50 protein-coding genes, 1 tRNA gene and 2 pseudogenes (2 of these 53 only partly in view) are annotated in these 56,202 nt (G+C 70.9%); 36 read left to right on the top strand and 17 right to left on the bottom strand.

Going from position 1 to position 56,202, the window contains the following annotated elements:
- Positions 1-367 (top strand): annotated as a pseudogene (locus IG86_RS44255) (tyrosine-type recombinase/integrase) (its annotated part extends 56 nt beyond the left edge of the window); the annotation flags it as partial.
- A 7-nt stretch (positions 368-374) separates the two neighbouring features.
- Here the strand turns inward: IG86_RS44255 and IG86_RS0110725 are convergent.
- Together IG86_RS0110725 and IG86_RS42925 are read right to left on the bottom strand one after the other, a co-directional pair.
- Positions 375-1,004 carry a hypothetical protein gene (locus IG86_RS0110725; RefSeq protein ID WP_234316355.1) on the bottom strand — a complete coding sequence of 210 codons (630 nt, stop codon included), beginning with the start codon at positions 1,002-1,004 and terminating at the stop codon, positions 375-377.
- Positions 1,005-1,380: 376 nt separating this feature from the next.
- Positions 1,381-1,557, bottom strand: coding sequence for a hypothetical protein (locus IG86_RS42925; protein ID WP_157854805.1), 177 nt, complete (start codon positions 1,555-1,557; stop codon positions 1,381-1,383).
- 412 nt (positions 1,558-1,969) lie between these two features.
- Between IG86_RS42925 and IG86_RS0110720 the strand changes: the two genes are divergently transcribed.
- Both IG86_RS0110720 and IG86_RS44250 read left to right on the top strand, forming a co-directional pair.
- Positions 1,970-2,185, top strand: coding sequence for a hypothetical protein (locus IG86_RS0110720; RefSeq protein WP_030896480.1), 216 nt, complete (start codon positions 1,970-1,972; stop codon positions 2,183-2,185).
- Positions 2,186-2,408: 223 nt separating this feature from the next.
- Positions 2,409-2,547, top strand: a pseudogene (locus tag IG86_RS44250) (IS30 family transposase); the annotation flags it as partial.
- Positions 2,548-4,268: 1,721 nt separating this feature from the next.
- Here the strand turns inward: IG86_RS44250 and IG86_RS0110705 are convergent.
- A tRNA-Arg gene (locus IG86_RS0110705) sits at positions 4,269-4,340 on the bottom strand.
- Between the two features lie 82 nt (positions 4,341-4,422).
- Between IG86_RS0110705 and IG86_RS0110700 the strand changes: the two genes are divergently transcribed.
- From IG86_RS0110700 to IG86_RS0110580, 25 genes are all read left to right on the top strand, one after another.
- Complete coding sequence (locus IG86_RS0110700) at positions 4,423-4,920, top strand: response regulator (protein WP_107051915.1); 498 nt, start codon at positions 4,423-4,425, stop codon at positions 4,918-4,920.
- A gap of 108 nt (positions 4,921-5,028) precedes the next feature.
- Positions 5,029-6,039, top strand: a complete 1,011-nt coding sequence (gene nrtL / locus IG86_RS0110695) for an ArgS-related anticodon-binding protein NrtL (RefSeq protein ID WP_030896476.1) — start codon at positions 5,029-5,031, stop codon at positions 6,037-6,039.
- A 19-nt stretch (positions 6,040-6,058) separates the two neighbouring features.
- Positions 6,059-7,450, top strand: coding sequence for a diaminopimelate decarboxylase (lysA, locus tag IG86_RS0110690; RefSeq protein ID WP_030826891.1), 1,392 nt, complete (start codon positions 6,059-6,061; stop codon positions 7,448-7,450).
- A 127-nt stretch (positions 7,451-7,577) separates the two neighbouring features.
- A complete protein-coding gene (locus IG86_RS0110685) occupies positions 7,578-8,867 on the top strand; it encodes a homoserine dehydrogenase (RefSeq protein ID WP_030660255.1) in 1,290 nt (429 codons plus the stop codon).
- Positions 8,868-8,873: 6 nt separating this feature from the next.
- Complete coding sequence (gene thrC, locus IG86_RS0110680; RefSeq protein WP_030826888.1) at positions 8,874-9,944, top strand: threonine synthase; 1,071 nt, start codon at positions 8,874-8,876, stop codon at positions 9,942-9,944.
- Between the two features lie 335 nt (positions 9,945-10,279).
- On the top strand, positions 10,280-11,206 hold the full coding sequence (gene thrB / locus IG86_RS0110675) for a homoserine kinase (protein ID WP_030826885.1): 927 nt from the start codon (positions 10,280-10,282) through the stop codon (positions 11,204-11,206).
- Between the two features lie 432 nt (positions 11,207-11,638).
- A complete protein-coding gene (gene rho / locus IG86_RS0110670; RefSeq protein ID WP_030826882.1) occupies positions 11,639-13,729 on the top strand; it encodes a transcription termination factor Rho in 2,091 nt (696 codons plus the stop codon).
- 365 nt (positions 13,730-14,094) lie between these two features.
- Positions 14,095-15,195, top strand: coding sequence for an LCP family protein (locus IG86_RS0110665; RefSeq protein ID WP_030826879.1), 1,101 nt, complete (start codon positions 14,095-14,097; stop codon positions 15,193-15,195).
- Between the two features lie 195 nt (positions 15,196-15,390).
- Positions 15,391-15,609 (top strand): 50S ribosomal protein L31, encoded by a 219-nt coding sequence (rpmE, locus tag IG86_RS0110660; RefSeq protein ID WP_030008686.1) that lies wholly within the window; start codon positions 15,391-15,393, stop codon positions 15,607-15,609.
- Positions 15,610-15,735: 126 nt separating this feature from the next.
- Entirely contained in the window at positions 15,736-16,815 is a 1,080-nt protein-coding gene (gene prfA / locus IG86_RS0110655; protein WP_030826876.1) for a peptide chain release factor 1, read from the top strand.
- A 47-nt stretch (positions 16,816-16,862) separates the two neighbouring features.
- Entirely contained in the window at positions 16,863-17,708 is an 846-nt protein-coding gene (gene prmC, locus IG86_RS0110650; protein WP_030660273.1) for a peptide chain release factor N(5)-glutamine methyltransferase, read from the top strand.
- Positions 17,709-17,757: 49 nt separating this feature from the next.
- Complete coding sequence (locus tag IG86_RS0110645) at positions 17,758-18,405, top strand: L-threonylcarbamoyladenylate synthase (RefSeq protein ID WP_030660276.1); 648 nt, start codon at positions 17,758-17,760, stop codon at positions 18,403-18,405.
- On the top strand, positions 18,402-19,022 hold the full coding sequence (locus tag IG86_RS0110640; protein WP_030896475.1) for an arsenate reductase/protein-tyrosine-phosphatase family protein: 621 nt from the start codon (positions 18,402-18,404) through the stop codon (positions 19,020-19,022). The genes IG86_RS0110645 and IG86_RS0110640 overlap by 4 nt, the downstream gene beginning before the upstream one ends.
- 265 nt (positions 19,023-19,287) lie before the next feature.
- Positions 19,288-20,517 carry a serine hydroxymethyltransferase gene (locus tag IG86_RS0110635; RefSeq protein WP_030896473.1) on the top strand — a complete coding sequence of 410 codons (1,230 nt, stop codon included), beginning with the start codon at positions 19,288-19,290 and terminating at the stop codon, positions 20,515-20,517.
- Positions 20,518-20,621: 104 nt separating this feature from the next.
- Positions 20,622-21,968 carry an MraY family glycosyltransferase gene (locus IG86_RS0110630; RefSeq protein WP_199814500.1) on the top strand — a complete coding sequence of 449 codons (1,347 nt, stop codon included), beginning with the start codon at positions 20,622-20,624 and terminating at the stop codon, positions 21,966-21,968.
- A 275-nt stretch (positions 21,969-22,243) separates the two neighbouring features.
- Entirely contained in the window at positions 22,244-22,681 is a 438-nt protein-coding gene (locus IG86_RS0110625) for a Cg1360 family ATP-synthase-associated protein (RefSeq protein ID WP_030826864.1), read from the top strand.
- 241 nt (positions 22,682-22,922) lie between these two features.
- Entirely contained in the window at positions 22,923-23,729 is an 807-nt protein-coding gene (atpB, locus tag IG86_RS0110620; RefSeq protein WP_030826861.1) for a F0F1 ATP synthase subunit A, read from the top strand.
- Between the two features lie 80 nt (positions 23,730-23,809).
- Complete coding sequence (atpE, locus tag IG86_RS0110615) at positions 23,810-24,037, top strand: ATP synthase F0 subunit C (RefSeq protein WP_030386954.1); 228 nt, start codon at positions 23,810-23,812, stop codon at positions 24,035-24,037.
- Between the two features lie 40 nt (positions 24,038-24,077).
- Positions 24,078-24,620, top strand: coding sequence for a F0F1 ATP synthase subunit B (locus IG86_RS0110610; protein WP_030826858.1), 543 nt, complete (start codon positions 24,078-24,080; stop codon positions 24,618-24,620).
- Entirely contained in the window at positions 24,617-25,432 is an 816-nt protein-coding gene (locus tag IG86_RS0110605) for a F0F1 ATP synthase subunit delta (RefSeq protein WP_030826855.1), read from the top strand. The genes IG86_RS0110610 and IG86_RS0110605 overlap by 4 nt, the downstream gene beginning before the upstream one ends.
- Before the next feature lie 129 nt (positions 25,433-25,561).
- Complete coding sequence (gene atpA / locus IG86_RS0110600; RefSeq protein WP_030660299.1) at positions 25,562-27,157, top strand: F0F1 ATP synthase subunit alpha; 1,596 nt, start codon at positions 25,562-25,564, stop codon at positions 27,155-27,157.
- 20 nt (positions 27,158-27,177) lie between these two features.
- Positions 27,178-28,095 (top strand): F0F1 ATP synthase subunit gamma, encoded by a 918-nt coding sequence (locus IG86_RS0110595; protein WP_030660303.1) that lies wholly within the window; start codon positions 27,178-27,180, stop codon positions 28,093-28,095.
- Entirely contained in the window at positions 28,095-29,537 is a 1,443-nt protein-coding gene (gene atpD / locus IG86_RS0110590) for a F0F1 ATP synthase subunit beta (RefSeq protein ID WP_030826852.1), read from the top strand. Before IG86_RS0110595 ends, atpD begins: the two co-directional genes overlap by 1 nt.
- A gap of 141 nt (positions 29,538-29,678) precedes the next feature.
- Positions 29,679-30,050: a F0F1 ATP synthase subunit epsilon gene (locus IG86_RS0110585; RefSeq protein ID WP_030660309.1), complete on the top strand. Its 372-nt coding sequence runs from the start codon at positions 29,679-29,681 to the stop codon at positions 30,048-30,050.
- Between the two features lie 163 nt (positions 30,051-30,213).
- Entirely contained in the window at positions 30,214-30,660 is a 447-nt protein-coding gene (locus tag IG86_RS0110580; RefSeq protein ID WP_030826849.1) for a DUF2550 domain-containing protein, read from the top strand.
- A gap of 79 nt (positions 30,661-30,739) precedes the next feature.
- Here the strand turns inward: IG86_RS0110580 and IG86_RS0110575 are convergent, their stop codons facing one another.
- From IG86_RS0110575 to IG86_RS0110565, 3 genes are all read right to left on the bottom strand, one after another.
- Positions 30,740-32,641, bottom strand: coding sequence for a glycoside hydrolase family 18 chitinase (locus IG86_RS0110575; RefSeq protein WP_078848614.1), 1,902 nt, complete (start codon positions 32,639-32,641; stop codon positions 30,740-30,742).
- 136 nt (positions 32,642-32,777) lie between these two features.
- A complete protein-coding gene (locus IG86_RS0110570; RefSeq protein ID WP_030896467.1) occupies positions 32,778-33,431 on the bottom strand; it encodes a response regulator in 654 nt (217 codons plus the stop codon).
- Positions 33,428-34,612 (bottom strand): sensor histidine kinase, encoded by a 1,185-nt coding sequence (locus tag IG86_RS0110565; protein WP_045937356.1) that lies wholly within the window; start codon positions 34,610-34,612, stop codon positions 33,428-33,430. The genes IG86_RS0110570 and IG86_RS0110565 overlap by 4 nt, the downstream gene beginning before the upstream one ends.
- A gap of 161 nt (positions 34,613-34,773) precedes the next feature.
- On the opposite strand from IG86_RS0110565, the gene IG86_RS0110560 reads away from it, so the two are divergent.
- Positions 34,774-35,349, top strand: coding sequence for a hypothetical protein (locus IG86_RS0110560; protein ID WP_030826838.1), 576 nt, complete (start codon positions 34,774-34,776; stop codon positions 35,347-35,349).
- A gap of 22 nt (positions 35,350-35,371) precedes the next feature.
- Here the strand turns inward: IG86_RS0110560 and IG86_RS0110555 are convergent, their stop codons facing one another.
- Positions 35,372-35,944 (bottom strand): cob(I)yrinic acid a,c-diamide adenosyltransferase, encoded by a 573-nt coding sequence (locus tag IG86_RS0110555; protein ID WP_030826835.1) that lies wholly within the window; start codon positions 35,942-35,944, stop codon positions 35,372-35,374.
- Positions 35,945-36,159: 215 nt separating this feature from the next.
- On the opposite strand from IG86_RS0110555, the gene IG86_RS0110550 reads away from it, so the two are divergent.
- The 3 genes from IG86_RS0110550 to IG86_RS0110540 all read left to right on the top strand — a co-directional run bounded on the left by IG86_RS0110550 (position 36,160) and on the right by IG86_RS0110540 (position 40,313).
- Positions 36,160-37,008 (top strand): 3-hydroxyacyl-CoA dehydrogenase family protein, encoded by an 849-nt coding sequence (locus IG86_RS0110550; RefSeq protein ID WP_030660329.1) that lies wholly within the window; start codon positions 36,160-36,162, stop codon positions 37,006-37,008.
- Positions 37,009-37,180: 172 nt separating this feature from the next.
- Positions 37,181-37,504 carry an STAS domain-containing protein gene (locus IG86_RS0110545; protein WP_030153791.1) on the top strand — a complete coding sequence of 108 codons (324 nt, stop codon included), beginning with the start codon at positions 37,181-37,183 and terminating at the stop codon, positions 37,502-37,504.
- A gap of 190 nt (positions 37,505-37,694) precedes the next feature.
- Positions 37,695-40,313 (top strand): ATP-binding protein, encoded by a 2,619-nt coding sequence (locus IG86_RS0110540; protein WP_157854804.1) that lies wholly within the window; start codon positions 37,695-37,697, stop codon positions 40,311-40,313.
- A 55-nt stretch (positions 40,314-40,368) separates the two neighbouring features.
- Here the strand turns inward: IG86_RS0110540 and nucS are convergent, their stop codons facing one another.
- Entirely contained in the window at positions 40,369-41,040 is a 672-nt protein-coding gene (gene nucS, locus IG86_RS0110535; protein ID WP_030660334.1) for an endonuclease NucS, read from the bottom strand.
- Between the two features lie 219 nt (positions 41,041-41,259).
- Between nucS and IG86_RS0110530 the strand changes: the two genes are divergently transcribed.
- Positions 41,260-41,652, top strand: a complete 393-nt coding sequence (locus IG86_RS0110530; protein ID WP_030660337.1) for an SCO5389 family protein — start codon at positions 41,260-41,262, stop codon at positions 41,650-41,652.
- 23 nt (positions 41,653-41,675) lie between these two features.
- Here IG86_RS0110530 and IG86_RS0110525 read toward each other — a convergent pair whose 3' ends face one another.
- Positions 41,676-42,707: an LLM class flavin-dependent oxidoreductase gene (locus IG86_RS0110525; RefSeq protein ID WP_030826828.1), complete on the bottom strand. Its 1,032-nt coding sequence runs from the start codon at positions 42,705-42,707 to the stop codon at positions 41,676-41,678.
- 230 nt (positions 42,708-42,937) lie between these two features.
- On the opposite strand from IG86_RS0110525, the gene IG86_RS0110520 reads away from it, so the two are divergent.
- Entirely contained in the window at positions 42,938-43,264 is a 327-nt protein-coding gene (locus IG86_RS0110520) for a hypothetical protein (protein ID WP_030037143.1), read from the top strand.
- A 20-nt stretch (positions 43,265-43,284) separates the two neighbouring features.
- On the opposite strand, the gene IG86_RS0110515 is transcribed toward IG86_RS0110520, so the two are convergent.
- The 7 genes from IG86_RS0110515 to mce form a co-directional block, all read right to left on the bottom strand.
- Complete coding sequence (locus IG86_RS0110515; RefSeq protein ID WP_030826825.1) at positions 43,285-44,118, bottom strand: ABC transporter permease; 834 nt, start codon at positions 44,116-44,118, stop codon at positions 43,285-43,287.
- On the bottom strand, positions 44,115-45,230 hold the full coding sequence (locus IG86_RS0110510; protein WP_030826822.1) for an ABC transporter ATP-binding protein: 1,116 nt from the start codon (positions 45,228-45,230) through the stop codon (positions 44,115-44,117). Before IG86_RS0110510 ends, IG86_RS0110515 begins: the two co-directional genes overlap by 4 nt.
- 153 nt (positions 45,231-45,383) lie before the next feature.
- The gene (locus tag IG86_RS0110505; RefSeq protein WP_030826819.1) at positions 45,384-46,160 is read right to left on the bottom strand and encodes an ABC transporter permease; all 777 of its coding nucleotides are present in this window, start codon (positions 46,158-46,160) and stop codon (positions 45,384-45,386) included.
- 2 nt (positions 46,161-46,162) lie between these two features.
- Positions 46,163-47,176: an ABC transporter ATP-binding protein gene (locus tag IG86_RS0110500; protein WP_030826815.1), complete on the bottom strand. Its 1,014-nt coding sequence runs from the start codon at positions 47,174-47,176 to the stop codon at positions 46,163-46,165.
- A gap of 101 nt (positions 47,177-47,277) precedes the next feature.
- Positions 47,278-48,216, bottom strand: coding sequence for a coiled-coil domain-containing protein (locus tag IG86_RS0110495; protein ID WP_030660359.1), 939 nt, complete (start codon positions 48,214-48,216; stop codon positions 47,278-47,280).
- 196 nt (positions 48,217-48,412) lie between these two features.
- Positions 48,413-52,969 (bottom strand): polarized growth protein Scy, encoded by a 4,557-nt coding sequence (scy, locus tag IG86_RS0110490; RefSeq protein WP_030826813.1) that lies wholly within the window; start codon positions 52,967-52,969, stop codon positions 48,413-48,415.
- A gap of 179 nt (positions 52,970-53,148) precedes the next feature.
- A complete protein-coding gene (mce, locus tag IG86_RS0110485; RefSeq protein WP_030030807.1) occupies positions 53,149-53,577 on the bottom strand; it encodes a methylmalonyl-CoA epimerase in 429 nt (142 codons plus the stop codon).
- A 135-nt stretch (positions 53,578-53,712) separates the two neighbouring features.
- On the opposite strand from mce, the gene IG86_RS0110480 reads away from it, so the two are divergent.
- Both IG86_RS0110480 and meaB read left to right on the top strand, forming a co-directional pair.
- Entirely contained in the window at positions 53,713-54,912 is a 1,200-nt protein-coding gene (locus IG86_RS0110480; protein ID WP_030660367.1) for an acetyl-CoA C-acetyltransferase, read from the top strand.
- A 129-nt stretch (positions 54,913-55,041) separates the two neighbouring features.
- The gene (gene meaB, locus IG86_RS0110475) at positions 55,042-56,004 is read left to right on the top strand and encodes a methylmalonyl Co-A mutase-associated GTPase MeaB (RefSeq protein ID WP_030826802.1); all 963 of its coding nucleotides are present in this window, start codon (positions 55,042-55,044) and stop codon (positions 56,002-56,004) included.
- A gap of 69 nt (positions 56,005-56,073) precedes the next feature.
- On the opposite strand, the gene IG86_RS39815 is transcribed toward meaB, so the two are convergent.
- Positions 56,074-56,202: the 3' end of a PepSY domain-containing protein gene (locus tag IG86_RS39815; RefSeq protein ID WP_051785081.1), read on the bottom strand. The gene runs 438 nt beyond the window's last position; 129 of the gene's 567 nt are visible here — the last part of the coding sequence; its start codon lies off the right edge, out of view; the stop codon is at positions 56,074-56,076.

Here is a 56,202-nt window from a genome sequence, read left to right as displayed (position 1 = left end):
GGACCCCCGGGTCGTGGCCAACCCGGAGCAGGCCCGAGCGCTGCTCCACGCGGTCTCGTATGTCGGTGGCTACCGCCGGGCACGCGGCAGGCGGCTGGTGGGCCTCTATGCCGGGACGTACTTCGGGGGCTTTCGGCCGGCCGAAGCCGTGGGGCTGGCAGAGTCGGATCTGACGTTGCCGGACTCCGGGTGGGGCACGGCTCTGCTCCACCGGACTCGGCCGAGCGTGGGCAAGCAGTGGACCGATTCGGGGGAGAGCCATGACGATCGCGGTCTGAAGAACCGACCCACCGAGGATGTGCGCCGGGTGCCGGTCCGGGGGCCTCGACGCATTCCGGTATTGGCAGGTCCGCTTTGTTCTGCCGGCTAGCTCATCAGGTGGCCTGGGACCGCTCCGTGGCGAGTGCGTGCGCAAGGCTGTCACGGGCGCTGTTGAGCGCAGCGAGCATCTGCACCCGGGTCTGCTCGAAGTGAGGATCGACCTCGATGCCAAGGTCATGTCGCAGCATGACGCGCAGGAGATATACGCCATCGGACAGCGGGCCGCTGAACCATGTCTTGGCCCGCTGGTATGCCTCGTCGGGCCTGGGACTCCTCGGCAGCTGTTTGACGGCCGAGTACCCGACTCCGAGCGATCTGTTGAGAGCTGAGGCTATCTGCAAGACATCATTTGCCAGTGCCATCTGAGCTTGGGAGTACTGTTCGGCCCACGCTTCCTTGGCAGCGTCCAGGAGCAGAGGGTCGGTGCTCTCACCACGTGCTGCAGCTTCGACAGCATCCCTGGCGGCAACCCGGTAGGCGCGCGCTGCAGTGTTCAGATGGGCGTACAGGTCGCGCTTGGCCAGCAGCGCTTGCTCAGCGCGCCCTTCTTCTCGTTCACGGTCGGCACGCTGGTTCAGTTCCGCAGCTTGGGCTCGGCTGGCGCGCTGGCTGAGCATTGCCCCGCCCAGAGTGCCGCCCAGCACTCCTCCGGTGCTGATGAGAGCGACGGCCAGCGTGTTCACATCCACGGATCCCCCAAGTCGTCCGGTACATCTTCCAAGACCAGGACGCGAGAATGAAGACCAGTGTTGCTCGCCCATGAGGAGCATCGTCACCTGCGGAAATGCCTCGGGATCCTGTCCACGAACAGTCCACAGGGTCTGACATACGGGTGCACAGGGCGGCAGTTGGCTGCACATACGCGAAGACCCCGGCTTCAGCGTTGCCGCTGATGGCGGGGTCTTCGGGCACTTCCTGCGAAGTGCCCCCGGCAGGATTCGAACCTGCACACACGGCTCCGGAGGCCCGGAGGCCCCGTGCGCCTCACGCATTTCAGCAGGTCAGATGCCTATCGCGGTCATACAGAGTCCCAGCGGTCCACGAATAGGCCGCGCGAGCTCACTTCTTCTTCCGCAACTTCCGCATCTTCGCTTCAGCTTCCTTCTTCTTTCGCTGCGCCACACCATAAGCGGTCCAGGCCCCCTGGTGCTTCGAGCATTGCCCGCTCCCGGTGATCGCCTTGTTCCGGCAGCGGCGACCATCCTGCGTCGCCGCCCCGCACAGCGGCTGCGTCATCTCGCCCCCTCCATCGGCCCTCGCCAGCACCACGACGATGGTGCAGGCAGTGGAACATGAAGAGGGCGCACTGGGGGTCGACCGAAGCTCAGGGGCGCACGCCCGCCCGCAAGACGGGACGCCATGAGCTTGGGAATCACCGGGCCGTCGCGGAGGGGGTTTACGCTGACCAGCGCTAACGGCCTCTGGTGATTAATCGCGAGGCGTCACGCTTGACTGCTCTTGACCGCTGGGATCCGCTCTTTCTGGCACGGATGTGGCACGGGCTTCCATCCGCTCTGACGGGTCGCGTCACCGACCCCGCACCCGACAACACTGTCACCCGAATGGCCCAACATAACGTGCCACCCACATGGGTGAAGATCAAGCTGGCTAGTGCCCCAACCGAGGCAATCTGTGAAAGGCGAACCAAATGCGCATTAGACGAATCCTCGCCGCAGTCTTCGCCACGGCAGCCCTCGCCGGACTCGGCCTCACAGGCGCCGCCACCGCCACCGCCGCCGGCACCGTCATCCCGGCCAGCGTCACCCCGGGTGAGTGCACCGACAACGGCGGAACGATCGATCGGTCGACGCCCGTGCTCCCGACCTGCAGGGGCGGTACGTACGACGGGCAGACGGTCGACTAAACCCCACTGGAGCCCGTTGCGAAAGTGGATCAGCGCCCCGCAGCCACGGGTTGCGGGGCGACTCCCTCGCGAGCGTTCTCCCTCGGCTGACGGCTCAACGTACCTGGGAGGCGTGACGATCGCACACGGGCCAGATGAGGTCGGCGGGAGCGGCTTTGGGCTGGAGCTGCCATGGGGCGAGAGAGGGGGCCCGTACGCTGGTCGCGAATCGGGCAGTCTCTAGGGCAGCAGCCTGTCCGGCCACACCCGGGACCACCTCGACGCAGTCGTTGCCGAACTCAACAGCCGCCCAGGCAAGACGCTCGGCTGGGAAAGGCCCAGCCCAGCGCCTGTTCAAACTGCTCGCCACTACACGTCGGTGATCACGTGTTGCAACGACCCCTGGGATTCGCCCGTGAGCTGGGCCTTCGCCGTAGAGCGGGTGACAGGAACCGAACCCGCGCTCTGAGCTTGGGAATCACCGATCTTGGCGACGCTATCCGGTTCCTGACCTGTGCAAACGGGCGTCAGAGACAACTCCGAGCTTCGCTCTCGCAGCCGCCGTTGACCGCTGTTCCCCGTCCTGCCTGGCACGCGTCTGGCACGGCCATGCTCCTCACCAGTCGCGCCAGCGGTCCGTGATCGCCGCCGGATCGATGCCCTGCCGAGCGGCCAGAGCGTCGACGTCCACACTGTGTTCGCTCAGGGTGAGGTAGATGTACTCGCACAACTGCTCCCGTTCCTCAGTGCAAAAGTGAGGGCCGCCATGCTGTCTGTCCCAGTTGATTGCGTTGAGTGCGAGAACCACCCTCTCCACGGCCCCGAAGACAGCAGGGCTATGCAGGTACGGGCACAGCGGCTTCCGAGGAGCTTGATGTTCAACCCCTGTCGGCCCCTAGCAGCCGTGACCGTTTGAGCATATGGACGCCTGGACGCCGCGCACGGAGGACTCCTCCCGGCCCCACACCGCCTCACGGTGACCCGTCGCCCGTGGACGGCCTATATCACGTCACAGCGAACCGGCTCCGACCGACACACATCGAAAGGGGCATATCGGACCCCTGGGGTTCGCTGCTGACCTGCCATGTCGTCGAGTTCGTGTGATGCTGCTCACGGCTGCGAAAGGCCCCAAAACGTGGTGTTGTACACGCATCGCTGCGGATGGTAGCCGGGTGACATGTCGGGCATCTTTTGCGTACCCCATGATCAAGGCCGCATCGGTCAATGACTGAGATACCCGTTATGGCGCCAATAAGGCTGCAGGACGCCAGAGTTCGGAGGTCAGGGGCCCAACTATGGCGCAGCACACGTTTCTTGAAGGGAGGTGCGGCGCCCTGGTAGCGGTTGTACTCGGCACCCGCCGGGTGCTTCCACAGGCTCTAGCCGCAGTCGACCTACGGGAACGGCTGCGGCCCCCTGCTACCAACAGGGGGCCGCCGGGTAGTTGCGTGCACCCAAGAGGGGGGCTTACCCATGGCCCACATTAACGACGGATCTTTGTCCCGTCAGACTGAAGAGACTCAGGTCACCGCTCGCTGCCCCAGGCGTAAGCGACGCTTTGCTGCTTCCCTTGGCGTTGCGGCGGGGGGGCGGCGGCCTGATCGCCGGTCTCGTCACCGGCGTCCTCGACCCGGAGGTGACGAGCGCAGTGCTGGCCGTTGTCACGGTCACCGCCGCGGTCGTCCAGCGGCTGGTTCGTCGTCCGGCCACTGCCGCCGAGGTCGCTCCTCGGGTTGGCGCCGGCTCTTCGGTGAACAGCTCTGACTAAGTGGCCCCGTCGGGTTATCTGATCGCCAATGCCACCCTGCTTGGGCAGGAGGATGCTGAAGGCGGTATCACTGGATCGTCCCGTCGACTCCACAAGGTCCGTGCCTCTTGGCGCGCCGCCGGGGCCCTGCCAGAAAGAGCCCGGCTGGCGCGTCGGACGAGACGAATCAGGAAGACTGGCCCAGGTCTCGCTGGCGGCCTGGGTGGATCTCACGCACCACTCACGCGAGAACAGCGAGAGACAACGAGAAAGCCCCGGACTCAGTGGGACTGAGTTCGGGGCTTCATCTTTGGCACTTCAGCAGGTCAGCGACACTTACACACTGTCTAGCTGGAGTGCCCCCGGCAGGATTCGAACCTGCGCACACGGCTCCGGAGGCCGTTGCTCTATCCCCTGAGCTACGGGGGCGTGTCGCTTGTGGTGCGGCGACGGGTTGAACACTACCAGCTTCCGCGGGGTGATCAGGAACCGTTTTGTGGGGGACGGGGGAGTGGGTCGCCCGCACGGGGTGGAAGTGGCAAAAACCCGGACGCGGGGGCCCGGGCGGACCTACTCTCGAGTTGTGCCAGGCGTCTCGGGCCGGGTCCTCGTTGTCGACGACAACAAGGTCATCCGGCATCTGATCAAGGTCAATCTCGAGCTGGAGGGCTTCGAGGTCGTGACCGCGAACGATGGTGCCGAGGCTCTGGACGTGGTGCACCGGGTGTGCCCTGACGTGATCACCCTTGATGTGGTCATGCCCCGGCTGGACGGGTTCGGGGCCGCCGCGCAGCTGCGGGCCGATCCGCGGACGCGCGACGTGCCCGTCGCCATCGTCAGCGCCTGTTCGCAGCAGGAGGTCGAGGCCGGGATCGAGGCCGGGGTCGACGCCTTCCTCGCCAAGCCGTTCGAGCCCACCGAGCTCGTGCGCGTCGTGCGTCGGCTCGCCGAGCGCAAGGACCGGCGCGACGGGAGGAAAGGGGCTCCCGCCGGGAGGGGGCGGGGCTGAGTCCCCGTCCGGGCCACCGGCCTGATCGGCAGGACACCCCCGGGGCCTGTTGTTCACATGGCGAAACCCTTCGTGGGATGACCGGGCGTCTCCCCTAGGCTGGGTCCCGTGACCCCCGCAGACCTCTCCCGTTGCGTCGTACGCGCCGTGCGCTGCGCCGTCGCGGACGGGGAGCTGGCCGCCGGGGCGGCCGTGCCCGAGCGGGTCGTCGTCGAGCGGACCCGGCCCGGCGGGGTCGGGGACTACGCCACCCCCGTCGCCTTCCAGGTCGCCAAGGCCGCCCGGTGCGCGCCGCGTGACGTGGCCGACGTACTGGCCCGCCGGCTCGGCGCCGAGCCGGGCATCGAGCGCGTCGAGGTCACCGGAGCGGGGTTCCTCAACTTCGTGCTGCCCGCCCCTTCCGCGCCCGCGGTCATCACCGACGTGATCGTGCGTGACATCGCCATCCGGGACGTCCGCGGGGGCGCCGCCCATGTCGTTCCCGCCGACGAGAGCGGGCTCGGGCTGCGCGAACGTGTCGTGCGGCGGAGTGTCCTGCGGCTTCTGTGCGTCCAGTGTGGGGTCGCCGACGGCACACTGCTCGACAGCCCGGCCGGCGCCCCCGTAGCCCCCGGCGCCCCCGTAGCCCCCGTCGCCAAGCGGGACGGCGACGTCGTCGCCCGTTACGGCGCCGACGCCGCCTGCTGGGCGATGCTCGCCGTGCCCGCCCGCGAGACCCCTTCCTTCTCCGACGCGCTGCTGCACCAGGGCGAGGCCAACGAGTTCTTCCGCGTCCGGTACGCCCACGCCCGCAGCCGGGCCCTCGTACGCAACGCCCACCAGCTGGGCTTCCACCAGGAGCCCGGCGACGTCGACGACGCCCCCGCCCTGCTGCGGCTCCTCGCCGACCACCCCCTCGTCCTCGAGGCCGCCGCGCACCACCGGGCGCCCGAGCGGCTCGTGCGCAGCCTCGTCGAGCTGGCCGACGCGCTGCTCGACTTCCAGTACCGCGTACTGCCCCAGGGGGACGAGAAACCCTCGGCCGCCCACCGCGCCCGGCTGGCACTCGCCGAAGCCGCCGGGACGGTGCTGGCCGGCGGCCTGGCCCTGCTCGGCATGGACGCACCCGAACGCCTATGAACCGCGAAGAGAGAAACCGATGAGCCGCTCCGCGCACCCCGCCGGCCCCCGCCACGCCGACGTCCTGCCCGAAGGGCACTACTCCCCGCCGCCCGCCGACCTGAACGCGCTCGACGAGAAGGTCTGGTCCCGCACCGTCCGGCGCCAGGACGACGGCGTCGTCTCCGTCGGCGGCATCGAAGTCACCAAGCTCGCCGAGGAGTTCGGGACCCCCGCGTACTTCCTCGACGAGGAGGACTTCCGGGCCCGCTGCCGGGCCTGGGCGCACGCCTTCGGCCCCGACGCCGACGTCTTCTACGCCGGCAAGGCGTTCCTGTCCAAGGCCGTCGTGAAGTGGCTGAAGGAAGAGGGGCTCAACGTCGACGTGTGCTCCGGCGGGGAGCTGAGCACCGCCCTCGCCGCCGGGATGCCGGCCGACCGGATCGCCTTCCACGGCAACAACAAGTCCGAGGGCGAGATCCGCCGGGCCGTCGAGGCCGGGGTCGGACGGATCGTCCTGGACTCCTTCCAGGAGATCGCCCGGGTCGCGCACATCGCCCGCGAGCTGGGCGTACGGCAGCCCGTGCAGATCCGCGTGACCGTCGGCGTCGAGGCGCACACGCACGAGTTCATCGCCACCGCCCACGAGGACCAGAAGTTCGGCATCGCCGTCGCGGACGGGTCCGCCGCCGAGGCAGTGCGCCGCGCCCTGGGCCACGACTCGCTGGAGCTGCTGGGCGTCCACTCCCACATCGGCTCGCAGATCTTCGACATGGCCGGCTTCGAGGTCTCCGCCAAGCGCGTCGTGCGGCTGCTCGCCGCCGTCCGCGACGAGCACGGCGTCGAACTGCCCGAGATCGACCTCGGCGGCGGCCTGGGCATCGCCTACACCTCCGGCGACGACCCCCGCGAGCCCCACGAGATCGCCAAGGCGCTCACCGAGATCGTGGCCCGCGAGTGCGAGAGCGCGGGGCTGCGCGCCCCCCGGATCTCCGTCGAGCCCGGCCGCGCCATCGTCGGCCCGACCGCGTTCACCCTGTACGAGGTGGGGACCATCAAGCCGCTGGAGGGGCTCCGTACCTACGTGAGCGTCGACGGCGGGATGTCCGACAACATCCGTACGGCCCTCTACGACGCCGAGTACTCCATCGCGCTCGTCTCCCGTACCTCCGACGCCGAGCCCATGCTCGTGCGCGTCGTCGGGAAGCACTGCGAGAGCGGTGACATCGTCGTGAAGGACGCGTTCCTGCCGGCCGACCTGGCGCCCGGCGACCTCCTCGCCGTGCCCGCCACCGGAGCGTACTGCCGGTCCATGGCCAGCAACTACAACCACGCGCTCCGCCCGCCCGTCGTCGCCGTGCGTGACGGACAGGCACGAGTGATCGTTCGCCGCGAGACGGAGGAAGATCTCCTGCGTCTCGACCTCGGATGATGAAATAGGTATCTCAGTCAATGGACCGAGGATGGAAAGTGCTGTCCATTGAGTGAGACTGGTTCACACCCCGCGCGCAAACCGCGCGCGGGGTATTGATGGAAGATCGAAAGGCGTAGGTCGAATGATGCGTACGCGTCCGCTGAAGGTGGCGCTGCTGGGCTGTGGAGTGGTCGGCTCAGAGGTGGCTCGCATCATGACGACGCACGCCGACGACCTCACGCAGAGGATCGGCGCGCCCGTGGAGCTCGCCGGCGTGGCCGTGCGCCGCCCCTCCAAGGTGCGCGAGGGCATCGACCCGGCCCTGATCACCACTGACGCCACCGCCCTCCTCAAACGCGGCGACATCGACATCGCCATCGAGGTCATCGGCGGCATCGAGCCGGCCCGCACCCTGATCACCACCGCCTTCGAGCACGGCATCTCGGTGGTCTCCGCGAACAAGGCGCTGCTCGCCCAGGACGGCGCCGCACTGCACGCCGCCGCCGAGCAGCACGGCCGCGACCTGTACTACGAGGCCGCCGTCGCCGGCGCCATCCCGCTGGTCCGCCCGATGCGCGAGTCCCTCGCGGGCGACAAGATCAACCGCGTGATGGGCATCGTCAACGGCACGACGAACTTCATCCTCGACAAGATGGACTCCACGGGCGCCGGCTACCAGGAGGCGCTCGACGAGGCCACCGCCCTCGGGTACGCCGAGGCCGACCCGACGGCCGACGTCGAGGGCTACGACGCCGCCGCCAAGGCCGCGATCCTGGCCGGCATCGCCTTCCACACCCGCGTCCGCCTGGACGACGTGTACCGGGAGGGCATGACCGAGGTCAGCGCCGCGGACTTCGCGTCCGCCAAGCGGATGGGCTGCACCATCAAGCTCCTCGCCATCCTGGAGCGCGCCGCGGACGGCGAGTCCGTCACCGCCCGCGTCCACCCGGCGATGATCCCGCTCAGCCACCCGCTCGCCTCCGTCCGCGAGGCGTACAACGCGGTCTTCGTCGAGGCGGAGGCCGCCGGGCGGCTCATGTTCTACGGGCCCGGCGCGGGCGGTGCCCCGACCGCGTCCGCGGTCCTCGGCGACCTCGTCGCCGTCGCCCGCAACAAGCTCGCCGAGGCAACGGGGCCCGGCGAGTCGGCGTACACCCAGCTGCCGGTCAGCCCCATGGGCGAGGTCGTCACCCGCTACCACATCAGCCTCGATGTGGCGGACAAGCCGGGCGTCCTCGCCCAGGTGGCGACCACGTTCGCGGAGCACGGTGTGTCCATCGACACCGTGCGGCAGCAGGGCAAGGACGGCGAGGCCTCCCTCGTCGTCGTCACTCACCGCGCCGCCGACGCCGCCCTCTCCGGGACGGTCGAGGCGCTGCGGAAGCTGGACACCGTGCGCGGTGTCGCCAGCATCATGCGTGTTGAAGGGGAGTAAGGACCCATGAGCAGCAATCGCACCCACCAGTGGCGCGGCATCATCGAGGAGTACCGGGACCGCCTGCCGGTGACGGACACGACTCCGGTGGTCACGCTCCGCGAGGGTGGCACTCCTCTCGTTCCCGCGCAGGTGCTGTCCGAGCGCACCGGCTGCGAGGTGCACCTCAAGGTCGAGGGGGCGAACCCCACCGGGTCCTTCAAGGACCGCGGCATGACCATGGCGATCTCCAAGGCCAAGGAGGAGGGCGCCAAGGCCGTCATCTGTGCCTCCACGGGCAACACTTCGGCCTCCGCGGCCGCGTACGCGGTGCGCGCCGGGATGGTCTCCGCGGTGCTCGTGCCCCGCGGCAAGATCGCGCTGGGCAAGATGGGCCAGGCCCTCGTGCACGGCGCCAAGATCCTGCAGGTGGACGGCAACTTCGACGACTGCCTCGACCTCGCCCGTGCGCTGTCCGACAACTACCCGGTGGCGCTGGTCAATTCGGTCAACCCGGTGCGCATCGAGGGTCAGAAGACGGCCGCGTTCGAGATCGTCGACGCGCTCGGCGACGCCCCGGACGTGCACGTGCTGCCGGTGGGCAACGCGGGCAACATCACCGCGTACTGGAAGGGGTTCAAGGAGTACAAGGCCGACGGCCTGGCCTCCCGTACGCCCCGCGTGTGGGGTTTCCAGGCGTCCGGTTCCGCGCCCATCGTGCGCGGCGAGATCGTCAAGGAGCCGCACACCGTCGCCACCGCGATCCGCATCGGCAACCCGGCCTCCTGGGACTACGCCCTGCAGGCGCGCGACGAGTCCGGCGGCCTCATCGACGAGGTGACGGACCGCCAGATCCTGGCCGCCTACCGGCTGTTGGCCTCCCAGGAGGGCGTCTTCGTCGAGCCCGCCTCGGCCGCGTCCGTGGCCGGTCTGCTCAAGGCCGCCGAGCTGGGGCTGGTGGACCCGGGGCAGAGGATCGTGTGCACCGTCACGGGCAACGGCCTGAAGGACCCCGACTGGGCGGTCGCCGGCGCTCCGCAGCCCGTCACCGTTCCGGTGGACGCCGAAGCCGCCGCCGTGCGCCTCGGCCTGGTCTGACGCACAGGCGTGTGAGCCGGGTTCCGGAGGTTCCCCGAGTGTCCTGACCGGCACTCCCGGGCCCTCCGGAACCCGGCAACTCACCTCGTACGACGACAAAAGTACGGCCGAAGCGGGTCCAACCCGGTCGAATCCGCGACACGCATCGTGCGCCTCCTGTGCGCCCTATGTCGCGAGAGAACCTTCCTTCGATAGGCTGTACTTACATCCGCCACCGCGCATATGACTGCGGTGCTGCCCCGAGGGCCTTCGGGTGTCGTGCGTTCTCCAGTACATTCACAGCGAGCCAGCGAAGAGCGAAGTCCTCGCACAGTCACAAGGAGTGTCATCGGACGATGGCCGGTCCAGCGTTCCGCGCCGCCGCCGTACGGGTGCGCGTCCCCGCCAGCAGTGCCAACCTCGGCCCCGGCTTCGACGCCCTGGGCCTGGCCCTAGGCCTCTACGACGACGTCGTCGTACGGGTGGCCGACTCCGGCCTGAACATCGACATCGCGGGTGAGGGCGCCGACACCCTCCCGCGGGACGAGAGCCACCTGCTCGTACGCTCCATGCGCACCGCCTTCGACCTGCTGGGCGGACAGCCGCGCGGCCTTGAGGTCGTCTGCGCCAACCGCATCCCGCACGGCCGCGGCCTGGGCTCCTCCTCGGCCGCCATCTGCGCCGGCATCGTCGCCGCCCGCGCCGTCACCATAGGCGGCGAGGCGAAGCTCGACGACGCGGCGCTCCTGGAGCTCGCCACCGAGATCGAGGGCCACCCCGACAACGTCGCGGCCTGCCTGCTCGGCGGGTTCACCCTGGCGTGGATGGACGGCGGCAGTGCCAGGGCGATCCGGATGGAGCCCGCCCAGTCCATCGTTCCGGTGGTCTTCGTACCTTCCAGGCCGGTCCTCACCGAGACGGCGCGCGGCCTGCTGCCGCGCACCGTCCCGCACGTGGACGCGGCCGTCAACGCGGGCCGCGCGGGCCTGCTCGTGGAAGCCCTGACCAGGCGTCCCGAGCTGCTGCTGCCGGCCACCGAAGACCGGCTCCACCAGGAGTACCGGTCCCCGGCGATGCCCGAGAGCGTGGCACTCGTCAACCGGCTGCGGGCGGACGGCATCCCCGCGGTCATCTCCGGCGCGGGCCCCACGGTCCTCGCGCTGGTCGACAACGACGCGGCCGACAAGGTCGCGCAGCTCGCGGGCGAGGGGTGGGCGGCGAACCGGCTCGCACTCGACGCCGCGGGCGCGAGCGTTCTTCCGCTGGGAACCCAGGGCGGCTAGGCCTGTCCGCGTGACAGGACCAGTCGGCCAGGGGCGGGCGGCCAGGGCAGGCCGCCCGCGCGGAAGGGCGCGATTGCCGGTGATTGAGAGGGGGAATATCTATTGGATCCGGTAGTGTTAGTCTCAAGTGCGCATCGGAAGCCGCCATGGCTCGGTGCTCAGTGTCCCCATCCGGGACCACATTTCTTCCGGGAGCCTCCCCGACTGCTTTGATCACTTCCAGCAGTTTCGAGCACGCTCCGGAATCGGCGTGATTTTCCCACGCTTTTCAGCTCGGGGGCTTCTCGCCGGAACCCACGCACGTTCTCTTTCCGCCGTATCTCTATCGGCGGACCACCGCCCCGGCACGGTCCACACCAAGGACCGTTGTCGGACAGCACAACCGGTCGCCGAGCCAGACAGGCCGACGTCCGCTCCAGGGAAGGACCCTTCGTGAGCGACACCACCGATCTGATGGGCGCTGCCGACACCTCTGTCGACACCAGTGCCCCCGCCGCGGGCGCCGCGCCCAAGCGTCGACGCACCGGCACCGGCCTTGACGGCATGGTCCTCGCCGAGCTGCAGCAGGTCGCGTCGGGCCTCGGCATCAGGGGCACCGCGCGGATGCGCAAGAGCCAGCTGATCGAGGTCATCAAGGAGGCGCAGGCGGGCAGCGGTGCCCCCAAGGCCGCCGCCTCCGCCGCCGCGGACACCGCCGAGGCCAAGCCGAAGCGCCGCGCCACCAGCAAGGCCCGTACGGCTGCCGCCGAGGCCGCACCGGCGGAGGCCCCCGCGGCCCCGGCCGAGAAGCCGGCCGCTCAGGCGCAGATCGAGATCCCGGGCCAGCCGGCCAGCGATGACGCCCCGGCCGGCGAGCGCCGCCGCCGTCGCGCGACGGCCCCCTCCGGCAGCCCGGAGGGCTCGGCCCCCGTCTCCGTACAGGTCGAGCAGAAGGCCGACACGGCCACCGCCACCGCGCCCGCCGAGACCAAGGCCGAGGCCGCCACCGCGGTCTCCGCCGGCCAGGCCCAGGGCCAGGACGGCGAAGGCCGCGGCCGCCGCGAGCGCCGGGAGCGCGGCGACCGCCAGCGCGACCGCCGTGACCGTGGCGCCAAGGCCGACGACCAGGGCCAGGGCGGCCAGGGTCAGGGCGGCCAGGGCCAGCCCGCGCAGGGCGGCCAGGGCGGCGGCCGTCAGGACCGCGCCGACCGTCAGGACCGCCAGCAGCAGGGCGGCCGCGGTCAGGGCCAGGGCCAGGGCCAGCAGGGTCGCCAGGACGGCGGCCCGCAGGACGACTTCGACGACGAGGGCGGCCGTCGTGGCCGCCGCGGCCGCTACCGCGACCGCCGTGGCCGTCGTGGCCGCGACGAGTTCGCGCCGAACGAGCCGCAGGTCGCCGACGACGACGTGCTGATCCCCGTCGCGGGCATCCTCGACATCCTGGACAACTACGCGTTCATCCGGACCTCGGGCTACCTGCCCGGCCCCAACGACGTGTACGTCTCCCTCGCCCAGGTCCGCAAGGCGGGTCTGCGCAAGGGCGACCACACCACGGGTGCCGTGCGCCAGCCCAAGGACGGCGAGCGCCGCGAGAAGTTCAACGCCCTGGTGCGCCTCGACTCGGTGAACGGCATGGCGCCCGAATCCGGCCGCGGCCGACCGGAGTTCCAGAAGCTGACGCCCCTGTACCCGCAGGACCGGCTGCGCCTGGAGACCGACCCGGGCGTGCTGACCACCCGCATCATCGACCTCGTGTCGCCGATCGGCAAGGGTCAGCGAGGCCTGATCGTGGCCCCGCCGAAGACCGGCAAGACCATGATCATGCAGGCGATCGCCAACGCGATCACCACCAACAACCCCGAGTGCCACCTGATGGTCGTCCTGGTCGACGAGCGTCCGGAAGAGGTCACCGACATGCAGCGGTCGGTCAAGGGCGAGGTCATCTCCTCGACCTTCGACCGCCCGGCCGAGGACCACACCACCGTTGCCGAGCTGGCCATCGAGCGCGCCAAGCGTCTCGTCGAGCTCGGTCACGACGTGGTCGTCCTGCTGGACTCCATCACCCGTCTGGGCCGCGCGTACAACCTCGCGGCGCCCGCCTCCGGCCGCATCCTGTCCGGTGGTGTCGACTCGACCGCGCTGTACCCGCCGAAGCGCTTCTTCGGTGCCGCGCGCAACATCGAGGACGGCGGCTCGCTGACCATCCTGGCCACCGCGCTGGTCGACACCGGCTCGCGCATGGACGAGGTGATCTTCGAGGAGTTCAAGGGCACCGGCAACATGGAGCTCAAGCTCGACCGGAAGCTCGCCGACAAGCGCATCTTCCCGGCCGTCGACGTCGACCCGTCGGGCACCCGCAAGGAGGAGATCCTCCTCAACGCGGAAGAGCTCGCCATCGTCTGGAAGCTGCGCCGGGTGCTGCACGCGCTCGACTCGCAGCAGGCGATCGAACTGCTCCTCGACAAGATGAAGCAGACGAAGTCGAACGCCGAGTTCCTGATGCAGATCGCGAAGACGACCCCGTCGGGCAAGAACGACGACTGAGGTCGGCCGGCCGGCGTCCCGCGCCGGACGTGAGGCATCACCGCAGCAGCCCCCGCCGCACACCCGCGGCGGGGGCTGCTGCGCGTTCTCCCGGCGCCTGGAGCGCCTCGGGGAGGCAGCCGCGGCCCGTGCGAGCTTTCCCACATCACACCCCCCGCGGGGCCTCCCGCCGCCCGCGCCGAAACCGCAGGTGAAGGGCCCGTTACAGAAAGCTTTGTCCGGGTTCGTACGCAAGTGGCGACCGTGCGGGGGGTTGCGGCCGCCGTGGAACCCTTCAAGGCATTCGCCCGTCTGTGTCAGAGGACCCGCGGGGTGGACGGCGGGCCGGTACGGACCCGGGGACCGGACTCAGGACTGAGGAGACCATGACCGAGGACAGCAAGGGCCGCGGCCGGCGGGCCGCGGGCCGGCGCCGACGCAAACCGGCGGGGCGCCGCAGGGCCCTCGTCATAGCCGCCTGGAGCGCCGCCGCGGTGGTCCTGCTGGGCGGGGCGGGCCTGGGCTACTTCTACTTCAAACTCAACGGCAACCTGAAGACGGTCGACATCGACCAGGCGCTGGGCACGGACCGCCCGGCGAACGTCGACAACGGCTCGATGGACATCCTCGTCCTCGGCTCCGACTCCCGCGGCGGCGCCAACGGCGCCTACGGCCAGGACGACGGCGGCTCCGCCCGCTCCGACACGGCGATGATCGTCCACCTCTACGAGGGCCACCAGAAGGCCAGCGTCGTCTCCATACCCCGCGACACCATGACCTCCCGCCCCGAGTGCCCCACCGGCAAGGGCAAGAGCGACCCCGGCGGCAAGCGCCGGCAGTTCAACGAGGCCTACACCGTCGGCGGCGCCGCCTGCGCCGTCAAGACCGTCGAGAAGATGTCGGGGATCCGCATGGACCACTACATCGAGGTCGACTTCACCGGCTTCAAGAAGATCATCGACACCCTCGGCGGGGTCCAGGTGACCACCACCAAGCCGATCAAGGACGAGTACAGCCACCTCGACCTCCCGGCCGGCCCGAACCAGCTGAACGGCGAGCAGGCCCTCGGCCTCGTCCGTACCCGCCACGGCGTCGGCGACGGCGGTGACCTCGGCCGAATACAGCTGCAGCAGGCCTTCATCAAGGCGCTGATCAAGCAGGTCAAGGGCGTCGGAGTGTTCGACAACCCCAAGAAGCTGTTCGACCTCGCCGACGCCGGGACCAAGGCGCTCACCACCGACAAGGCGCTCGGCGACGTGAAGTCCCTCGCCGGCTTCGCCCAGAGCCTCCAGGGCATCGACGCCCAGGACATGCAGATGATCACCCTGCCGGTGACCACGGACGCACTCGACGCGAACCGCGTCACGCCGCTGCAGAAGGAGTCCAAGATGGTCTGGGACGCCCTGCTGGCCGACCGGCCGATCCCGGCCGAGGCCACCGTGAACTCCACCGGCGACAAGAGCGCGGCCGGGACCGTCGTCCAGTAGGGCCGCCCCGCGGACCGGCGCCCCGAAGGGCGTCGGAGCCCGCCGGAATAGAAGCGGACCCCTTCCCGTTGAGGGAGACGTCCTCAGAATTTTGACAGGCAGCCCGGTCCTGGCAGACTGGTCTGTCGGCCCCGGTTCACGCAAGTAGCAATTCGGCTCCTGCGACCCGGCGCCCTCCCGAATCTAGGAGACACCTTGAAGCGCGATGTTCACCCCGAGTACGTCGAGACCGCGGTCAGCTGCACCTGCGGTGCGTCGTTCACCACCCGTAGCACCCTGACCGAGGGCACCATCCGTGCCGAGGTCTGCTCCGAGTGCCACCCGTTCTACACGGGCAAGCAGAAGATCCTCGACACCGGTGGCCGTGTGGCCCGCTTCGAGGCGCGCTTCGGCAAGGGCGCGGCCAAGAAGTAGCGCGACCCAGGCGCCGGTCTCCGGCCGCCCCCTGTCCACTCGGGGGCGGCCGGACCGGCGCCTTTGTCGTCGTATCGCCCGTCCCCCCGTGCAGTCCCCCCGCACTTTCACCACAGGAGTCCCCCGATGTTCGAGGCGGTCGAGGAACTGGTTGGCGAACACGCCGACCTCGAGAAGCAGCTCGCCGACCCTTCGGTCCACTCCGATCAGGCCAACGCGCGCAAGCTGAACAAGCGCTACGCGGAGCTGACCCCGATCATCGCTACCTTCCGTGCCTGGAAGCAGACGGGCGAGGACATCGAGACGGCGAAGGAGTTCGCGGCCGACGACCCGGACTTCGCCGCCGAGGTCAAGGAGATGACCCAGCAGCGCGAGGAGCTCACCGAGAAGCTCCGCCTGCTGCTCGTCCCGCGCGACCCCAGCGACGACAAGGACGTGCTCCTGGAGGTCAAGGCGGGCGCGGGCGGCGACGAGTCCGCCCTGTTCGCCGGCGACCTGCTGCGCATGTACCTGCGCTACGCCGAGCGCGTGGGCTGGAAGACCGAGATCATCGACGCCACCGAGTCCGAGCTCGGCGGCTACAAGGACGTCCAGGTCTCCGTCCGCACCAAGGGCGGCAACGGTGCCACCGAGCCCGGCCAGGGCGTGTGGGCCCGCCTGAAGTACGAGGGCGGCGTGCACCGCGTCCAGCGCGTTCCGGCCACCGAGTCCCAGGGCCGCATCCACACCTCCGCCGCCGGCGTGCTCGTCACCCCGGAGGCCGAGGAGGTCGAGGTCGAGATCAACGCCAACGACCTCCGCATCGACGTGTACCGCTCCTCCGGCCCCGGCGGCCAGTCCGTCAACACCACCGACTCGGCCGTGCGCATCACGCACATCCCGACCGGTGTGGTCGCCTCCTGCCAGAACGAGAAGAGCCAGCTCCAGAACAAGGAGCAGGCCATGCGCATCCTGCGCTCCCGCCTGCTGGCCGCCGCCCAGGAGGCCGCCGAGCAGGAGGCCTCCGACGTGCGCCGCAGCCAGGTCCGCTCCGTGGACCGGTCCGAGAAGATCCGTACGTACAACTTCCCGGAAAACCGGATCTCGGACCACCGCACCGGTTTCAAGGCGTACAACTTGGACCAGGTCCTCGACGGTGACCTCGACGCGGTCATCCAGGCCTGCGTGGACACGGACTCCGCGGCCAAGCTCGCCGCCGCGAACTGACCGAAACCCGCTTCACCCCCCGTACGACAGCAGCCCGGAGGACCAGCGTGAACTTGCTGCTTGCCGAGGTGGCCCAGGCCACCCAGCGGCTGGCCGCCGCCGGCGTGCCCTCACCGCGCTTCGACGCGGAGGAGCTCGCCGCCTTCGTGCACGGCGTCAAGCGGGGGGAACTGCACCACGTCAAGGACGCGGACTTCGACGCCCGCTACTGGGAGGCCGTCGCCCGCCGCGAGGCGCGCGAGCCGCTCCAGCACATCACCGGGCGCGCCTTCTTCCGGTACCTGGAGCTCCAGGTCGGGCCCGGGGTCTTCGTGCCCCGGCCCGAGACCGAGTCGGTCGTCGACTGGGCCATACAGGCCGTCCGGGCGATGGACGTCGTCGAGCCGCTGATCGTGGACCTGTGCACCGGCTCCGGCGCGATCGCGCTGGCCATGGCGCAGGAGGTGCCGCGCTCGCGCGTGCACGCGGTGGAGCTGTCCGAGGACGCCCTGCGGTGGACCCGCAAGAACGCCGAGGGCTCCCGCGTCACCGTCCACCAGGGCGACGCCCTGAGCGCGCTGCCCGAGCTCGACGGCCAGGTCGACCTGGTCATCTCCAACCCGCCGTACATCCCGCTCACCGAGTGGGAGTACGTCGCCCCCGAGGCCCGCGACCACGACCCGGAGATGGCGCTCTTCTCCGGCGAGGACGGACTCGACACCATCCGGGGCATCGAGCGCACCGCCCACCGGCTGCTGCGGCCCGGCGGCATCGTCGTCGTCGAGCACGCCGACACCCAGGGCGGCCAGGTCCCGTGGATCTTCGCCGAGGAACGGGGCTGGGCCGACGCCGCCGACCACCCCGACCTCAACAACCGCCCGCGCTTCGCCACGGCCCGCAAGGCGCTGCCGTGACCGGCGCGACGCATCCCGCCACCCCCCTGCTGCACGAGGAGGCCCGCTGATGGCCCGGCGATACGACTGCAACGACGCGACGGACCGCAAGACGGGTCTGCGTGAAGCCGCATCCGCCGTGCGCCGCGGCGAGCTCGTCGTGCTGCCCACCGACACCCTGTACGGGATCGGCGCGGACGCCTTCAGCCCGGAGGCCGTCCACGACCTGCTCGCCGCCAAGGGCCGCGGCCGCGGCATGCCCACCCCGGTGCTCATCGGCTCCCCGAACACCCTGCACGGTCTCGTCACGGACTTCTCCGAGCAGGCCTGGGAGCTCGTCGACGCGTTCTGGCCGGGCGCGCTGACGCTGGTCGCCAAGCACCAGCCCTCGCTCGCGTGGGACCTCGGCGACACCCACGGCACCGTGGCCGTGCGCATGCCCCTGCACCCGGTCGCCATCGAGCTGCTGACGGAGGTCGGCCCGATGGCGGTGTCGTCGGCCAACCTCTCCGGACAGCCGGCGCCCGAGGACTGCGACGCGGCGCGCGAGATGCTCGGCGACTCGGTGTCCGTGTACCTGGACGGCGGTCCGACGCCCGGCATCGAGCCGTCGTCGATCGTCGACGTCACGGGGAAGGTTCCCGTGCTGCTGCGCGAGGGGGCGCTCAGCGCCGACCAGCTGCGGGAGGTCGTACCCGACCTCGAGGTGGCCCCGTGAGCCCTGAGGGGCGTGGCATAGCAGGGGGAAGCACTTTCCGCATACTCCACGTCAGCACGGGCAACGTGTGCCGCTCGCCGATCACCGAGCGGCTCACCCGGCACGCCCTCTCGCACCGCCTCGGCGGTCCCGTCGGCGGCGACCTCATCGTGGAGAGCGCCGGCACGTGGGGCCACGAGGGCGCCCCGATGGAGGCGAACGCGGCCGCCGTGCTCGCGGACTTCGGGGCCGACGCGTCCGGGTTCACCGGCCGCGAGCTGCTGGACGAGCACGTCATACGCGCCGACCTGGTGCTGACCGCCACGCGTGACCACCGTGCGCAGGTCATCTCGATGGGCCACTCGGCGGGACTGCGCACCTTCACGCTGAAGGAGTTCACCCGGCTGGTCCGGGCCATAGATCCGGCCACGCTGCCGCCGCTGGACGACGGCATGGCGGAGCGGGCGCGGGCGCTCGTGCGGGCCGCCGCTGCGCTGCGCGGGTGGCTGCTGGCGCCGTCGCCCGACGCGGACGAGGTGTACGACGCCGAGCGGTGTGAGGAGCGCGTCGGGAAGGTGTTCAACCAGGCGCTGGACCCGGTGGTCACGGCCCTGACGGGTGTCACCGCCCACCGTTGATCCGGCGGCGGGAGGCCGGCGCAGCGGGCCGATGCCCGGGAGGCCCCAGGGCCGAGCGGTGTGAGGAGCGCGTCGGGAAGGTGTTCAACCAGGCGCTGGACCCGGTGGTCACGGCCCTGACGGGTGTCACCGCCCACCGCTGATCCGGCGGGGCCGGTCGTGGGCGCCCCGGATGCGCCGGGGCGGTCGGGAGGCGTCGGCAGGGCGCCGTGGGGATCGCGGGCCTAGAGTGGCTGGTACCCGGTACCCCCCCTGGAGTCGCGCCATGAGCGTCATCACCCAGCCCACGGACCTGCTGCGCCGGCAGGACCCGCAGATGGCCGACGTACTCGCCGGGGAGGCCCGCAGGCAGGCCGGCACGCTGCAGCTGAGCGCGGCGGAGAACTTCACCTCGTCGGCCGTCCTGGCGGCGCTGGGGTCCCCGCTCGCCAACAAGTACGCCGAGGGCTACCCCGGCGCCCGCTACCACGGCGGGTGCGAGTACGCGGACCTGGCCGAACAGGCGGCCGTCGAGCGGGCCAAGGCGCTGTTCGGGAGCGAGCACGCCAACGTGCAGCCGCATTCCGGCTCCTCGGCCGTCCTGGCCGCCTACGCGGCGCTGCTGCGGCCGGGGGACACCGTGCTGGCCATGGGGCTCCCGTACGGGGGACACCTCACCCACGGCTCGCCCGCCAACCTCTCGGGACAGTGGTTCGACTTCGTCGGCTACGGCGTCGACGCCGGGACGGGCCTCATCGACTACCGGCAGGTGCAGGACCTCGCCCGGTCGCACCGGCCGAAGGCCATCGTGTGCGGGTCGATCTCCTATCCCCGCCACCCCGAGTACTCGGCCTTCCGGGAGATCGCCGACGAGGTCGGGGCCTACCTGATCGCCGACGCCGCGCATCCGATCGGACTGGTGGCCGGCGGGGCCGCGCCCAGTCCGGTCCCGTACGCCGACGTCGTGTGCGCGACCACGCACAAGGTGCTGCGCGGGCCGCGCGGCGGGATGGTGCTGTGCGGCGCCGAGTTCGCCGAGCGCATCGACCGGGCGGTGTTCCCCCTCACCCAGGGCGGGGCCCAGATGCACACCATCGCCGCCAAGGCCGTCGCCTTCGGCGAGGCGGGCCGGCCGGCCTTCACCACCTACGCCCACCGCGTGGTCGCCAATGCCCGGGCGCTGGCCGCGGCGCTGGAGGAGCGCGGGTTCACGATCACCACCGGCGGCACCGACACGCACATGGTCACCGCGGACCCGGCGGCGCTGGGCGTGGACGGCCCGACCGCCCGCGGCCGGCTGGCCGCCGCCGGGATCGTGCTGGACACGTGCGTGCTGCCGTACGGGGACCAGCGGGGCGTAAGGCTGGGCACGGCCGCGGTGACCACCCAGGGGATGGGGGAGCCGCAGATGCGCCGGATCGCGGAGCTGTTCGCGGCCGCGCTGGGCGGGGAAGCAGCGAAGACACGTACGGAGGTCGGCAAGCTCACGGAAGGATTTCCCCCTTACGGGGAGTAATAGGGACAAGAGGGGTGTAGTGGAACCGGGATACCGCACCCTCGCGTCCTCGGTAGAGGGGACATCGCAGCTAATGTGTGGGGCTGAGATGGCCGGCGATACATCTGGGGCAGCCAGTGCGTGAATATCTGCTGACGCTTTGCGTCACGGTCGCGGTGACCTACCTGCTGACCGGGCCCGTGCGGAAGTTCGCGATCGCGGCCGGGGCCATGCCGGAGATCCGCGCCCGCGACGTGCACCGCGAGCCGACGCCGCGCCTCGGCGGGATCGCGATGTTCGGCGGCCTGTGCGCGGGCCTGCTGGTCGCCGACCACCTGCAGAACCTCAACGCGGTCTTCGAGAAGTCGAACGAACCGCGCGCACTGCTCTCCGGAGCCGCCCTGATCTGGCTGATCGGTGTCCTGGACGACAAGTTCGAGATCGACGCCCTCATCAAGCTCGGCGCGCAGATGATCTCCGCCGGCGTGATGGTCATGCAGGGCCTGACCATCCTGTGGATCCCGGTGCCCTTCATCGGCACGGTCCCGCTCACCCAGTGGCAGGGCAACCTGCTCACCGTGGCGCTCGTCGTCATCACCATCAACGCGGTGAACTTCGTCGACGGCCTCGACGGCCTCGCCGCCGGCATGGTCTGCATCGCAGCCGCCGCGCTCTTCCTGTACGCGTACCGGATCTGGTTCGGCTACGGCATCGAGTCCGCGGCCCCCGCCACCCTCTTCGCGGCCATCCTGATGGGCATGTGCCTGGGCTTCCTGCCGCACAACATGCATCCCGCCCGGATCTTCATGGGCGACTCCGGCTCGATGCTCATCGGCCTGGTGCTGGCCGCCGCCGCGATCTCGCTGACGGGACAGGTGGACCCGGACGCGCTGGCCCTGTTCGCCGGTGGTGAGCGCAACGCGACGCACGCGATGCTGCCCGTCTTCATCCCGCTGATCCTGCCCCTGACGATCATCGCGATCCCGATGGCGGACCTGATCCTGGCCATCGTCCGGCGTACGTGGAAGGGCCAGTCGCCGTTCGCGGCCGACCGCGGGCACCTCCACCACCGGCTCCTGGAGCTCGGGCACTCGCACAGCCGCGCGGTCCTGATCATGTACTTCTGGTCGGGGCTGATCGCCTTCGGCACGGTGGCCTACTCCGTGCATTCCGCCACGATGTGGATCGTGCTGCTGATCGCCGCGCTGAGCGCGGTGGGCCTGATCCTGCTGCTCCTGCCGCGCTTCACGCCGCGCACCCCGAAGTGGGCGGAGGGTCTGGTTCCGCCGCGCTACCGGCACGCCGCGCGCGCGGCGGAGGCGGCCGCTGAGGCGGCCGCACTGGACGCCTCGGGCACCGAGCCGGCACCCGCCAGGCCGATCGCCGCGGGCGTCTCGGGCGTCAACGGAGCGACCGCCGTGGGCCCCCGTTCGCGCTTCCCCGAGCGGCGTAAGGCTGAATCCACTCGCTGACCGTCGCTTCACATGTCGGACATGGACGCCCATTAGCAGACAGTCGACCCGGCTGTCGCGCACACACGCGCAGGGTCACTCTCATGTGTGACAGTCGGCACACCCAGCAGGTAAAGCTCTCATCAAATAGTTTGTGATACCGTTCACTAAACCCGGCGACAGAGCCGAAGGACCGTAGTGCGACGGTCCCTTGGCCCGAGGTTCTCTCTCGGACCGGGCTTACGCTCGTCCCGTACGAGTCCAGTGCCCCCACCACCACGCGGAGCGAAACCGCCATGCGGTCAGATGACGTCCGATCCCTCCTGCAAGCCGCCGTGCCCACGGCCATCGCCGGCGCAATCGCCGCTTTGGTCAGCGGGCTTGTCGTCGGCGGCAAGGGCGCGGTCGGAGCGGTCGTCGCGACGCTGGTCGTGATCGTGTTCATGGGCATCGGATTCGTCGTTCTGCAGCGCACGGCGAAATCGCTTCCGCACCTCTTCCAGGCCATGGGGCTCATGCTCTACACGGCCCAGATCCTGCTGCTTTTCGTGTTTGTCGCGGCGTTCAAGAACACCACCCTGTTCAACCCCAAGGCGTTCGCGATCACGCTCGTGGCGACCACCCTCGTGTGGATCGCCGCGCAGACCCGCGCGCACATGAAGGCCAAGATTCTTTACGTCGAACCGGACTCGACGACGGGCGACAAGCCCGAAAATCCGGGACCGAAGACGTGAAGGGTAGGGCCGGGATAAGTGGGCGTTCGAGATCCTGCTATCGTCCGGTGCCAACTGCGGCACTGCGGGCGCGGGCATCTGAGCTGACGCCTGTTCCATCGCGAGGCTCGATGCCTGACTGCCGCCCCACCATCCGTTACACCAGTCCAGTGCCGAACCGCGGCTGCGCGCCGCGCCGACACAACGAGGTTGCCGTACCTATGCGCCACGCTGAAGGAGCCCTGCGGTGAGTGCTGCTGACATGACGCTCGCCTTCGAGATCAATTGTCATTTCGAAGACGGCACTGGCTGCGGCTTCCCGGGCCCGACCCTGTACTCGTTCCTGTTCAAGCCGATCTTCGGTGACGACAGCGGCCTGTACTTCAACAAGACGATGCTTCTGGCCCTGCTGGGCTCGATCGTCATCGTCGGCTTCTTCTGGGCCGCGTTCCGGAAGCCGAAGGTCGTCCCGGGCAAGCTGCAGATGGTCGCCGAGGCCGGCTACGACTTCGTGCGCCGCGGCATCGTCTACGAGACGCTGGGCAAGAAGGAGGGCGAGAAGTACGTCCCCTTCATGGTCGCGACGTTCTTCTTCGTCTGGATGATGAACCTCTGGTCGATCATCCCGCTCGCCCAGTTCCCGGTGACCGCGGTCATCGCGTACCCGGCCGGTCTCGCCCTCGTCATCTACGTCATGTGGATGTCGGTGACCTTCAAGCGCCACGGCTTCGTCGGCGGCTTCAAGAACATCACGGGCTACGACAAGTCGCTCGGCCCGGTTCTGCCGATGGTCATGGTCATCGAGTTCTTCTCGAACGTCCTGGTCCGTCCCTTCACCCACGCGGTCCGACTGTTCGCGAACATGTTCGCCGGTCACACCCTGCTGCTGCTGTTCACCATCGCCAGCTGGTACCTGCTGAACGGGATCGGCATCGCCTACGCGGGCGTCTCGTTCGTCATGGTCATCGTGATGACCGCGTTCGAGCTCTTCATCCAGGCCGTCCAGGCCTACGTCTTCGTGCTGCTGGCTTGCAGCTTCCTGCAGGGCGCGCTCGCCGAGCACCACTGAGCGCGGCCCGCTCCAAGCAATCCCCCCAGTCGTCCGGTGGCCAACCCCCACCGGTCCGTGAAAGAGAAGGAAGAACTGGCATGTCCCAGACCCTTGCTGCCGTCACCGGTTCCCTCAGCTCCGTTGGCTACGGCCTCGCGGCGATCGGCCCCGGCGTCGGCGTCGGCATCATCTTCGGTAACGGCACCCAGGCGCTCGCCCGTCAGCCCGAAGCTGCCGGTCTGATCCGCGCCAACCAGATCCTCGGCTTCGCCTTCTGTGAGGCGCTCGCCCTCATCGGTCTGGTCATGCCGTTCGTCTACAGCTGACGAACCCCACGACTAGTTCGAATCGACGAAAGGCACTGATGTGAACCTCCTGGTTCTGGCGGCCGAGGAGCCTCAAAACCCCCTCGTTCCGCCGATCCCCGAGCTCGTCATCGGTCTGATCGCCTTCGTCATCGTCTTCGGATTCCTCGCGAAGAAGCTCCTCCCGAACATCAACAAGGTTCTGGAAGAGCGCCGCGAGGCCATCGAGGGCGGTATCGAGAAGGCGGAAGCCGCTCAGACCGAGGCCCAGAGCGTCCTGGAGCAGTACAAGGCCCAGCTCGCCGAAGCCCGGCACGAGGCCGCGCGCCTGCGCCAGGAAGCGCTGGAGCAGGGCACTGCGCTGAAGGAAGAACTGCGCGCAGAGGGCCAGCGGCAGCGTGAGGAGATCATCGCTGCCGGCCACGCCCAGATCGCGGCAGACCGCAAGGCCGCCTCTCAGGCGCTGCGTCAGGACGTTGGCAAGCTCGCCACCGACCTGGCCGGCAAGCTCGTCGGCGAATCCCTCGAGGACCACGCCCGGCAGAGCCGCACCATCGACCGCTTCCTCAGCGAGCTTGAGGAGAAGGCCGAGGCGGCCCGATGAACGGAGCGAGCCGCGAGGCGCTGGCCTCCGCGCGCGAGCGTCTCGACGCGCTGACGGACAACACGTCCGTCGACGCGACGAAGCTCGCCGGTGAGCTGGCCGCTGTCACCGCGCTGCTCGACCGTGAGGTCTCGCTGCGTCGGGTCATCACGGACCCGGCGCAGGCCGGCGAGGCCAAGGCCGAGCTCGTCGCTCGGCTGCTCGGCGGTCAGGTCGGCGGGGAGACCCTCGACCTGGTGTCCGGCATGGCCCGGTCCCGCTGGTCGCAGTCCCGCGACCTGGTGGACTCGCTGGAGGAGCTGGCGGCCACCGCCGACCTCACGGCGGCCCAGCGGGCAGGCGCGCTCGACGACGTCGAGGACGAGGTCTTCCGCTTCGGCCGGATCGTGTCCTCGAACACCGAGCTGCGTGCCGCGCTGACCGACCGTGCGGCGACCGCCTCCGCCAAGAGCCAGCTGCTGCGCAGCCTGCTCGGCGGAAAGGCGAACGCCGCCACCGAGCGCCTGGTGACGCGTCTTGTCACGCACCCGCGTGGACGTAGCCTGGAAGCGGGACTCGAGTCCCTTTCCAAGCTCGCCGCCGAGCGCCGTGACCGCATGGTCGCCACCGTGACCAGCGCGGTTCCGCTCAGCGACGTGCAGAAGCAGCGTCTCGGCGCGGTGCTGGCCAAGCTGTACGGCCGCCAGATGCACCTGAACCTCGACGTGGACCCCGAGGTCCTCGGCGGGATCTCGGTGCGAGTCGGCGACGAGGTCATCGACGGCACCATCGCGGACCGCCTCGCAGAGGCGTCCCGACGCATGGCCGGCTGACCAGCCACCAAAAGTACAAAGCATTCCTAGCGGCCCGGTTGGGCCGTGCAGAACTTGCAGAAGATTCCTGGGGGTCGCCCCCAGACCCCTAAGAAGCTTCAGGCCCAACAAGGAGAGCAGGGAACCCAGATGGCGGAGCTCACGATCCGGCCGGAGGAGATCCGGGACGCACTGGAGAACTTTGTCCAGTCGTACCAGCCGGACGCGGCCTCGCGCGAGGAGGTCGGAACGGTCAGCGTTGCCGGCGACGGCATCGCGAAGGTGGAGGGCCTGCCCTCCGCCATGGCGAACGAGCTGCTGAAGTTCGAGGACGGCACCCTCGGTCTCGCCCTCAACCTCGAGGAGCGCGAGATCGGTGCGATCGTCCTCGGCGAGTTCAGCGGTATCGAGGAGGGCCAGCCGGTGCAGCGCACCGGTGAGGTTCTCTCCGTAGGTGTCGGCGAGGGCTACCTCGGCCGCGTCGTCGACCCGCTCGGCAACCCGATCGACGGCCTCGGCGAGATCGCGACCGAAGGCCGCCGCGCCCTCGAGCTGCAGGCCCCGGGCGTCATGGTCCGTAAGTCGGTGCACGAGCCCATGCAGACCGGCTACAAGGCCGTCGACGCGATGGTGCCGATCGGCCGTGGCCAGCGTCAGCTGATCATTGGTGACCGTCAGACCGGCAAGACCGCTCTGGCCGTCGACACGATCATCAACCAGCGCGACAACTGGCGCTCGGGCGACGTGAACAAGCAGGTCCGCTGCATCTACGTCGCCATCGGCCAGAAGGGCTCGACCATCGCGTCCGTTCGCGGCGCCCTGGAAGAGGCCGGCGCGCTCGAGTACACGACGATCGTCGCCGCCCCGGCGTCCGACCCGGCCGGCTTCAAGTACCTGGCGCCGTACACCGGTTCCGCCATCGGCCAGCACTGGATGTACGCCGGCAAGCACGTCCTGATCATCTTCGACGACCTGTCGAAGCAGGCCGACGCCTACCGCGCCGTGTCGCTGCTGCTGCGCCGCCCGCCGGGCCGTGAGGCCTACCCGGGTGACGTCTTCTACCTGCACTCCCGTCTGCTGGAGCGCTGCGCGAAGCTGTCCGACGAGATGGGCGCCGGTTCGATGACCGGTCTGCCGATCGTCGAGACCAAGGCGAACGACGTGTCGGCGTTCATCCCGACCAACGTCATCTCCATCACCGACGGCCAGTGCTTCCTCGAGTCCGACCTGTTCAACGCGGGCCAGCGCCCGGCGCTGAACGTCGGTATCTCGGTGTCCCGCGTCGGTGGCTCCGCCCAGCACAAGGCCATGAAGCAGGTTTCGGGTCGTCTCCGCGTCGACCTGGCCCAGTACCGTGAGCTGGAGGCGTTCGCCGCCTTCGGTTCCGACCTGGACGCCGCGTCGAAGGCCTCGCTGGAGCGCGGCAAGCGCATGGTCGAGCTGCTGAAGCAGGGCCAGTACCAGCCGATGCCCGTCGAGGAGCAGGTCGTCTCCGTCTGGGCCGGCACCACCGGCAAGATGGACGACGTCCCGGTCGCCGACATCCGTCGCTTCGAGTCGGAGCTGCTGGAGCACCTGCGCCGCGAGCGCAAGGACCTCCTGACCTCCATCGCCGACGGCGGCAAGATGTCGGACGACACCCTGGGCTCGATCGCTGACGCCATCGCGGCCTTCAAGCGCCAGTTCGAGACCTCGGACGGCAAGCTCCTGGGCGAGGACGTGCCGGCCGTCAACGTCTCCAAGTGACGACGGAAGGGACCTGACTCATGGGAGCGCAGCTCCGGGTCTACAAGCGTCGCATCCGTGCCATCACGGCGACCAAGAAGATCACCAAGGCGATGGAGATGATCGCCGCCTCGCGCATCGTCAAGGCGCAGCGCAAGGTGGCGGCGTCGATGCCGTACGCGACCGAGCTCACCCGTGCGGTGACCGCGGTGGCGACCGGTTCGAACACCAAGCACGCCCTGACCACCGAGGTCGAGGCGCCGACCCGCGCCGCGATCGTGCTCATCACGAGCGACCGCGGTCTGGCCGGCGGCTACTCCTCGAACGCCATCAAGCAGGCGGACCGGCTCACCGAGCGGCTGCGCGCTGAGGGCAAGGAGGTCGACAGCTACATCGTCGGCCGCAAGGGTGTCGCCTACTACGGTTTCCGTGAGCGCAAGGTCACGGACTCGTGGACCGGCTTCACCGACAGCCCGGCCTACGCCGACGCCAAGCGCGTCGCGGCGCCGCTGATCGAGGCCATCCAGCTGGAAACGGCCGAGGGTGGCGTCGACGAGCTGCACATCGTCTACACGGAATTCGTGTCGATGATGACGCAGAACGCAGTGGACGGCCGGATGCTGCCGCTCAGTCTCGACAAGGCTGCGGAGGAGGACGGTGCGAAGGGCGAGATCCTTCCGCTGTTCGAGTTCGAGCCGTCGGCGGAGGACGTCCTCGACGCCCTGCTGCCGCGCTACGTCGAGAGCCGGATCTACAACGCACTGCTGCAGTCGGCCGCTTCCGAGCACGCCGCCCGCCGCCGTGCGATGAAGTCGGCGACCGACAACGCCGGAGACCTCATCAAGAGCCTCTCCCGGCTTGCCAACGCGGCCCGCCAGGCCGAAATCACCCAGGAAATCAGCGAGATCGTCGGTGGCGCGAGCGCCATGGCCGACGCGACCGCGGGGAGTGACAAGTAATGACGACCTCTGTTGAGACGGCCGCCGCCACGGGCCGCGTCGCCCGGGTCATCGGCCCGGTCGTCGACGTGGAGTTCCCCGTCGACGCGATGCCCGACATCTACAACGCGCTGAAGGTCCAGGTCGCCGACCCGGCCGAGGACGGCGCGCTCAAGACGCTGACCCTTGAGGTCGCCCAGCACCTGGGTGACGGCCTGGTCCGCACCATCTCCATGCAGCCCACCGACGGTCTGGTCCGCCAGGCCCCGGTGACCGACACGGGCGAGGGCATCACCGTCCCCGTCGGTGACTTCACCAAGGGCAAGGTGTTCAACACCCTGGGTGAGGTGCTCAACTACCCCGAGGCGAACGCCGAGGTCACCGAGCGCTGGCCGATCCACCGCAAGGCGCCTTCGTTCGACGAGCTCGAGTCGAAGACCGAGATGTTCGAGACCGGCGTCAAGGTCATCGACCTTCTCACCCCGTACGTCAAGGGTGGAAAGATCGGTCTGTTCGGTGGTGCCGGTGTCGGCAAGACCGTTCTGATCCAGGAAATGATCTACCGCGTCGCCAACAACCACGACGGTGTGTCGGTCTTCGCGGGCGTCGGTGAGCGTACCCGTGAGGGCAACGACCTCATCGAGGAGATGGGCGACTCCGGCGTCATCGACAAGACGGCGCTCGTCTTCGGCCAGATGGACGAGCCCCCGGGCACCCGTCTGCGCGTCGCCCTGGCCGGTCTGACCATGGCGGAGTACTTCCGCGATGTGCAGAAGCAGGACGTGCTCTTCTTCATCGACAACATCTTCCGGTACACCCAGGCGGGTTCCGAGGTGTCGACCCTGCTCGGCCGTATGCCCTCCGCGGTGGGTTACCAGCCGAACCTGGCCGACGAGATGGGTCTCCTCCAGGAGCGCATCACCTCGACCCGTGGTCACTCGATCACCTCGATGCAGGCGATCTACGTCCCCGCGGACGACCTGACCGACCCGGCGCCGGCGACCACCTTCGCCCACCTCGACGCGACGACGGTTCTCTCCCGTCCGATCTCCGAGAAGGGCATCTACCCGGCCGTGGACCCGCTGGACTCGACGTCCCGCATCCTCGACCCGCGGTACATCGCGGCGGACCACTACGCGGCCGCCATGCGTGTCAAGGGGATCCTGCAGAAGTACAAGGACCTCCAGGACATCATCGCGATCCTCGGTATCGACGAGCTGGGCGAGGAGGACAAGCTCGTTGTCCACCGTGCCCGTCGCGTCGAGCGCTTCCTGTCGCAGAACACCCACGTCGCCAAGCAGTTCACCGGCGTGGACGGTTCGGACGTTCCGCTCGACGAGTCGATCACCGCGTTCAACGCGATCTGCGACGGTGAGTACGACCACTTCCCCGAGCAGGCGTTCTTCATGTGCGGTGGCATCGAGGACCTGAAGGCCAACGCCAAGGAGCTGGGCGTCTCCTGATCCGGCGCGCTCCGCGAGGAGCGCATCCGGTTCGCAGGTTTCGACGGAGAGGGGCGGGTGTGTCCCGTCCCTCTCCCCACGCCCATTAGAATTTGACCCAACACCCGGCCGACCCGCCGGGTGGTGACCCGAGGAGCCACCTTGGCTGCTGAGCTGCACGTCGAGCTGGTCGCGGCGGACCGCAATGTCTGGTCCGGCGAGGCCACCCTTGTTGTCGCCCGCACCACGTCCGGCGACATCGGCGTCATGCCCGGTCACCAGCCGCTTCTCGGTGTGCTGGAATCGGGCCCGGTGACCATCCGCACCAGCGAGGGCAACACTGTCATCGCCGCGGTGCACGGCGGATTCATCTCGTTCGCGGACAACAAGCTGTCCCTGCTGGCCGAGATCGCCGAGCTCGCGGACGAGATCGATGTCCAGCGTGCGGAGCGGGCACTGGAGCGCGCGAAGTCGGAGGCCGACGCGGCCGCCGAGCGTCGCGCGGATGTCCGGCTGCGCGCCGTAACGGGCTGACCGCCCGTCGGAGTTTCAACCGCCGAGTCCCGGAGGGCGACCTTCGGGGCTCGGCAGACCTCAGCCGCGGTCCGTGCTGGAATTTTCCAGACCGGGTCGCGGCTGAGGCGATGCGGGTCCGTTTTTTCTCATGCGTATTCGATGAGCGAGGAGGTCGGTGAAGATGCTCCTCGCTCTGCTTGTGAGCGGCCTGGTCGTAGCCCTGGTGGTGATCGGGCTGTTCGTCTTCGGGCTGCGCCGCAGACTGATCCAGCGGTCTGGCGGCACCTTCGACTGCAGCATGCGCTGGGGTGTGGCCGAGGAGCCGGACATCTCCGGCAAGGGCTGGGTGTACGGGGTCGCGCGCTACAGCGGTGACCGGATCGAGTGGTTCCGGGTGTTCTCGTACTCCCCGCGCCCGCGCCGGCTGCTGGAGCGGTCCTCCATCGAGGTGCTGGCCCGTCGCGCCCCGGAGGGCGAGGAGGAGCTGGCCCTGCTGTCCGACGCCGTCGTGCTCGGCTGCCTCCACCGGGGGACGCGCCTGGAGCTGGCGATGAGCGAGGACGCGCTGACGGGCTTCCTCGCATGGCTGGAGGCGGCGCCGCCCGGCCAGCGGGTGAACGTGGCGTAGCACCCCTTCGGGGTGGGCGCCGCGGCGACACGGAGAAGCCGGGGAGACGGGGGCGGACCCGTCTCCCCGGCTTCGGTCTTTACTGCAGCCCGGTGTGGACCGCGTTCGCGAGCTCACCGTTGGTGGTGTCGCCGCTGAACTCCCAGTAGAAGGCTCCCCGCAGGCCCTGCTGCTTGGCCCAGGTCATCTTCCCGGCGATGGTGGCGGGGGTGTCGTAGCTCCACCAGTTGCTGCCGCACTTGGCGTAGGCCGTGCCGGCGACGGTTCCGGTGGCCGGGCAGCTGTTCTTGAGCACCTTGTAGTCCTCGATGCCCTGCTCGTACGTGCCCGGGGCCGGTCCGGTGGCGGTGCCGCCGGGGGCGGCCTGGGTGACGCCGGTCCAGCCGCGGCCGTAGAAGCCGATGCCGAGGTTGAGCTTCGAGCCGGGGACGCCCTTGGCCTTGAGCTTGGCGATGGCGTCGGCCGAGTTGAAGCCGGCCTGCGGGATGCCCGCGTACGAGGTCAGCGGGGAGTGCGGGGCCGTCGGGCCCTGGGCCGCCCAGGCCCCGAAGAAGTCGTACGTCATGACGTTGTAGAAGTCGGTGTACTGCGCGGCGCCCGCGTAGTCGGCCTTGTCGATCTTGCCGCCGTCCGAGGCGTCGGCGGTGATGGCCGCGGTGACCAGGTTGTTCGCGCCGAACCGGGACTTCACGGCCTGCATCAGGTTCTTGAAGGCTGCCGCTCCGCTGGTGTCGCAGGACAGGCCGCAGGCGTTCGGGTACTCCCAGTCCAGGTCGATGCCGTCGAAGACGTCGGCCCAGCGCGGGTCCTCGACCAGGTTGTAGCAGGACTGGGCGAAGGCGGTCGGATTGGCGGCGGCCTGCGGGAAGCCGCCGGACCAGGTCCAGCCGCCGAAGGACCACAGCACCTTGATGTTCGGGTACTGCTTCTTCAGCTTGCGGAGCTGGTTGAAGTTGCCGCGCAGCGGCTGGTCCCAGGTGTCGGCGACGCCGTCGACGCTCTGGTCGGCGGTGTAGGCCTTGTCGTAGTCGGCGTAGGCGTCACCGATCGTGCACTGGCCGTTCTGGACGTTGCCGAAGGCGTAGTTGATGTGCGTGATCTTGCTCGCCGTACCGGACGTGACCAGGTTCTTCACGTGGTAGTTGCGACCGTAGACGCCCCAGTTGGTGAAGTAGCCGAGCTTGACCTTGCCGCCCGGGTCCGGCGGGACGACCCCGCCGGTCGTGGTGACCGTGGTGGAGCCGGAGGAGGGACCCGTCTGGTCGGCGGTGTCGCGGGCGGTGACGCTGTAGGTGTACGTCGTGCCCTTGGTCAGGCCCGAGTCCGCGTAGCTGGTCCCGGTGACGGTGGCGATCTTGGCGGAGCCCCGGTAGACGTCGTAGTTCTTGACGCCCTTGTCGTCGGTGGCCGGGGTCCAGGTCAGGGTCAGCGAGGTGTCGGCGACGTTGCTCGCGGTGGGGGCGCCGGGAGCCGTGGGGGGAGCGTCGCCGGGCTGGGTGCCGCCGTCGCAGGAGGCGCCGTTGATCTTGCAGCCGCTCGGGGCGCCGGAGCCGGAGCCGTTGAAGCCGAAGCTGGCGGTGGCGCCGGGGGCGAGGGTGCCGTTCCAGCCGACGTTCTTGGCCGTCCAGTGCGTCCCGGAGGCGGTGACGGTGGCGTCCCAGGCCGAGGTGACCGAGGTGCCCGCCGGGTAGTCCCACTCCACGGTCCAGCTGCTCAGGGTGGTGGTGCCGGTGTTCTTCACCACCCACTTGCCCTCGAAGCCGGACCCCCAGTCGGAGACCTTGGTGTACGTCGCGGTCGCGGAGGCCGCGGCCTGGGCCGGGCCGGCCAGGGCCACGAGCCCGGTGACGGGCAGGGCGAGCACGGCGACGACCGCCGCGACTCTGGTGAAGAACCGGGTGCGCCTGGTGGGGGGTGGGGATGCTGTGCTCAAGGGTGCTCCTCCGTAGGTCCGTCGCGGCCGTGGGGCCGACTGCGACATGGGGGTGGGACCTGCGCCGCCCGTGAGCACGCTTTGTCATGGCACGCTCACCACAGTGTTGCCGCGAGCGTAGAAAGGTCTGGACCAACCGTCAAGAGGTCCAGACCGGTGTCGCCCGTCGTCCGCCGGGCGCCCGCTAGATGCCCAACTCCTGCGCCAGGACCGCCGCTTGGAGTCGGCTGCGCAGCTCCAGCTTGCCCAGCAGCCTGCTGACGTGGGTCTTCGCCGTGGCCTCCGCCATCTCCAGCCGCTCGGCGATCTCCGCGTTCGACAGGCCCTCGCCCAGAGCGCTCAGCACTTCCCGTTCACGGGGCGTGAGGGAGGCGACCGCCGCCGCCCGCCCCGGCTCAGGGGCGCTGCGCACCGGACGCGGCGCCGCGAACTCGGCGATCAGCCGTCGGGTCACCGCCGGGGCGATCAGGCCCTCCCCGCGCGCGACCGTCCGTACCGCCGCCATCAGCTCCGCCGCGTCGGCGTTCTTCAGCAGGAAGCCCGCGGCGCCCGCCCGCAGCGCCCCGAAGACGTACTCGTCGAGGTCGAAGGTGGTCAGCACCAGTACGTCCGCCAGGCCCTCCTCGACGACCTGCCGGGTCGCGGACACCCCGTCGAGCCGGGGCATCTGCACGTCCATGAGGACGAGATCCGGCCGCAGCTCCCGGGCCAGGCGCACCGCCTCCTCCCCGTCGGCCGCCTCGCCCACCACCTCGATGTCGCCCGCGCTGCGCAGGATGAGCACCAGCCCGGCCCGCACCGCGCCCTGGTCCTCCGCCACCACCACTCGAATGGTCATGCCTCCACCACCTTGTCCTCCGCGGGCAGTGACGCCCGTACCTGCCACACCGCACCGCGGCGGCCCGCCGCGAACTCCCCGCCCAGCAGTTCCGTCCGCTCCTTCATCCCGATCAGCCCGGCCCCCGAACCGGGCGCGCGGGGCCCGGGGCGGTCCCCGTAGGGCGAGTCCACCGCCACGCTCAGCAGCCCGTCCTCGTGCGCCACGCGGACCGTCACCGTGCCGGGGGCGGCGTGCTTGAGGGCATTGGTCAGGGACTCCTGGACGATCCGGTACGCCGCCAGCTCCACGGGGGCCGCCGCGGGCTCCCCGGACGGCCGGTCGTCGTGCAGTACGAAGGTCAGCCCGCTGGCCGAGCCGTTGGTACCGGCCTGCCCGATCAGGGCGTCGAGGCCGTCCAGGGAGGGCACCGCGGCCGGCTCCCGGTCGCCGCCGGCGTCCCGCAGCAGCCCGATCAGGCGCCGCATTTCGGCCAGCCCCTGCACGCTGTTCTCGCGGATCACGCCGAGCGCGTCGCGGCTGGTCGCCGCCGTGTCGATGGAGAGCGCGGCGGTGGAGTGGATGGCGATGGCGGAGAGGTGGTTGGCCACCATGTCGTGCAGCTCCCGGGCCATCCGGGCGCGTTCGGCGGCCACGGCCTGCTCGCGGTCCATCTCGGCCAGCAGCGCCGTCTGCTCGGCGCGCAGCCGGGCGGCCTCGGCGGCCTCGCGGTGGTTGCGCAGGGTGGCGCCGGTCAGCGCCGGGGCGAAGCTGACGATGCCGGTGATCGCGCCGATCAGCAGGGCCTGGGGGGTGCGCAGCCAGGCCAGCGAGGCGATGGTGACGACGACGGTGATCAGGCCGGTGCTGACCGGGAGCCGCCGGGCCATGGCCGGCGTGCCGTACACGACGGCCGCGTACATCAGGTCGGTGAAGATCACGACCGTGGCGAGGCTGCCGACGGTGAACTGGTCGGCGATCACCCCCACGGTGCCGACGGCCAGGGTCACCCGGGGTCGGGTGCGGCGCAGCAGCTCCATCGCGCCGAGGGCCACGAGGGGGACCAGGGCGGCCCAGGCGGGCAGGAAGTCGCGGTCGCGGCTGCTGTACACGCCGAGCGACCAGAACACCAGACCGGCGGCGACGCTGACCACCGCGAGGAGGACGTCGTCACGGTGGGGGCGCAGGCTCTTCTCGGTCACGGTCCCATCCAACAGGGTCTACGGCCGCCGCACGTCGGCGGAGCGGCCGAGGCGCGGCTACATCGAAGGATGCAGCCGCACATGGTCATTCGCGACGACGAATCGGGCCGCGGCGGGCGGGAGCCTTGAAGGACGACGCACCCGAGCGGAGGGAGAATCCCGTGATCGTCGCGCTGATCATCGCCTGTGAGGTCGGCTTCTGGGTCCTGCTGGCGGCGGGACTCGCCCTGCGCTACCTCGCGAAGATGCCCCGGCTGGGGGCGGCGGTCCTGCTCTGCGAGCCGCTGATGGAGCTGGCCCTGCTGGTCGTCACCACGATCGACCTCAAGAACGGCGCCGAGCCGGACTGGAAGCACGGTCTCGCCGCGCTCTACATCGGCTACACCGTCGCCTACGGGCACTACACGATCAAGTGGCTCGACGGGCACGCCGCGCACCGGCTCGCCGGGGGACCGAAGCCGGCGGGCGCCGGCTACGGCAAGCGGCGGGCCCGGCACGAGTGGAAGCTCTGGGTCCGTACCGTGATCGCCGCGGCCGTCGCCCTGACCCTGCTGCAGGCGGCCATCTGGTACGTCGGCGACGCGGGCGACGTCAGCTCGCTCCAGGCCTGGCAGTTCGGCGCCCTGCGGGCCGTCGGCATCCACGCCCTGGTCGCGGCGGCCTACACGATCTGGCCGAAAAAGGCCCCCGCGGGCGCCGAGGAGGACCGGCCTTCCCTCGCCGCGAGCGAGCGCTGAGCCGCCGCGTCCGCCAGGCCGTCTAGCGTTCGCCGCCCGGCACCCACAGCACGTCCCCGACCTCCTTGTTGGCCACCCGCGCCAGGATGAACAGGAGGTCGGAGAGGCGGTTCAGGTAGGTGGCGGTGAGCGGGTTCATCGTCTCGCCGTGCACCTCCAGCGCCGCCCACGTCGAGCGCTCGGCGCGCCGGACCACCGTGCAGGCCTGGTGCAGCAGGGCCGCGCCGGGGGTGCCGCCGGGCAGGATGAAGCTGCGCAGCTTCTCCACCTGCTCCAGGAAGAGGTCGCAGTCGGCCTCCAGCTTGTCGACGTAGAACTGCTCCACGCGCAGCGGCGGGTACTCGGGGTTCTCCACGACCGGGGTGCACAGGTCCGCGCCCACGTCGAACAGGTCGTTCTGCACCCGGACCAGCACCTTCACGACCTCCGCCGGCAGGCTGCCGAGCGCGATGGCCGTCCCGATGGCCGCATTGGCCTCGTTGGCGTCCGCGTACGCGGAGATCCGCAGGTCGGTCTTGGCCGTGCGGCTCATGTCGCCCAGGGCGGTCGTGCCCTTGTCGCCGGTACGGGTGTAGATGCGCGTGAGGTTCACCATGCGGCCAGGGTAGACGGGCCCGCCGGGCGGCCGCCGACCCGCCGCGGCGCGTGAACTGTGAGGCAGCGCACCGGTCATGGGCCGTACCGGTGTGATGTCCGTCATCTGAGACGTGACGCGTGTTACTTCACGGTCACACCGCACCCCCCGGACGCTAGTCTCCGCCGGAGTGGCTACGAAGCCGTGCCGTATTTGAGAACAACGAGGGGTGTGCAGTGGCTGGGAAGCTCGCCGTCATCGGTGCGGGACTCATGGGTTCCGGGATCGCTCAGGTCTCCGCTCAGGCGGGATGGGACGTCGTGCTGCGCGACGTCACCGACGCCGCGCTGACCCGGGGCACGGACGGGATCAAGGCCTCGTACGACAAGTTCGTCTCCAAGGGCAAGCTGACGGCCGAGGACGCCGAGGCGGCCCTCGCGCGCATCACGACGACCACCGACCTGGACGCGGTCGCCGACGTCGACATCGTGGTGGAAGCGGCCTTCGAGAAGATCGAGATCAAGCACGAGATCTTCCGCGCGCTCGACAAGATCGTGCGCGAGGACGCCATCCTCGCCTCCAACACCTCCGCCATCCCGATCACCAAGATCGCGGCCGTGACGGAGCGTCCGGAGCGGGTCGTCGGCGCGCACTTCTTCTCGCCCGTCCCGATGATGCAGCTGTGCGAGCTGGTCCGCGGCTACAAGACGAGCGACGAGACCCTCGCCGCGACCCGGGCGTTCGCCGAGTCCGTCGGCAAGACCTGCATCGTCGTCAACCGCGACGTCGCCGGCTTCGTGACGACCCGTCTGATCTCCGCGCTGGTCGTCGAGGCCGCCAAGCTGTACGAATCGGGCGTGGCCTCCGCCGAGGACATCGACATCGCCTGCAAGCTGGGCTTCGGTCACGCGATGGGCCCGCTGGCCACGGCCGACCTCACGGGCGTCGACATCCTGCTGCACGCCACCAGCAACATCTACACGGAGTCCCAGGACGAGAAGTTCGCGCCGCCGGAGCTCATGCGCCGCATGGTGGACGCCGGGGACATCGGCCGCAAGAGCGGCCAGGGCTTCTACAAGCACTGAGAGCGGTCCACCCACTGAGCGCCATCGTTCGAATGCCTTCACCCGTCAGGGTGAATTAGGTATCGGTTCGCTCACGGTCGGCAACTTCCCTGCCCGCGCGGCAGTCAGTTGCAGTGAGAGTTGCCGACCACGGACCAGTTGCCATACGTACGCAGTACTGCCGGGAGTACACATGCACATCAGGGGCGACCACGCCGAACTCGCTGTCGGGGGCCGCCTCGACGTGCGCAGCGCGGCGGACGCCCGTACGGCCCTCCACACCGCCCTCGACGACGGCCACGGCGACCTCGTGCTCGACCTCACCGGGCTCGACTCCTGGGACGCGACCGGCCTCGGCGTGATCATGGGCGCGCACCGGAGGGCCGGCCGGACGGGACGACGCCTCGTCCTGCGCGGGGTGCCGCCGCAGATGCAGAGGCTGCTCGTGGCGACCCGCCTGCACCGGATCCTCGCGATCGAGGGCGGCCTGGAAGCCGAGTCGCTGCCCCGGGTCTGACCCGCAAGCCGCTGACCTTTGCATTTCCTGCGGAAAGTAACGGTCCGGTGGTGATCGAGCCCCTACGGTTTCCCGCACGACCGGCCACGGTCTAGGGTTCGGGCGGAAACCGGACCAGTGGCGACAGCGGGTGCGCGACGGCCGGGCGGTACGACGGCGAGGCGCGCGGCCCGCGATGGGGGACTGGGTCATGGACCGTACACAAGGGCAGAGCGGGCGGGACGAGCAGGGCGCGGGCGGCCCCGGGACGCCGTCATCCGCCTCCGCTTCCGCCGCCGCGCCCGCGTCGACCGGGCAGGCGCCGACGCCGTCCGGACCCCCCGGGCCCGCGCGCGTCGTCACCCTGACCGCCGGGGACTTCACCCTCACCGTCAACCCCGTCGACGGCAGCGAGATCGAACCGCTGCGGCCCGGCACCGAGCGCGGCCGTCCCGCCAAGCGCGACGCCGCCGCCCGCGCGGTCCGGGACGCCGCCGCCCGGCCCCCCGTACTGCCCGGGCCCCCGATATCCGGCCGGCCCCTGCTCGCCCGCGGCGAGGAACTGGAGCGACTCGTCCGGCTCCTGGGCCGCGGCCGGTCCGTCCGCCTGACCGGACCTTCCGGTTCCGGACGCAGCGCGCTGCTCGACGCGGTCGCCGCCCGGTGCGCGGGCCTCGCCCCCGACGGGGTCGTACGGATCAGCGGGTACGGGCACCAGCAGCCCGGAGAACTGCTCCACGCGCTCTACGCGACCGTGTACGACGCCCCGCGCGAGCGCCCCGAACGCGACGAGCTCCTCGCCCGCGTGCGCGACATCGGGGCCGTCGTCCTCCTCGACGACCTGGAGATGGGCGGCAGCGCCCTCGACGAGCTGCTGCGCGCGACCCCCGAATGCGCCTACCTGCTGGCGGCCACCCCCGAAACAAAGGCCCCTTCCGACGACTCCCACGTCGAAGAGGTCTTCCTCACCGGACTCGGCAAGGAAGACTGCGTGGCGCTGCTGGAGGCGGGCCTGGGACGGCCGCTGACGGACGAGGAGACCGCCTGGGCGGGCGACCTGAGGTTCGCCTCCGAGGGGCTGCCACTGCGCTTCGTACAGGCCGCCGCGATGCTGCGGCAGCGCGACGAGCTCAACCACAGCGACGAGGACGACGACGAGGAGGAGCCCGGCGTCTTCGAGGAGCGCCCGCGCGACAGCGGAGTGGTGCCCCTGCCGACGCTGGCCGAGGGCGCGGCCCCGGCGGAGCTGCTCGCGTCGCGGGTCAGCGAGTCGGCGCGGGCGGCCCTGCGGATCGCGTGCGCGCTCGGCGGCGAGCTGCCGCACCACGCCCACCTGCCGGCGCTCGTGGGGGACACCCACGCGGACACGGCGGTGGCGGAACTGCTGGACTGCGGGCTGCTGACGCCCGTCGGGACGCGCTACCGGCTGGCCGCCGGGGTCGCCCGCCAGCTGGAGGACGTCGGCTACGGGGACACCGCGTCGGAGGAGGCCCGTACGGCCGCCCGGCACTACGCCTGGTGGACCGGGCACGCCTCGGTGGTTCCGGAGCGGGTGGGGAGGGAAGCGGACGCGGTGCTCGCGGCGCTGGCCGGCGCGGACGTGGTGGCCGCGGCGGTGCTGGCGCGCACGGCAGCCCCCGCCTTCGCGGCCTCGCTGCACTGGGAGGCCTGGGAACGGGTGCTGCGCTCGGGGGCCGAGGCAGCGCGCAAGGCGGGAGAGGTCGCCGAACAGGCGTACTTCCACCACGAGCTGGGTGTGCTCGCCCTGTGCGAGGGGCGTGTCGACCGGGCCCGCGCCGAGCTGGAGACCTCCATCGGGCTGAGGGGCGCGCTGGCCGACAAGCGGGGCACCGTGGCGGGCCGGCGGGCGCTGGCGCTCGTCGTGGACCGGGAGGTCGCGGGGGCCGCGGCCTCGCCGCCGCTGCGCCTGGAAGCCCCCGCGGCCGCCTCGGAGGCCGTGACCGTGGCGACCCCCGCGACCCCCGCGACTCCCGCGACCCCCGCGACCCCCGCGACTCCCGCGACTCCCGCGACTCCCGCGACGCCGGCCGTGCGGACGGACGCGGTCACGAAGGCCGTCCCGGCGGCGAAGTCGGCTCCCGCCCTCCGGTCCGGTCCGGCCGCGGCCCCCCGGGTGGATCCGGCCGTCTCCGCGGCCGCCGTGACCCGCGTGGCCCCCGTGACACCGGCGGTCCCGGTCTCCGCCGAGGCGGTCACCCGGATGACCCCCGTGGTACCGGTGAACCGGCGCTCCGAGCCGCCCACGACGCTCTCCGAGGTGTTCGAGGACGCCTTCCCGCTGTCGCCGCAGCCGGCCCCGCCCGCGGCCCCGGTCCCCGCCACCGTCCCCGCCGGGCCCGCCCGGGGCGCGGGCCGCCGCCGGCGGGTGCTGCTGGCCGCCGCCGGAGCGCTGACGGTGGTCGCGCTGGGCACCGTCGTGAGCCTGGCGATGAGCTCCTCGGACACCGAGCCGCCCGCGGACGGCCCCGCCGTGTCCTCGACTCCGACGACCGCGGCGCCCACCACGGTGCAGCAGAACAGCGGGAACGATCCTGCAGAGGAACCGCCCGTGACCGCGCCGTCGGACGGGGGCACCACCCCGGGGGCGAGCGCCGCCGCGCCCACGCCCGGCCGCACGCCGGGCCGTACCCCGTCCCGCCGCCCGTCCTCGACGCCGAGCAACTCCCCGCGGCCGGGCACCCCTTCGACCGCACCGACCGCCACGGAACCGACCCCGACCGTCACGGAGACCGGCGAGGCCACGCCGACCGCCACCGCGCCCACCGGACCGGGAACGGCCACCGCCACCTCGCCGACCACGGCCCCCTGAAACGCCGACGGCTCCGTCCTCGCGGACGGAGCCGTCGTTCGTTCGCCGAACGGGATCAGAACAGGCGGAGCTTGTCGTCCTCGATGCCGCGCAGGGCGTCGTAGTCCAGCACCACGCAGTCCATCCCGCGGTCCGTCGCCAGCACCTTCGCCTGCGGCTTGATCTCCTGCGCGGCGAAGACGCCCCGGACCGGGGCCAGGTGCGGATCGCGGTTGAGCAGCTCCAGGTAGCGGGTCAGCTGCTCCACGCCGTCGATCTCGCCACGGCGCTTGATCTCCACGGCCACCGTCGCGCCCGAGGCGTCCCGGCACAGGATGTCCACCGGGCCGATCGCCGTCATGTACTCGCGCCGGATCAGGGTGTAGCCCTCGCCCAGGGTCTCGATGCGGTCGGCGAGCAGCTCCTGGAGGTGCGCCTCGACGCCGTCCTTGATGAGCCCCGGGTCGGTGCCGAGCTCGTGGGAGGAGTCGTGGAGCACTTCTTCCATGGTGATGATGAGCTTCTCGCCCGCCTTGTTGACGACCGTCCACACACCGGCGTCGTCACCGCTCCCCTCTTTGAGGGTGCACGGCGGCGACATCCAGTTGAGCGGTTTGTACGCCCGGTCGTCCGCGTGGATCGAGACACTGCCGTCGGCCTTCACGAGGATCAGACGGGGTGCCGAGGGCAGATGGGCGGTGAGCCGGCCCGCATAGTCGACGGAGCAGCGGGCAATCACGAGACGCATGGTCGGCAACGCTACTCGACCTACGGCCCTCCACGCGATTCGCCCCTGAAAGCCCCGTTCGCCGATGGCGCGTTGTATGCGCATTCTCCTGGTGCGTCACCCATGGGGCGCCTACCGTGGTGAGCGGGAGGTCGTCGAGCGTGCACTCTGCGTCGCGATCTCCTTCCCTGCCCGTAAGACTCCGGCAACCAGTCAGCCGGGGTCGCGAGAGGAGAACCCATGTCGCTCGACGTCTCACCGGCCCTACTCGAACAGGCCGAGCGAGGCGAGGTCGACGAAGCCGCTTTCGTCGACTGCGTCCGGACCTCCCTGCCCTATGCATGGGAGATGATCAGCTCGCTGGTGGCCCAGCTGAAGGTGGACGGCGGACAGTTCGCCGACAACCAGACGCCGCCGCCCGACGAGCAGGCGCGTGGGCAGCTGCTGCGCGCACTCGCGAGTGACGCGATACGCGGTGCGCTGCAGCGGCACTTCGGAGTGCGCCTGGCATTCCAGAACTGTCACCGGGTGGCGGTCTTCCCGCTGGATCCCTCGGTGGACGACCGGCTGGCCAAGTTCACTTCGATCCGCGGCCAGCTGCTCAACCAGTCGCCGGAACTGCGGGACTGCTGAGCCGAGGCCCGAGCCGGTAGATCTCAGCCGAGACGGGGCAGGACTTCGGCGCCGAGTCGTCGTACGTTCTCCTCCGTCGCGGCGAGATCTCCGGAGCCCTCCGTCAGGAGGGCGAAGCGCGTGATGCCCGTGCGCGCGGCGGTGGCCGCCAGGCGGTCCGCCGCCAGCCGTGGAGTGCCCACCGGGTGCAGGTCGCACAGCAGTTCCGTGTACGCGACCGGATCCCGCATCGCGCGCACGCGGCCGTCCACGGTCACGTGCGCGTCCAGGCCCAGCCTGAGCCAGCCCGGCATGGACTTCAGCAGGGTCTCGCGCGCGTCCGCGGTGGTGTCCGCGATCTGGCACACCCCGGCGGACACGTGTCCGGCCGCGGCCACGTGCTCGGGGGAGTGGCCCGCCGCGAGCGCGGTGCTGCGCCACAGCGCGACCATCTCGGCCTTGTTCTCGTCCCCGCAGTGCATGCCCAGCAGCATCGGCAGCCCCCGCCGCGCGGCCATCCGCACCGACGACGGCGAGGTGCAGGCCACGATCACCTCCGGGCCCGATCCGTCCCCGTCCAGGGCCTCCGACGGCCGCGGTACGACGGCCACCTCGCGGAAGGCGTACCGCTCGCCGGCGGCGCCCACCCGCGCCTGCGTGAGCCATCGCCGCAGCAGGTCCAGGGACTCCGGGAAGCCCTTCTCGTAGGCCTCCAAACCGCCCCCGAAGACCTCCAGGTCGACCCACGGCCCGCCGCGCCCCACCCCGAGCGTGAAGCGGCCGCCCGAGGCCAGGTGCAGCAGCGCCGCCTGCTCCCCGAGGGCGACCGGGTGGGTGCTCGGCAGTACGCTCACGGCCGTGCCCACCCGCAGCCGGCGGGTCCGGCCCAGCAGCAGCCCCGCCAGGGTCACCGCCGACGGGCAGACCCCGTACGGGACGAAGTGGTGCTCGGCGAGCCAGACCGAGTCGAGCCCGGCCTCCTCCGCCACCTCGGCGGTCCGCACCGCCCGGTGCAGTGCCTCGCCCTGTCCCTGGCCCGGGAACTGGGCCGCCAGTACAAACGCTCCTACGCGCATCGCCTTTAGCCTCCTCGCGGCTGACGCGGCCTCCCCCAGGTGGACCGGTTCTTCCTATGGCAACAACGTCTGACACGTGCCAAAGGCACGGGCTGACACGAAAGTTATTGGGATTGTCGGGCCAGTCCCGGCCGGCGGCCCGGCCCCCCGTAGACACCCTGCGGGTACCCGGCCTCGCTGCGCGTAGTCTGGAAGAAAGTCACTGCCGTCAGCCCATCCGTGAGGTATACGTGTCACCGCGCAACAACCGCCGCAGGGGCGGCGAGACTCCGGACGAGCGCCCGGGGAGCGGCCTGGACCGCTTCGGGCTGGAGCGCACCGAGGAGTACCAGGGCGAGGACTGGAAGGTCCGGCACGTCGCGGGCGCGAGCGCGGCGGGCAAGCGCTACCGCTGCCCCGGCTGCGACCAGGAGATCCCCTCCGGCACCCCGCACCTGGTGGCCTGGCCCGAGTACGGCGGCGTGGACGACCGGCGGCACTGGCACAAGGCCTGCTGGAACGCGAAGGACCGCCGCACCACGAAGGTGCAGCGGTCCCGCAACGCGCCGAGGTACTGACCCCGGAGAGGCCCGGCCGGCTAGACGTCCCGGCGGCCTACGACGACGTACGAGGCGGCCACGGCAGCACCCGTGATCAGCATGATGATCAGCAGGTTGGACAGGTTGCTCGGTGCCGGGCCCATGTCGCTCTCCTGCATGCCGAACAGCTGGCTCAGCGCGACCGGCACGTTGCGCTGGAGGACCGCCCGCCCGATGGGGGCCACGGCCTCCCAGACCGTGAGCATGGCCCCTATCACCGGCGGCAGCGTGACCACGCCGAGCATGACGGCGATCGCCCCCGCCGAGTGCCGCACCAGCGCGCCGACGGCGAGTGCGAGCACCCCGAGCAGGGTGACGTAGAGGCAGCCGGCCGCGGCGCCCAGCCACTCGTCCGCCGCGTGCGGGCCGGCCGCGGACCCGGCGTGGGCGAGCATGGCGGCGATCCCGACCACGAAGACGGACAGCGTGGTGGCGACGAAGGCCGTGATGCTGAAGACGAGGTACTTCGCGGTGAGCACCCGGAAGCGGTCCGGGGCGGCGGTGAAGGTGGTGCGCACCAGCCCGGTGGCGTGCTCCGAGGCGATGGTCAGCACACCGAGGACCATCACCGCGACCTGCCCGACCATCAGGCCGAAGAGGGCGGGCGTGGTGAAGGAGATGGACTCGTAGTCCCGGTCCACGCTCTGCGTGACGAAGAGCAGCCCGATGCCGACCACGGTCAGTACGAGGGCGCCCAGCGTCCACAGGGTGGAGCGGATCGAGATCAGCTTGGTCCACTCCGAGGCGAGGGCGTGCCCCAGGTGCGGCCGCGGCGTGGGCAGCGGAGAGCTGTAGCTCCGCGGCTGATCCGGCGTCGTGGTCGTCGGGGTCATCGGGTGTCCTCTGCGGAGTCCTTGGCGGTGCTCGCGAGCTCGCCGGGATTGCTGGGCATCAGGAAGGGTTTCCCGCCCGCTCCGGGCGGCGGCGGGGCGAAGAAGCCCGCCTGCGGGACCTCCGGGGCCGACGGCCCGTCCTCCCAGGCCGGGAGGGCCAGCGGGTCCTGCTCCCACAGCTCGGCCCGCGGGTCCTCGGTGGAGGTGTACTCGACGGCGGACTGGGTCATCCGCATGTACGCCTCCTCCAGCGAGGCCCGGTGCGGGGACAGCTCCCACAGCCGTACGCCGGCCGCGTGCGCGAGGTCGGAGATGCCGGGCAGCTCCAGCCCGGTCACGCGCAGTGCTCCGTCGGGCTCCTGCAGGACCCGGCCGCCCGCCTTGGAGAGGGCCCTGCCCAGCGTCTCCCGGCCATCGGGATCGGTGTCGGCCGCACGCACCCGAGCGAATCCGGCCGAGTTGTGCGCGATGAACTCCTGCGTGCCCATGTCGGCCAGCAGCCGGCCGCGGCCGATGACGATGAGGTGGTCGGCGGTCAGCGCCATCTCGCTCATCAGGTGCGAGGAGACGAAGACGGTGCGGCCCTCGGCGGCGAGCCGGCGCATCAGGTTGCGGACCCAGAGGATGCCCTCGGGGTCGAGCCCGTTGACCGGCTCGTCGAACAGGAGGACCTGGGGGTCGCCGAGCAGCGCCGTGGCGATGCCCAGGCGCTGCCCCATGCCGAGCGAGAAGCCCTTCGTACGCTGCCGTGCGGCGTCCTGGAGGCCGACGACGGCCAGGACCTCGTCCACCCGCTTCTCCGGGATCCCGGAGAGCTGGGCGATGGACAGCAGGTGGGTGCGGGCCCGCCGGCCGCCGTGCACGGCCTTGGCGTCGAGCAGGGCCCCGACGTGCCGCTGGGCGTTCGGCAGCTCCCGGAAGGGGAGGCCGTTGATCGTGACACGGCCGGAAGTGGGCCGGTCGAGGCCCACGATCATGCGCATGGTCGTGGACTTCCCGGAGCCGTTGGGCCCCAGGAAACCCGTCACGTGACCAGGCTTGACCTGGAAGGACAACTGGTCGACGGCGGTCTTGGCGCCGAAGCGCTTGGTCAGGCCGACTGCCTCGATCATCTTGCTGCCCCTTACCAGGCCGGGACGACTCTCGCCCGTGTAAGGGTTAAGAGGATAGCGAGGATCCTACGGTTCCGTCCCGGGCCGGATCCCTGATCCGTCCCCGAGGCCGACCCTGGCATGACCCGTAGTCCTTCCGGAGGGGACCGGCCGTCAGGCGTCCCTCTTATTGAGGACGAGGTAGCCCCCGAGTACCGAGGCGGCCACCCACAGGAGCATGATCCCGAGCCCGCCCCACGGCCCGTACGGGGACTCCGCGCTGCCCATGGCGTTCGGTACGACCTGCATGATCTTCGATCCGGCCGCGGTGGGCAGGTACTGGCCGTACTCGCGGGTCGCCTCGAAGGCGTTCAGGAGGTTGGTGACGATCAGGAAGAACGGGATCAGGATGCTGATCGAGGCGACCGAGCTGCGCAGCATGCTGGCGACGCCCATGGAGAACAGGGCGATGAGCGCCATGTACACGCCGGCACCGACCACCGCGCGCAGGACGTTCTCCCCGTCGAGACCGGTGCCGTGGTCGCCCAGGATCGCCTGGCTGAGGAAGAACGACACGAAGCTGGTCAGCAGTCCGACCAGCAGCGCCAGCACCGTGGCCACGGTGAGCTTGCCGAACAGGAAGCCCCCGCGGGCGGGCACGGCGGCCAGGGAGGTGCGGATCATGCCGGTGCTGTATTCGGTGCTGACCACCAGGACGCCGAAGACGATCATCGCCAGCTGGCCGAACTGCATCCCGGCGAAGCTCACCAGGGTGGGGTCGAAGGTGGCCCGCTCGATCTGGCTCATGTCGTCGAAGCTCGCCGCGACGGCGGTGGAGATCAGGGCGCCGAAGCCGGCGGTGACGATCAGGGCCAGCGCGAGCGTCCAGCTGGTGGAGGCGACGGTGCGGATCTTGGTCCACTCGGAGGTGAGGACGGCGGAGAAGGCCATGGTCACTGCCCGCCCTTGCGTGCCGAGTCGAAGCCGGCGCCCCAGGCGGGGACGTCGGCCGGCCGGGCCGGGTTGTCACCGGCGGCGCCTGGTGCGCCGGGTGCGCCCGGTGCGTGGGAGTGGTACTCGACGGAGTCCGCCGTCATGCGCATGAACGCTTCCTCCAGTGAAGCCCGCTGCGGGCTGAGTTCGTGCAGCACGATCTGGTGCTGGGCGGCCAGCTCGCCGAGCTGCTCCGCGCCGGCGCCGTCGATCTCCAGCGTGCCGGTGGCGGGGACGCTGACGGCGTTGATCCCGGCGTCGTGCAGGACGTCCTTGAGCCGCTCCTGCTGCGGCGAGCGCATGCGGACGTAACTGCGGGAGTTCTGGTGAATGAAATCAGCCATAGAGGTATCGGCCAGTAGTCTTCCCTGTCCGATGACGATCAAATGGTCTGCGGTCAGCGCCATTTCGCTCATCAGATGGGAGGACACGAAGATCGTGCGCCCCTCTGCCGCCAGGCCCTTCATCAGATTGCGGATCCACAGAATTCCCTCGGGATCCAGACCATTGACGGGTTCGTCGAACATGAGGATCTGCGGATCACCCAGCAATGCGGAGGCGATTCCCAGCCGTTGGCCCATGCCCAGCGAAAATCCTTTGGACTTCTTCTTGGCCACCGGCGTCAGCCCGACCAGGTCCAGCACCTCGCCGACCCGGCGCTCCGGGATGCGGTTCGACTGGGCCAGGCAGAGGAGGTTGTTGTACGCGGTGCGACCGCCGTGCATGGCCTTCGCGTCCAGCAGCGCACCGACGTGCTTCAGCGGTTCCTGGAGGTCCCGGTAGCGCTTCCCGTAGATCCGGACCGCGCCGCTGGTCGGATTGTCCAGATCCAGCATCATGCGCATGGTCGTCGACTTGCCCGCCCCGTTGGGGCCGAGGAAGCCGGTCACCACCCCCGGTCTGACCTGGAAGCTGAGGTTGTTCACGGCGGTCTTCGCGCCGAATCGTTTCGTGAGGCCCTCGAGCTCGATCATGCGGCCACGCTAGAGCGCCCGAGGGCCCTACGCCACCTCAAAAGAGTGACATAGGGCCCTCGATCAGGCTCTTTTCGCTACCGGCGAGTAATGCCCGCGGTCTAGCGGCTCTGCTGCGCCGGCACGCCGCGGGTGACCGGCTCGTCGTCCACGATCGGGTTGGCCGCCGCGACGGCCGCACCGGTGAGCGTCGCCAGCATCTCGCGGACGTTGGTCAGCTGCGCGTTGATCGAGTCGCGGCGGTTGGTGAGCGCTGCCAGCTCGCGCTCCGACTCGCTGCGGATGCGGTCCGCCTTGGCGTTCGCGTCGGCCACGATGTCCTCGGCCTGGCGCTGCGCGGTCTCCACGGTCTGGCGGGCCCGGCGCTCGGCGTCCGTACGCAGCTTCTCGGCCTCCAGGCGCAGCTGCTCGGCGCGGTGCTCGATCTCCGCGAGGCGCTTCTCGGCCTTGGCCTGACGGGAGGCCAGGTCGCGCTCCGACTGCTCGCGGCGCTTGGCCAGGTTCGTCTCGAAGTCCGCGGCGGCCTGGGCGGCCTTGGCGCGGGTCTCCTCGAACAGCGCGTCGGCCTCCTCGCGCTTGGAGGCCGCGTCCTTCTGGGCCTCGGCGCGCAGGGTGGCGGCGTCGCCCTTGGCCTTCTCGACGATGCGGACGCCCTCGTCCTCCGCCTTCGACTTGCGGTCGGCCGCGAACGACTCGGCGTCGTTGCGCACCTGCTGGGCGGCCGACTCGGCGAGCTCACGGTGCTGCTCGGCCGCGCGACGGGCCTCCTCGCGCAGGTCCTTCGCCTCCTCCTCGGCCAGCCGCAGGATCTTCTCGACCCGGGCGCCGAGACCCGCGTACGACGGCTCGGCGTCGTTCACCTGGGCCTGGGCGTTCTGCGTCTCGAGGTGCAGCTCCTCGATCCGCTTTTCCAGAGAGTTGATACGTCCAAGGGCGCTGTCGCGGTCGGAGACCAGCTTGGTAATGCGGTCGTCCACCTGACCGCGGTCATAACCACGCCGCACGAGCTCGAAGCCGAAGGGGGAGGAAGTGTCGCTCATGGGGTTCCTGTCGAATGAGACCGATGAGGTGCTACGTGAGGTGTTAAGGGGAATCCTAGGCGCCCAGACGGCGTGTCATCGAGTCAATCCGCGTTTGATCTGGACAATGACACCCCTTTTGAGTGGCAAGGCGGCGGATTGCTTGTCACCCGTTCGCCTGAACCTTCATCAGGTGCACACATCCCCGACCACTTGGCTAGCCCTCTGACGACTTACCACCCGAACGAGTGGACCCCGCTGTCACTCCGGCCTTGGTGCCCCCCGCTCCCTGGCCGCCGACCGTGGACTTTCCGCCGCCCGAAGGCGCCTCGAATGATTCCAACGCCTCAAGAACGTCCTGGACACGGGAGATCTCCCCCTGAATGTCCTGCCGCCTGCGGACCAGGACCTCCAGCTCGCGACGGCCCTCCTCGACGAGGCGCTCGGCCTCCGCCTTGGCCTCCGCCAGCGCCTTCTCGGCCTCCCGGGCCACCTCGGCCTTCTTCTGCTCGGCCTCCTTGAGCAGCGCCTCCGCCTTGCGGACCGCCGCGATGCGCACCTTGCTCGCCTCGCTGCTCGCGTCCGACAGCAGCTCCTTGGCCTTCGCCTCGGCCTCGACGCTCTGCTCGGTCGCCGCGCGCACCAGCTTGTCCACGCGCTCGCCGGCCGACTTCATCTGCTCGGCGGACTCCCGGCGGGCCCGCTCGTGGAGCTCCTCGACCTCGCCCTCGACGCGGCCGCGCAGCTCCTCCGCCCGCTCCCTTATGGCGGCGGCGTCCGTGCGCGCGCCGACCAGCAGCTCGTTGGCGTCCGTACGGGCCTTCTCCACCAGGGAGTTGCCCTCGACGGTCGCCTCCGACGTGATCCGCGCCGCCTCCTTGCGGGCCGCGTCGACCATGGCGTCGGCCTGCTCCTCGGCCGCCGTGGTGGCGGCGAGGGCCTGCTTCTGCGCGTCGACGGTGAGCTTGTCGGCCTCCGTCGCCGCCTCGGTGATGAGCCGGTCGACCTGCTCCGCGGCCTCGCTGCGGCGCTTGTTCGCCTCCTCGCGGGCCTCGTCCAGCAGCCGCTCGGACTCCGTACGGGCCTCCGCGCGGATGCGCTCCGCCGCGGTGGCGGCCTCCGACTTGACCCGCTCGGCCTCCGACCGGGTGCGGGCCGCGTGCTCCTGCGCCGAGGACAGCGCCTCCGAGGCGTCGGCGCGCAGCCGCTCCGCCTCGGACGCCGCCTCGCCGACCGTGCGCTCGTTGTCCTTGCGGGTCTGCTCGATGAGCTTGTCCGCCTCGGACGCCGCCTCGGTGATGAGCCGGTCCGCCTGCTCGGCCGCCTCGGTGCGCAGGCGGTTCGCCTCGGCGCGCGCCTCGTCCAGCGTCTGTTCGGCGTCGCGCTCGGCTCCGGCCAGGGTCTCGCCCGCCGCGGCCGTGACGCGGTCCGCCTCCGCGGTGGCCTCGCCGATGATCCGGCCGCCCTCCGCGCGGGCGTCGTCCAGGACCCGGGCCGCGTCGGCGCGCAGCCGCTCGGCCTCCGCCGCGGCCTCGGCGACCTTGGCCTCGTTGGCGACGCGGGTCTCGTCGATGAGCCGGTCGCCCTCGGCACGCGAGTCGACCATGATCTTCGCGGCGTCCCGCTCGGCGCTCGCCAGGGTCTCGGCCGCCTGGGACTTCAGCCGGGCCGCCTGGGTGGTGAGGCGCTCGGCCTCCGCCGCCGCCTCGCCCACGGTGGCCGCGTTCGCGGCGCGGGTCTCCTCGATGAGGCGGTCCGCCTCCGCGGAGGCCTCGGTGATGAGCCGGTCGACCTGCTCGGCGGCCTCGGTACGCAGCCGGTTGCCCTCGGCCCGGGCCTCGTCCAGCGTCGCCGCGGCCTCGGTGCGGGTGGCCTCGGCGGCCTCGGCCGCCTCGCGGGTGACCCGTTCGGCCTCCGCCTCGGCGTCGGCGACCGTGGCCGCGTTCGCCGCGCGGGTCTCCTCGGTGATCCGCGCGGCCTCGGCCGCGGCCTCGGCGGTGATCAGGGCGCCCTCGGTGCGCGAGGCCTCCAGGGACTCCGCCGCCTCGCCGCGGATGCGGTTGGCGTCGTCACGGGCGTCGGCCCGGGTGCGGGCGGCGTCCCGCTCGGACGCGGCCAGCGCGTCCGTGGCCTCGGTACGCACCCGCTGCGCGTACTCGGCGGTGTCGGCGCGCAGCTGCTCCGCCTCGGCGATCGCCTCGCCGACGGTCCGCTCCGCCAGGGCCTTCGCCGCGTCCGTCTCCGCGCGCGCCTCGGTGCGGATGCGGCCCGCGTCCTCGGTGGCCCGCTCCCGCTCCTCGTAGGCGTCGGCGCGGACCCGGGCGGCCTCTTCCTCGGCCTCCGTCTTCGTACGCTCCGCCACGTGCTCGGCGGCGCTGCGCAGCCCGGAGATCTCCTCCTCGGCCTGCTCGTGCAGGCCGGCCACGGCGTCGCGCACCTGCTGGGCGGTGGCCTCGGCCGCCGACACCAGCTCGGACGCGCGGCGTTCGGCCTCCTCGGTCAGGCGGGCCGCCTCGGCCTGCGCCTCCTCCGAGCGGCGGCGGGCCGCGGCCAGCAGCTCCTCGCTCTGCTCGCGGGCCTGCGCCCGCTCCTGCTCGGCGTCGGTCCGGGCCGACGCCAGGGTCTCCTCGGACTCCCGGCGGCGCCGGGCGGCCTCCTCCTGGGCGGCGGCCAGCGCCTCGGCGGCCTCCTCGGCGACCCGCTCGGCCGCCGCCTTGGCCTCGGCGCGCAGCCGGTCCGCGGTCTCCTGGGCCTCGGAGCGCACGCGCTCGGCCTCGGCCTCGGCCTCGCCGCGCAGCCGTACGGCCACCTGCTCGGCCTCGGCGCGCACCCGGCCGGCGTCCTGCGCCGCCTCCGTGCGCAGCTGGTCGGCCTCTGCCTCGGACTGCGTCTGCAGCGTGCGGATGCGTTCCGCCGACTCGGCGCGCAGCCGGTCGTTCTCCTCGCTCGTCTCGCGGCGGATGTTCTCCGCCGCCGTGCGGGCGTCACGCAGCGTCTGTTCGGCCGTGGTCAGCCGGGTCTCGGCCTCCCTGTGCAGCCGTACGAGCTCCTCGTCGGCCTCCGCCCGCTTCGCGGCCAGCGCCTGCTCGGTCTCCTCGCGCCGTGCGAGGGCCGCCGCGTCCGCCTCGGCGCGGACCGACTCGGCCTGCTCCTCCGCCTCGCCGCGCAGCCGCTCGGCCTCGGCGCGGGTCCGCTCCAGGGTCTCCTCGGCCTGCTTGCGCAGGGTTCCGGCCCGCTCGACGGCCTCGGCGCGGACCCGCTCGCTCTCGGTGGTCGCCCCGGAGCGCAGCTCGTCCGCGTCCGCCTTGGCCTTGCCGAGCAGTTCCTCGGCGGTCTTGGCCGCCTCCTCGATCTGCTGGACCGCCTCGCGGCGGGCCTCGCCGCGGATCCGCTCGCCCTCGGCGACGGCCTCCGCGCGCAGCTGCTCGGCCTCGCCGCGCAGCCGGCGGGCCTCCTCCTGCAGTTCGACCGTGCGGGCCCGGTACTCCTCGGTGTCGTCCTTCGCGGCGCCCTTGAGCTCGTCGGCGGTCGCCGCCGCCTGCAGGCGCAGCCGGTCGGCCTCGGCCTCGGCCTCGCGGCGGATCCGCTCGGCCTCCTCGGACGCGGCCCGGGTGGTGGCCCGGGCGTCCTCCGAGGCCTTGTTCAGTACGTCCTCCGCCGTGCGGGCGGCCTTCGCCAGCTGCGCCGCCATGTCCTCGGCGGCTGCCGTGCGGGCGCTGTCGCCGGCCTCGGCGCGTACCCGCTCGGCGTCCGCGCGGGCGTCGGCCAGGGCCTGCTCGGCCTCGGCCTTGAGGAGTTCGGCCTCCTTGGTGGCCTCGCCGACCAGCCGGGCGACCTGTTCCTTGGCGGTGCGGGTGCGCTGCTCGTTGACGGACTCCGCCGACGCGAGCTGGCGCGACGCGCTCTCCTTGGCCTCCGCGAGGACCTTCTCGGCCTCGGCGCGGGCCTCGCGCAGCGCGGACTCGGCCTCCTGCACGCGGGATTCGGCGACCCGGCCGAGGTCGAGGGTCTGCTGCCGGGTCTGCTCGGCCTCGGCGGAGGTGGTGGAGCGCAGCCGTTCGGCGTGCTGGGTGGCCTCCTGCGCCTGCGCGGAGGCGGCGGTCAGCAGCCGCTCGGCCTCCTTGCGGGCGCGCAGCAGCGTGGACTCGGCCTCCGCGCGGGCGGCCTCGGCGTCGGCCGCCATCCGGCGCCGGGTCTCCTCGGCGACCCGGGCGGCCTCGGCGCGGGCCGCGTTCAGCGACTGCTCGGCCTCGGCGCGGGACTCCTCCATGAGGCGGCGCGCCTGGGCCTCCGTACGGGCGCGCAGCTGCTCGGCCCAGGCCACGTTCTCGTTGACGTGCGCCTCGACGGTCTGGCGGCGCTCGTTGAGCTCCTGGTCCAGCCGCTGGCGGCGGTTGACGGCCTCGCCGTGCAGCTCGGCCTGCAGGCGCGCCTGGTGCTCGGCGTGCTCCTGCAGGATGCGCTGGGTCTGCGCCCGGGCGTCGCGCAGCTCGCGCTCGGCGTCGGAGCGCATCTGGTCGGCCTGGATCTGGGCATTGCGGAGCAGCTGCTCCGCCTGGTAGCCCATGTCCGCGCCGTCGTAGGCAGGACGGGACGCCAGAGCCCGGCGTACCTCGTGGAGCTTGGCGCGCAGCACCTCGACCTGGTAACCCAGGTCTTCAGCGTGCTGGACGGCCTTCCCGCGCTCCTTCTTCAGCCGCTCCATCTCGGCCTCGAAGCGCGAGAGATGGTCGGCCTCGGCCTGATGGCTCTCCTGGCTTTCGTAGCCCCGCACAGCGCGGTCCCATCCGTCCCCTGGTCGCAAGCTCACTCCCAATGAGCATCGCTCGCCCGCTGAACGACGCCCCCGGGGGAATGGTGTCAGATACCGGGGCAGGGGTCACAGGCCCCGACCCTCTCCGCACCGAACCCCGGCCGAGCCATGGCCACTCTACCGGCCGGGGAATCGGGGCATCAGTGGTCAGGGTTTGACGTGACCAGTTCGGTCAGGACTCCGTGGCAGTCCTTGGGGTGCAGGAAGGTGATCGAGGACCCCATGGAACCGGTGCGGGGCTGGTCGTAGAGGACGCGGACGCCCTTGCCGCGGATGGCCTCCGAGTCGCCGTGGACGTCCTCGGTGCCGAAGGCGATGTGGTGCACGCCCTCGCCGTTCTTGGCGAGCCACTTGCCGACCGCGGAGTCCTCGCGGGTGGGCTCCAGGAGCTGGATGTAGGAGGCGCCGCCGTCGGAGGTTTCGTTGATCTTCAACATGGCCTCGCGGACGCCCTGCTCCTCGTTGACCTCGGTGTGGAACACCTCGAAGCCGTACGTGGCACGGTAGAACTCGACAGTCTTGTCCAGGTCGAAGCAGGCGATCCCGATGTGGTCGATTCTTGTCAGCATGGGGACAGTGCACCGCCGAAGGGGGTCGTCACGCAACGTGCGCGCGATCACACCGGCAGCCCGGTGACCGCTGCGGTACCGCCCAGTACATTCACGTAAACCCTCGTTCACTCCTCATCCAAGGGGCTGTGCCTCATGTCCGGATCGAACAACACCACTTCCGTGATCGTCGCCGGGGCCCGCACGCCCATGGGGCGGCTGCTCGGCTCGCTGAAGTCCTTCTCGGGCGCCGACCTCGGCGGCTTCGCCATCAAGTCCGCGCTGGAGCGGGCCGGGATCTCCGGCGACCAGGTCCAGTACGTGATCATGGGCCAGGTGCTCCAGGCCGGCGCGGGCCAGATCCCCGCCCGCCAGGCGGCGGTCAAGGCCGGCATCCCGATGAACGTCCCCGCCCTGACGATCAACAAGGTGTGCCTCTCGGGCCTGGACGCGATCGCGCTGGCCGACCAGCTGATCCGCGCCGGTGAGTTCGACATCGTGGTCGCGGGCGGCCAGGAGTCGATGACCAACGCCCCGCACCTGCTGCCCAAGTCCCGCGAGGGCTACAAGTACGGCGCGATCGAGATGCTGGACGCGATGGCCTACGACGGCCTCACGGACGCCTTCGAGAACATCGCGATGGGCGAGTCCACCGAGAAGCACAACACCCGCCTCGGCATCGAGCGCGCTCCGCAGGACGAGTTCGCCGCGACCTCCCACCAGCGCGCCGCCGCCGCCCAGAAGAACGGCGTCTTCGAGGCCGAGATCACCCCGGTCGAGATCCCGCAGCGCAAGGGCGACCCGGTGATCTTCTCCACCGACGAGGGCATCCGCCCCGAGACCACGGTGGAGTCGCTCGGCAAGCTGCGTCCCGCCTTCGCCAAGGACGGCACGATCACCGCCGGCACCTCCTCGCAGATCAGCGACGGCGCGGCCGCCGTGGTCGTGATGAGCAGGGCGAAGGCCGAGGAGCTCGGCCTGGAGTGGATCGCGGAGATCGGCGCCCACGGCAACGTGGCCGGCCCGGACAACTCCCTCCAGTCGCAGCCGTCCAACGCGATCCTGCACGCCCTGAAGAAGGAGGGCCTGGAGGTTTCCGACCTGGACCTCATCGAGATCAACGAGGCCTTCGCCGCGGTCGCCGTCCAGTCAATGAAGGACCTGGGCGTGACCCCGGAAAAGGTGAACGTCAACGGTGGCGCCATCGCCCTGGGCCACCCGATCGGCATGTCCGGCGCCCGTGTGGTGCTGCACCTGGCGCTGGAGCTGAAGCGCCGCGGCGGCGGGGTCGGCGCGGCCGCGCTGTGCGGCGGCGGCGGCCAGGGTGACGCGCTGATCGTCCGCGTCGCGAAGTAGGCACGGCAGGCAGCCGCGGGCCCGGACCGGGCCCGCGGCGGCCCCCGATCCCCGGGCCTCGCGGGCCCGCCTTCCCGGGCCCGGCGGCCCTCACGCATCCCGTACGAAGAACCGAGGAGCGCAGCACAGATGACGGCGGTGGACGTCCCCCAGCTGGTGGCCCAGGCGCGGGAGGGCCGGCCGAGAGCGGTGGCCCGGCTGATCTCGCTGGTCGAGGGGGCGTCCCCGCAGCTGCGCGAGGTGATGGCCGCCCTGGCCCCGCTGACGGGCGGGGCGTACGTCGTGGGTCTGACGGGCTCGCCGGGCGTGGGCAAGTCGACCTCGACCTCGGCGCTGGTGTCCGCCTACCGCAAGGCCGGCAAGCGCGTCGGCGTCCTCGCCGTCGACCCGTCCTCGCCCTTCTCGGGCGGTGCGCTGCTCGGCGACCGGGTGCGGATGTCGGACCACGCCTCGGACCCGGGCGTCTACATCCGTTCCATGGCCACCCGCGGCCACCTGGGCGGCCTCGCGTGGGCCGCCCCGCAGGCGATCCGGGTGCTGGACGCGGCCGGCTGCGACGTGATCCTGGTCGAGACGGTCGGCGTCGGGCAGTCGGAGGTGGAGATCGCCTCGCAGGCCGACACCTCGGTGGTGCTGCTCGCGCCCGGGATGGGCGACGGGATCCAGGCCGCGAAGGCGGGCATCCTGGAGATCGGCGACGTGTACGTGGTCAACAAGGCCGACCGGGACGGCGCGGACGCGACCGCCCGGGAGCTGAACCACATGCTGGGGCTGGGCGAGGCGCGCGGCCGCGACGACTGGCGGCCGCCGATCGTGAAGACGGTCGCGGCCCGCGGCCAGGGCATCGACGAGGTCGTCGAGGCGCTGGAGAAGCACCGGGCGTGGATGGACGAACGCGGGGTGCTCGCCGAGCGGCGGGCGGCGCGGGCAGCGCGGGAGGTCGAGACGATCGCCGTGACGGCGCTGCGGGCGCGGATGGCGGACGTCCACGGGGACGCGCACCTGGGCGCGCTGGCCGCCAGGGTCGCCGAGGGCGACCTGGACCCGTACGCGGCGGCCGACGCCCTCCTGGCGACCCTGACGGAGTCCTGAGCGGGACTGCGCGGGCCGGCGGACGGGCGCGGGCCCGGCCGCCGGGGCGACCGGGCGGGCGGGCCGGCGTCAGTTGTCGTTGTCGTCGTCCGAGTCGGAGTCCGAGCCGGACTGGGTCACCTTGCCCGTGGCGTGGTCCACGTGGGCGTTCCAGGTCTTGCCGTCGGAGGATTTGACCTCGACCTCCCAGTAGGGGGC

This window comes from Streptomyces virginiae (assembly GCF_000720455.1).
GTDB classification, from domain to species: Bacteria; Actinomycetota; Actinomycetes; order Streptomycetales; family Streptomycetaceae; genus Streptomyces; species Streptomyces virginiae.
Note: the sequence above shows the minus strand (reverse complement) of the source record. Positions and strands in the feature narration are given on the sequence as shown.

What these genes read in the sequence shown, in the direction of transcription:
- IG86_RS0110495 (WP_030660359.1), bottom strand. Translation starts at nt 48,216, where the DNA reads ATGAGCGACACTTCCTCCCCCTTCGGCTTCGAGCTCGTGCGGCGTGGT.
- mce (WP_030030807.1), bottom strand. Translation starts at nt 53,577, where the DNA reads ATGCTGACAAGAATCGACCACATCGGGATCGCCTGCTTCGACCTGGAC.
- IG86_RS0110605 (WP_030826855.1), top strand. Translation starts at nt 24,617, where the DNA reads ATGAACGGAGCGAGCCGCGAGGCGCTGGCCTCCGCGCGCGAGCGTCTC.
- prfA (WP_030826876.1), top strand. Translation starts at nt 15,736, where the DNA reads ATGTTCGAGGCGGTCGAGGAACTGGTTGGCGAACACGCCGACCTCGAG.
- thrC (WP_030826888.1), top strand. Translation starts at nt 8,874, where the DNA reads ATGAGCAGCAATCGCACCCACCAGTGGCGCGGCATCATCGAGGAGTAC.
- IG86_RS0110575 (WP_078848614.1), bottom strand. Translation starts at nt 32,641, where the DNA reads ATGTCGCAGTCGGCCCCACGGCCGCGACGGACCTACGGAGGAGCACCC.
- IG86_RS0110580 (WP_030826849.1), top strand. Translation starts at nt 30,214, where the DNA reads ATGCTCCTCGCTCTGCTTGTGAGCGGCCTGGTCGTAGCCCTGGTGGTG.
- IG86_RS42925 (WP_157854805.1), bottom strand. Translation starts at nt 1,557, where the DNA reads ATGACGCAGCCGCTGTGCGGGGCGGCGACGCAGGATGGTCGCCGCTGC.
- IG86_RS0110645 (WP_030660276.1), top strand. Translation starts at nt 17,758, where the DNA reads ATGGCCCGGCGATACGACTGCAACGACGCGACGGACCGCAAGACGGGT.
- meaB (WP_030826802.1), top strand. Translation starts at nt 55,042, where the DNA reads ATGACGGCGGTGGACGTCCCCCAGCTGGTGGCCCAGGCGCGGGAGGGC.
- atpE (WP_030386954.1), top strand. Translation starts at nt 23,810, where the DNA reads ATGTCCCAGACCCTTGCTGCCGTCACCGGTTCCCTCAGCTCCGTTGGC.
- IG86_RS0110480 (WP_030660367.1), top strand. Translation starts at nt 53,713, where the DNA reads ATGTCCGGATCGAACAACACCACTTCCGTGATCGTCGCCGGGGCCCGC.
- IG86_RS0110525 (WP_030826828.1), bottom strand. Translation starts at nt 42,707, where the DNA reads ATGCGCGTAGGAGCGTTTGTACTGGCGGCCCAGTTCCCGGGCCAGGGA.
- IG86_RS0110500 (WP_030826815.1), bottom strand. Translation starts at nt 47,176, where the DNA reads ATGATCGAGCTCGAGGGCCTCACGAAACGATTCGGCGCGAAGACCGCC.
- IG86_RS0110540 (WP_157854804.1), top strand. Translation starts at nt 37,695, where the DNA reads ATGGACCGTACACAAGGGCAGAGCGGGCGGGACGAGCAGGGCGCGGGC.
- IG86_RS0110635 (WP_030896473.1), top strand. Translation starts at nt 19,288, where the DNA reads ATGAGCGTCATCACCCAGCCCACGGACCTGCTGCGCCGGCAGGACCCG.
- lysA (WP_030826891.1), top strand. Translation starts at nt 6,059, where the DNA reads ATGAGCCGCTCCGCGCACCCCGCCGGCCCCCGCCACGCCGACGTCCTG.
- IG86_RS0110665 (WP_030826879.1), top strand. Translation starts at nt 14,095, where the DNA reads ATGACCGAGGACAGCAAGGGCCGCGGCCGGCGGGCCGCGGGCCGGCGC.
- IG86_RS0110595 (WP_030660303.1), top strand. Translation starts at nt 27,178, where the DNA reads ATGGGAGCGCAGCTCCGGGTCTACAAGCGTCGCATCCGTGCCATCACG.
- IG86_RS0110685 (WP_030660255.1), top strand. Translation starts at nt 7,578, where the DNA reads ATGCGTACGCGTCCGCTGAAGGTGGCGCTGCTGGGCTGTGGAGTGGTC.
- IG86_RS0110510 (WP_030826822.1), bottom strand. Translation starts at nt 45,230, where the DNA reads ATGATCGAGGCAGTCGGCCTGACCAAGCGCTTCGGCGCCAAGACCGCC.
- atpA (WP_030660299.1), top strand. Translation starts at nt 25,562, where the DNA reads ATGGCGGAGCTCACGATCCGGCCGGAGGAGATCCGGGACGCACTGGAG.
- IG86_RS0110515 (WP_030826825.1), bottom strand. Translation starts at nt 44,118, where the DNA reads ATGACCCCGACGACCACGACGCCGGATCAGCCGCGGAGCTACAGCTCT.
- IG86_RS0110570 (WP_030896467.1), bottom strand. Translation starts at nt 33,431, where the DNA reads ATGACCATTCGAGTGGTGGTGGCGGAGGACCAGGGCGCGGTGCGGGCC.
- thrB (WP_030826885.1), top strand. Translation starts at nt 10,280, where the DNA reads ATGGCCGGTCCAGCGTTCCGCGCCGCCGCCGTACGGGTGCGCGTCCCC.
- atpB (WP_030826861.1), top strand. Translation starts at nt 22,923, where the DNA reads ATGACGCTCGCCTTCGAGATCAATTGTCATTTCGAAGACGGCACTGGC.
- IG86_RS0110555 (WP_030826835.1), bottom strand. Translation starts at nt 35,944, where the DNA reads ATGGTGAACCTCACGCGCATCTACACCCGTACCGGCGACAAGGGCACG.
- IG86_RS0110625 (WP_030826864.1), top strand. Translation starts at nt 22,244, where the DNA reads ATGCGGTCAGATGACGTCCGATCCCTCCTGCAAGCCGCCGTGCCCACG.
- IG86_RS0110505 (WP_030826819.1), bottom strand. Translation starts at nt 46,160, where the DNA reads ATGGCCTTCTCCGCCGTCCTCACCTCCGAGTGGACCAAGATCCGCACC.
- IG86_RS0110530 (WP_030660337.1), top strand. Translation starts at nt 41,260, where the DNA reads ATGTCGCTCGACGTCTCACCGGCCCTACTCGAACAGGCCGAGCGAGGC.
- IG86_RS0110545 (WP_030153791.1), top strand. Translation starts at nt 37,181, where the DNA reads ATGCACATCAGGGGCGACCACGCCGAACTCGCTGTCGGGGGCCGCCTC.
- IG86_RS0110720 (WP_030896480.1), top strand. Translation starts at nt 1,970, where the DNA reads ATGCGCATTAGACGAATCCTCGCCGCAGTCTTCGCCACGGCAGCCCTC.
- nucS (WP_030660334.1), bottom strand. Translation starts at nt 41,040, where the DNA reads ATGCGTCTCGTGATTGCCCGCTGCTCCGTCGACTATGCGGGCCGGCTC.
- atpD (WP_030826852.1), top strand. Translation starts at nt 28,095, where the DNA reads ATGACGACCTCTGTTGAGACGGCCGCCGCCACGGGCCGCGTCGCCCGG.